We start from the raw sequence: 43,697 nt of genomic DNA, 5'->3' as shown, positions 1-43,697 counted from the left end.
GCTTGGGTGCGCTGGTGGGCATGCTTCGCCGGCGGGGGCGCAACAAAGACCATCGGGGAAATTTACGGTGAGAATTGCCGCGCTGTTCTTGGGCTTGATTGCCGGGCTGTTTGCGCTCCTGGCGCCGAGTGCGCTGCGCGTCGACCTGATGTCCCCGTTCCTCGATTTCTGGACCCACAGCTCGAACGAGCGGCTGCTTGGCACCATCATCTGGTATGCGGTCGCCGGCGCCGCGCTGCTCGGTGGCGTGCTCGCCACGGTGACTCCGGGATTTGCGGCGCTGCTGCTGATCGGCGCAGCAGCCGGCTGGCTGGGGATCGCCATATCGATGCCGCAGCTATTCACCTACCACCTGCTGGCGCCGGCGGGTACCGCCGGGATTGCGGCACTGTTCGCGTTCCTTGCCGGCGAGTTGCAGGTCCGGCGTCGACGGCAGGCCCGGCGCAACCGGCGGCTGGCGGTCGAGGCCCCGGATGAGAACGACAGCGAGTTCGAACGCGAAGCAGCGTTGCGCATGGACCCGATGCTGATGCCGCGACACGACGTGCCGCCGCCGCCCAAGCGCGCCATTCCGCTGACGCTGGACGATGTGACCGTCACGTCGCGCCCGACGACCACGCCGCCGCGCTGGGAAGATCTCGATGCGCCGCCGCCGCCGCGTCGCCACGATCCCGACATGTGGGCGGAAGCACGCCGCGAACAGCTCGAGCCGACTGAGGCTCCGCGGGCCCGGGTCGCGCCCGAACCGCGAGCCGAGACGTGGGAGCGCGAACCCGAGGTGCGGCGGCGCGAGCCTGACGGGCCCGGCCGCGAACGAGCCCCCCGGCGCGGGCCGGAGGCCCGACCGGAGCAGCAGCGGCGCAGCTCTGAGCGAGACCAGCGCGGCAACATCTGGGTCGCGATACTGGCAGCGATCGTCGCCGTTCTGGGCATCGGGATCATTGCGGCGGGCGGCTACCTGATCAATCGCGACGGGTCGCTCGACGCACTGTTCGGCCAGCCCGGGGCACCGGCGCCAGTGCTCAGCACCGATGCCGGGAAGACGCCGGCGCCGGCAGCCGAGCCAGAGGTCGCATCGAGGATCGCCGCCACGCCCGCTCCGGCCGCGAAACTCGAGCTGCCGGCAGCGCCGGCTGTGGCGGCGTCCACCCCCCCGACACCGGCGGCGGCAGAGGCCGAACCGGCAATCGCGCCAGCGCGGGTCGCGGCCGCTCCTTCGGCCGGAAGCTATGACGATCCGTTCGCCTATTGCCGTGCGGTCGGGACAATCGACTACATCGACAACCGCTATGTCGGTCCCGCGGTGACCTCGGCGATTGCGCAGGCTCTGCTGGTTCCACCCGGCTCGGCACGTGACCGGGTACGCTGGCGCTGCGTCTCCGGGGCGGTGCTGGCGTGTACATCGTATATCGGACCGATCTGCGACATGGCGCCGACGGTGGTCGAAATGCGCGAGTTCTGCGAGCGGAACCCCAATGTCGAGCAGTTGCTGGCGCCCAGCGGGACATGGGCTTGTGTCGATGGCAAACCGCAACTGCCGGCCGATGCCCGCTGGCCGATCGATGAACGCGGCTTCCTGCCCCAGGGCTGGATCAGGGTGCCGGACGGAGCATCGGCGACAGCGGGCTAGCCGGGCCGATCACAGCCGCCGCCATCGAAGCCGGCAATAGAGCGGGATCGCGGACCGCCGGGGCGCGGCGTCAGGCGCGCGGCAGCCGCCTGGTGGAACCACGGATCACCAGTTCGGGAAAGAACAGGTCGGTCTCGCTGTTGGCGCGGCGGCGGCCGGCAATCAGATCGAGCATGATGTCGATGGCGCGCTCGGCCATGCTCGCGAGGGGCACGCGGACGACGGTCAGTGGCGGCGCCAGCAGTTCGGCGAAATCGAAATCGTCAATGCCGACGATCGACAGGTCTGCCGGTGCGGCGAGCCCGAGATCGTGCAGGGCATGCAGCGCCCCCAGCGTCATCATGTTCGAAATCGACAGCAGCGCCGTCGGGGGATCGGCCAGGCGCATCGCGGCCGACACACTCCGGGTGGCCAATGACTGGTCGTAGTCGCCCTTGAGCAGCAGGTCCGGATCGACTGCTAGTTCGGCGTCCCGATGGGCCTCGAGGTAGCCGGCAAGGCGATCCTTGCTGGTGGCGAGCTCGGCGATGCCGGTGAGGACGGCGATGCGGCGATGGCCGAGGTCGATCAGGTGCTGGGTCGCGATGCGGGTTGCGGCGATGTTGTCCAGTTTGACGACGTTGTAGGCCAGCCCCTCGACGAACATGTCGAGCAGCACGGTCGGCACGTGAATTTCGCGCTTCAGCCGCTGGCCGTGCTCGAGGTCGGAGCGGGTGGGAATGATGATCAGACCCGCCACACGCTGCTGGCGCAGCATGCGCAGGATGTGGTTCTCGCGCTCCGAATCCTGCCCGGTCGAGAACACCATCGAGAGATAGCCGGCATTGAGGCAGACATTCTCGATAATGCGCGCCACGGCGGCGAAATGCGGATTGGTGATCGAAGGAACGATCAGGCCGATCAGCCGCGACTGGCCGCTCCTCAGGCTCTGCGCCCCGCCATGCGGCACATAGCCCAGTTCGCGCACCGCCGCCTCGACCTTGGCGATCACATCGGCACTCACCGGTGCAGAGCGGTTCAGCGCCGCCGATGCCGTGGAAATGGCCACGCCTGCATGCCTCGCCACGTCGCGAATGGTTGCCAAGTCGAATCTCCAAGCGCCTTGGCTCTTGCCAAGCGCGTCGCAAAGTGCTGTATACGAAACGTTTCGACTTCGCAAATGACCGGCGACGGATGGGGGGATACTCCAGCCGGCGCATCATCAGGCCAGCGATACGAAACGTTTCGACCGGGGGATCGGTCAACGATAAGCGCCCGATGGCGCGGAGGGAGGATTGAGTATGTTCAGGATTTCACGCCGCAACCTGTTGGTGTCGTCGGCAGCATTGGCGGCGGGCGCTGGCCTGGGGCTCGGCCGGGCCGCAGCACAGTCGGATATCACCGCGACGCTCAAGCTGCAGACGTTCGGTGGCGATGCCGAGCTCGCCGGCATCAACAACGCCATCGCGCGCTTCAACAAGGCCTATCCCAACGTTACCGTCGAGGTATCGATCGACCCGATCTCCACCGGCTGGGGCGACTACGTCACCAAGGTGCTCGGCCAGTTCACCTCGGGCTCGGCCGCCGATGTCTACGGCACCGCGATCGAAACTTTCCAGGCGTTCTCGGCGCGCAACCTCTTCCTGCCGCTCAACGATTTCGTCGCCGCCAATACCGGCTTCTCGGATTTTGCGCCCAGCCTGTTCGAACAGGGCTCGTACAAGGGGAACATCAACTACATCCCCATCGGCTGGAACAACATCATGATCAACTACAACCGCGACCTGTTCGACAAGGCAGGCCTGGCCTACCCGGCGCGTGGTTGGACCTGGGAGCAGTTCCGCGAGACGGCCAAGGCGCTCACCGTGAAGGACGCCTCGGGCACTGTCACCCAGTTCGGCTATGAAGTGCCGAACCAGAATTTCTTCGTCCAGCCGTGGTTCTTCTCCAACGGCACCGGCGTCTTGAATGCCGACTGGACGGCCTCGAACATGCTCGACCCCAAGGTCGCCGAGACGCTGCAGTTCCTCTACGACCTGATCCATGTCGACGGGGTGTCGCCCATTCCGGGTGCCGAGACGCTGGACAACCAGTTCATGGCCGGCCAGGTGGCGATGATCAGCCGCGGCCAGTGGATCGTCCAGAACGCCAAAAAGAACAACGTCAACATGGACATCGCCATCCCGCCGATGAAGGAGAAGGAAGCCACCGTCATCGGCTTCGGCGCCTATGCGATCGCCAAGTCGGCGCCCAATGCCGATCTCGCCAAGGCGCTGGTGCTCGAACTCACCAGCGAGGAGACACAGCGCGAGCAGGGCGAGCGCGGCGGCGGCGTTCCGGGCCGCAAGTCGGCGGCCTCGAGCGAAGCCTTCCTGGCCTTCCCGCCCAGCGCCTTCCTTTATTACGAGACGCTGCCGTTCACGACGGCCGTGCCCTCGCCTGCCAACTTCCAGGAAGTCGAGAAGATCTTCATCCGGCACTACACGGCGATGATGTCGGGCCAGGAAACCATCGCCGACGGCACCAAGGCCGCCGACGCCGAACTCAACGAGTCCTTCGCCCGCCTGAAGCAGCAGCTGGGCGGCTGAGGTCCTCCCGTGGGAGGGGAGCCGACTGAGACAGACGACCCCCTCCCATCCTCCCCCATGAAGGGGGAGGTGCCCTGCCGGTGAGCGTGGCACAATCGCAGCTAAGGCTCGACTCTTCACCTCCCCCTTTATGGGGGAGGCCGGGAGGGGGCCGTCCCTATCAGTCGGGTTGTAATGACGGTGACCAAAGCAATCGCGGCACAAAAACCCTCCGATCTCCGCCGCGCCCAGGCGCGGACCGGGTATCTGTTCGTGCTGCCTACCTCGGTGCTCTATCTCACCTTCGTCTTGGCGCCGGTGATCCTCACCGTGATCCTCAGTTTCGCCTATTACGACCCGATGCTCGGCTCGCGCTGGGTCGGGTTCGAGAACTTCCAGCGCTTCTTTACCGATCGGCGCTCGCTCGAGATCCTGTGGAACACGCTGCGCTTCACCTTCTTCGCGGTAACCTTCAACGTCTCGATCGGGCTGATCCTCGCTCTGGCGCTCAATCGCGCCATGCCGGGCTGGCTGCTCTACTTCTTCCGGCTCGCCTTCTTCCTGCCGGTGATCATCGCCGCGGCGTTCGTCTCGATCGTCTGGAGCTACTTCTTCGGCGATGACCTCGGGGTCATCAACTACTTCCTGCGCGTCCTGGGCCTGCCCGCCGTGCGCTGGCTGACCGATGCCTCGACCGCCATGACCTCCATCGTCATCATGGACGTATGGAAGAACACCGGCTTCTTCATGATCATCTTCATTGCGGCGCTGCAGGGTGTGCCGAAGACCATCATGGAAGCGGCGGTGATGGACGGCACGCCGGCCTGGCGGCAGTTCTTCCGCATCACCCTGCCCTACATCTCGCCGGTGGTGTTCTTCTGCATCGTCTACGCCTCGATCGGCGCGCTGCAGGTCTATGAATCGATCGTCATCCTGACCCAGGGCGGCCCCGGCGATGCGACCCGCTCGCTGTCGATCCTCATCGTCGAGCAGGGCTTTGGCAGCTTCCAGATCGGCTATGCCGCCGCCATTTCGGTGGTGATGACGGTGATCATCCTCATCATCACCGCCATCCAGCAAGCTCTGTCGCGCAAGTGGGTGCAGCGATGAACAACCCCATGCAGACCCAGGCCGCGAAGCGCTGGCTCGACTACACCATCATCGCCGTCATTGCGGTGCTCGCCATCGGCATGCTGTTGCCGTTCCTGTGGCTGTTCTCGGTGTCGTTCAAGCCGGTGTCGGAGGCTTACAAGCTGCCGCCGACCTTTTGGCCGACCAGCCTCGATCTTTCCAACTATGCCGCCGTGCTCGCTTCGCGGGTACCGTTCCTGCAAATCTACGGCAACTCGCTGCTGATCGCCGTGGTGGTGACGGTGGGCCAGTTGGTCACCTGTACGCTTGCTGCCTTCGCCTTTGCCCGGCTCGAGTTCCGCGGCCGCGACACGCTGTTCGTCATCCTCTTGATCGGGCTGATGTTCCCGGCGCAGGTCACGATCCTGCCGATCTATCTGGGCTTTGCCCAGGTCGGGCTGATCAACCAGCCGATCGGGCTGGCGCTGATGTACCTCACCTCGAGCTTCGGGGTGTTCCTGATGCGCCAGTTCATGCTGAGCCAACCCAAGGCGCTGGAGGAAGCCGCGCTGATGGATGGCGCCGGCTATCTCAAGATCTTCTGGCGCATCTCGCTGCCGCAGCTCAGGCCGGCACTCTCGGCGCTCGGCATCATCACCTTCACCCAGACCTGGAACTACTATTTCCAGGCGCGCGTGCTGCTCGGCCGCGAGACCTCGATGACCCTGCCGGTGGCGATGGACGTGCTGCGCGGCTATCTCGGCTCGGGCAGCCTGTCGCTGGTGATGGCCGCAATGAGCATGTCGATCCTGCCGGTCGTGCTGCTTTTCCTCATTGCCCAGAAGTTCGTGATCGAAGGCATCACGATGAGCGGCATCAAGAACTAAGCCGTGCCATGACCATTGCACCAAAGGCCCCCTCACCCGACGCTTCGCGTCGACCTCTCCCCCAAGGGAGAGGTGCCGCTGCGGCACCATATCGCCCCCATCACCACCTCTCCCTCTGGGGGAGAGGTCGGCCCGCAGGGCCGGGTGAGGGGGCCTTTGCCGCCCCACCACTAGTTATGCAGTACAGCAGGGACATTCATTGAATGTGGGACGATCTCGCCTCCATAGACGCGCGCTTTCACTATGCCGGCGAGCGCTCCCGTTACCTCGCCTTTCCATTGGGCGGCATCGGTTCGGGCGGCTTCTCGATTTCGGGCAGCGGCCGGCTGATCGATTGGTCGCTGCGCAACCGGCCGGCACTGCAGAGCTACAACGGCTACTCCCACTTCGCCATCAAGGCGGAGGCGGATGGCAGGCTCGTCGATGCGCGCGTGCTCAACGGTCCGTACGATCAGAACCCGGCGGGCGCGCCGGGGATGCGCAAGATGTTCGACGGCTTCGGGCATGGCGCCAACCGCCAGACGCTGGTCGGCGTGCCGCATTTCCGCAATGTCGATTTCTACGGCCGCTTCCCCACCGCCGATCTGGTGTTTTCCGACGACCGCTTCCCGGGCGGGGTGCGGATGACGGCGTTCTCGCCGTTCATCCCGCACGAGGATCGCGACAGCTCGATGCCGGTCGCCATGCTGGAGTTCGAGATCGTCAACACCAGTGCCGAGGCGCTGACCTATACGCTCGCTGGCACGCTCGGGAACTACGGCGCCAATAGCGGCAGGAACAGCTTCCGGCAGGCGAACGGCGTCAGCGCCATGCACCTCACCTCCGATGATCCGGAGATCAAGGACACCGAGCGCGGCGACCTCAGTATCGCCACCGACGCCGAACTGGTCGAGCACACCGACTACCACTTCCGCGGCCAGTGGTTCGACGATCTGAGCGTCTACTGGAAGGAGTTCGCCCGTCCCGGCCCGCTCCCCACCCGGCACTACGACACGCCGCGCAGCCGCCACATGTATTTCCAGCCCGAGCATACGACGCTCGGTGCAAAGGTCACCGTACCATCAGGCGAGCGCCGCACCGTGCGCTTTGCCATCGCGTGGAATTTTCCCAAGGGCGATGTCTACTGGGCCTGGCGCCCCAAGCCCGATGGCGTGATCCCCGATCGTCCGACGCCCAGCTGGACCAACTACTACTCCACCCAATGGGCGGACTCGCTGGCGACCGCCACCGATGCACTCGCCCGCTGGGACGAGCTGAAGCGGCGGACCCTCGCGTTCCGTGATGGCCTGTTCGGCAGCACGCTGCCGGCGCCGGTGAAGGATGCTGCGAGTTCGACGCTCGCCCTGCTCCGCACCGCGACGGTGATCCGCCTCGAGGGTGGTGAGCTCTGGGCCTGGGAAGGCCAGCATACTGCTGACGGCTCCTGCGAGGGCACGTGCACGCATGTGTGGAACTACCAGCAGGCGCTGGCCCACCTGTTCCCGGCGATCGAGCGCACGCTGCGCGAGACCGAGTTCACCTACAACATGCTGCCCTCGGGCGGGCTGACGTTCCGGCAGAAGCTGCCGCTCGGCAACGGCTTCGACATTATCGGCCCCTGCGCCGACGGGCATTTCGGCGCCATCATCAAGACGTATCGCGACTGGAAGCTTTCGGGCGATACCGAGTGGCTGAAGCTTTATTGGCCGCAGGTGAAGCGCGCCATCGAATATGCCTGGAGCGAGGACAACCCCGACCGCTGGGATCCCGAGCAGACCGGTATCCTCTCGGGCCGCCAGCACCAGACGCTCGACATGGAACTGTTCGGGCCCAACTCGTGGCTCGGCTCGATGTATGTCGCGGCGCTTTTGGCCACCACCGAAATGGCCGCCGTCCTTGGTGACGACGACCTTGCAGCGACCACCGCGCGCATGGGCAAGGCCGGCGCCACCTATATCGACCAGGAGCTCTTCAACGGCCGCTGGTTCGTCCAGAAGATCGATCTCTCCGACAAGTCGGTGCTGACCCCGTTCGATGAGGGCCGCGCCGCCGGCGTCCTCGCCGATAGCTTCATGGACGTCTACTGGTCCGACGAATTCGGCGAGATCAAATACCAGATGGGCGAGGGCTGCATCACCGACCAGATCCTCGGCCAGTGGCACGCCGAGGTCGCCGGCATCGGCCAGTTCCTCGACAAGGGCAAGATCGAGACAGCGCTCCGCTCGGTCCATGCCAACAATTTCCGCCCCAGCCTGGCCGACCACTTCAACCCGTGCCGCAACTACGCCTTCGAGGATGAAGGCGGGCTGCTGAACGCCACCTACCCCGATGGCATCCGCCAACCGATGGTTGCCGCTCCCTATGCCGAGGAGGTGTGGACCGGCCTCGAATACATGTCCGCCTCGCACATGATCATGCATGGCCTCGTCGCCGAAGGACTCGACATTGTCCGCGCTGCCCGCGACCGCCACGACGGCTCGGCGCGCAACCCCTGGAACGATATCGAATGCGGCTCCTATTACGCCCGCTCGATGTCGGCCTGGCAGCTGGTCAACGCCTGCTCGGGGCTCGAGGCTGATTTCGTGGCCGGCACGCTGAGCTTTGCTCCGAAAATGGAGGGTGACTGCCGCCTGTTCTGGTCGGCCGGCACCGCGTTCGGCACGCTCAATCGGTCGGGCGACGAGATCAGCGTCGAGCTGCTTGGTGGGACGCTGCCGGCCGACACGAAGATCATCGTCGATGGCAGGACCATCGCCGCCCCCTCATCCGCTGTGACCCACGAGTAAGCCATGGCCGAGATCCAGCTCAAGTCGGTGACCAAGAGCTTCCAGTCGCTGGAGGTGATCCACGGCATCGACCTCACCATCAAGGACGGCTCTTTCACCGTGTTCGTCGGTCCCTCCGGCTGCGGCAAGTCCACGCTGCTGCGGATGATGGCGGGGCTCGAGGAGGTGAGCGGCGGCGAGGTGCATATCGATGGCGCGCGCTGCGATCACCTGCTCCCCTCGGCGCGCGGCATGGCCATGGTGTTCCAGTCCTATGCGCTCTACCCGCATATGAGCGTCGAGCAGAACCTGCGGTTCGGGCTCGAGAACCAGCGGCTGGCTAAACCCGAGATCACGGCGCGGGTGGCCAAGGCCGCCGACATACTGCAGATCACGCACCTGCTCGCCCGTCGGCCCAACCAGTTGTCGGGCGGCCAGAGCCAGCGCGTCGCCATCGGCCGGGCCATCGTCAAGGAACCAAAGGCCTTCCTGTTCGACGAGCCGCTCAGCAACCTCGATGCGGAGCTGCGTATCAAGATGCGCGGCGAACTGATCGCGCTGCACCAGCGGCTCGGCTCGACCATGATCTATGTCACGCACGACCAGGTCGAAGCGATGACCATGGCCGACCAGATCGTGGTGCTGAACGAGGGCCGCATCGAGCAGGTCGGCAGCCCGGTCGAACTCTATGCCCAGCCGAAAAACCTGTTCGTCGCCCACTTCATCGGCGCCCCGCCGATGAACACGCTGAAAGGCACGCTGCGACGCCTCGCCGACGGCGCCGCCGTGGAACTCGCCTCCGGCGCGGTGATCCCCCTGCCGGGCCGAAAGTTCGATTTCGTCGATGGCGCTCCCGTAACGCTGGGCATCCGCCCCGAGCATGCGGAACTTGGACACGGACCGTTCGAGGTCACAGCCACCACCACCGAGGTACTCGGCTCAGGAACCATCGTTCACGCCAAGAACAGCACCGGCAACGACTTCGCCCTCGCACTCCGCGGCATCAGCCGCGTCGCGGCGGGCGACAAGCTCGCCATCCAGTTCCCGGAGCACTTCGTGCATCTGTTCGATGAAGCCGGAGAGACCATCGGTGTGCAGTCGGACTGGCGCGCAACTTACTTCAACTGAGGGGAGAGGCTGGAGCGGGTGAAGGGAATCGAACCCTCGTCGTAAGCTTGGGAAGCTTCTGCTCTACCATTGAGCTACACCCGCGACAGGGACGTATGTGCCGAATGCGGGGCGCGGCGTCAAGGTGGAGGATTAGTCCTGCTTTGGGGTTTCGCCCGGTAGCGCTATAGTCACCCCCACTGGCCCGACGTACCGGGAGCTGATCTCCCGGTGTGGGGTCGGACAGGGAGGTCGTGAGATGGTTCGGACTGCGATTGCGATTACCGTTCTGATGCTGAGCGGCACAAGTGCGTTGGCGCAGGGTGGCGATGCCGCGCTGGGTGAGACGGTGTTCAAGAAATGCATGTCCTGCCATGCTGTGGGCGAAGGCGCGACCAACAAGGTCGGCCCGGTGCTGACCGGTGTGGTCGGGCGCACCGCCGGGACCTATGAAGGCTACAGCTACTCGCAGGCGATGAAGGATGCCGGGGCGGGCGGGCTGGTATGGACGCCGGAGAACCTGGCGCAGTTCCTCGCCAAGCCCCGGGATTTCGTCAAAGGCACCAAGATGAGCTTTGCCGGGCTGGCGAAGCCCGAAGACGCGATGAACGTCATCGCTTATCTCCAATCGCTCTCGCCGCCTCCGGCCCAGTAGCCCCCTCGCTCAGTGGACGACCGGCGCGGGCACCGTGGGGCTCGCGCCGAAGAACTCCAGGCGCGTGAACAAGGTGTAGTCGGCCTCGAACGCCATCAGGATGACGAAGACCAGCACCAGCACCGGCGGCACCAGGATGGCGTAACTGAGCGCCAGCCGCTCCCAGACCATGTGCATGAACACGGCGATGATCAGCCCGGCCTTGCCCAGCATCAGGAGCAGGATCAGGCCCCAGCGGACATAGCCCTGGAACTGCAACAGATCGACCGCGTAGGAGCAGGCGCTGAGCACGAACAGCCAGAACCAGACGATCAGGTAGAGGCGGATGGGGTGCTGCTGGCCCTCGGCATGGGCGTCGGGCGCCGCCAGGGTTTCGGAGCTCATATGTGCTTCAGCCATGATCTCACCACAGGTAGAACAGCGCGAAGATGAAGACCCACACCAGGTCGACGAAGTGCCAGTAGAGCCCGGTGATCTCGACGATTTCCCAGCGGCCCTTGCGTGAGGTGAAGAAGCCCTTCTTGCCGGTGTCGAAATCGCCGCGCCACACCTTGCGGGCCATCAGCAACAGGAAGATCACCCCGATGGTGACGTGGGTGCCGTGGAAACCGGTGACCATGAAGAACACCGAGCCGAACTGCGGGGCGCCCCAGGGATTCTCCCATGGCCGCACCCCCTCGGAAATCAGCTTGGTCCATTCAAAGGCCTGCATGCCGACGAAGGTCGCGCCGAGCGCGGCGGTCAGCAGCATCAGCACCGTGGTCTTCACCCGGTCGCGGCGATAGCCGAAGTTCACCGCCATCGCCATCGTGCCGCTCGAGGAGATGAGAACGAAGGTCATGATGGCGATGAGGATCAGCGGCATGTGCACTCCGCCGATCTCGAGCGCGAACACCTCGGAAGGGTTCGGCCAGGGCTCCGACGTCGACATGCGCACCGTCATGTAGGCGATGAGGAAGCAGCTGAAGATGAAGGTGTCCGAGAGCAGGAAGATCCAGATCATCGCCTTGCCCCAGGAGGCGGTCTTGAAGGCGGTCTTGTCGGACGACCAATCGGCGACGAAGCCCGGGAGCCCGGGTTGCGGATCGGTGTGGGTCAGGGCCGGATCGGACATCGGCGATACTCCCTCGGTCAGCTCAGCAGCTGCTGGCAGAATGCGACGAAATCGCTGGCCCAGCCGGCCAGCAGGCTAAGCAGGACCATCCAGACGAACAGCATGAACAGCCAGTAGGTGGCGCAGAGCTCGACATTGAGACGGACGCTGTCGACGCCCCCCCTTCCCCACGCCTTGCGGCCGGCCCAGCCGACCGCCACGAGGCCGCCGAGGATGTGCAGGCCGTGGAGGCCGGTGACCAGATAAAAGAAGCTGTTGGCCGGGTTGCCGGCGACGATATAGCCGGCCGACGATAGCTCGCCCCAGGCGAGCACCTGGCCGGCAAGGAAGGTGACGGCGAACAGTCCTGCCGCTGCGAGACCGCCGCGCACCTGCGGCATGCTCCCACGGTGCACCGCCCGCTGGGTCCATTCGAGCGCAAGGCTCGAAGCGACCAGCATCGCAGTGTTGAACCAGAGGATGGGGGGCACCGGCAGCGGCTGCCAGTCGCCCAGTTCGCGGCGCATGAAGTAGGCGCCGGTCAACAGCGCGAACAGTGAGCCGACAACGGCGAGCAGGAAGCCGAGGCCGACACGCTTGGCCGGGTCGCGCGAGGCCTGGAAATCGGGAACACCCTCGATCACCCCCTGCTCCAGCCACGGTTTTGCCGTCAGCCGCTGGCGCGCCAGCCACCAGCCGGCGAGGCCGGCGAGGATGGCGAAGAACATCACCACGATACTCATGACTTGGCAGCCTTGCGCTTCCTCGGGGCTTCATCGTGCGGCGGGTTGGGCCCGGGCTGGTTCTGCGGGATGAAGTCCTCGGCGGCGCCGGGCACGCTGTAATCATAGGCCCAGCGATAGACCACCGGCAGCTCACGCCCGAAATTGCCGTGGACGGGCGGCGTTTCCGGCGTCTGCCATTCGAGCGTGGTGGCCCGCCAGGGGTTGCCGCCCGACGGCTTGCCGTGGCGGATCGACCAGACGAGGTTGAAGACGAAGGCCAGTTGGGCCGCGCCGACGATCAGCGCCATCACGGTGATGAAGATGTTGAGATCATGCGCGGAAGGCGGCTGGAACGAGATATCGCCGGATTCGAAATAGCGCCGCGGCACCCCCATGATGCCGAGATAATGCATGGGGAAGAAGATCAGGTAGGCGCCGAGGAAGGTGACCCAGAAGTGCAGGTGCGCCAGCGTGTTGTCGAGCATGCGGCCGGTGATCTTGGGGTACCAGTGGTAGATGGCGCCGAAGATCACGAGGATCGGCGCCACCCCCATCACCATGTGGAAATGCGCCACGACGAACATGGTGTCGGACAGCGGCACATCGACCACCACGTTGCCGAGGAACAGCCCGGTCAACCCGCCATTTACGAACGTGACGATGAAGGCGAGCGCAAACAGCATGGGCGGGTTGAGATGGATATCGCCGCGCCACAGGGTGAGCACCCAGTTGTAGACCTTGATGGCGGTGGGCACCGCGATGATCAGCGTAGTGACGGCGAAGAAGAACCCGAAATAGGGGTTCATGCCGCTGACATACATGTGGTGGGCCCAGACGACGAAGCTCAGCGCGCCGATGATGACGATGGCCCAGACCATCATGCGGTAGCCGAAGATGTTCTTGCGCGCGTGGGTGCTGATCAGGTCGGAGACGATGCCGAAGGCGGGCAGCGCGACGATGTAGACCTCGGGATGGCCGAAGAACCAGAACAGGTGCTGGAACAGGATCGGACTGCCGCCATCATGCGGAAGAATCTCTCCCATTTCGACCAGCGCCGGCATGAAGAAGCTGGTGCCGAGCAGCTTGTCGAACAGCATCATGACGCAGGCGACGAACAGAGCCGGGAAGGCGAGCATGGCCATGACGGTAGCGATGAAAATGCCCCAGACGGTCAAAGGCATGCGCATCAGCGTCATGCCGCGGGTGCGGCCCTGCAGCACCGTGACGATGTAGTTGAGCCCGCCCATGGTGAAGCCGATGACGAACAGGATCAGCGACACCAGCATCAGGACGATGCCGGATTCCTGGCCGGGCGTGTTGGAGAGGATGGCCTGCGGCGGATAGAGCGTCCAGCCGGCCCCGGTCGGCCCGCCCGGGGTAAACCAGCTCACCACCAGCACCAGCACGGCAAGCAGGTAGGTCCAGTAGCTGAGCATGTTGACATAGGGGAACACCATGTCGCGGGCGCCCAGCATCAGCGGGATCAGGTAGTTGCCGAAGCCGCCGAGGAACAGCGCCGTGATCAGGTAGATCACCATGATCATGCCGTGCATGGTGATGAACTGGTAGTAGGCTGCCGCGTCGATGAAGGAGAGGAAGCCGGGGAAGGCCAGCTGCATGCGCATCAGCCAGGACAAGACCAGCGCCAGCATGCCGATGGCCAGCGCAGTGCTCGCATACTGGATGGCGATGACCTTGGCATCCTGCGAGAAGACATAGCGCGTCCACCAGCTTTTCGGATGGTAGAGCTCGGCATCCGGAAACTCGGCGGCGTGGGCATCGGGCCCGTGAGTGGCGTCGACCATCAGAGTGCCTCCTAGCACGTCGTCTGATGCGAAATCGCGCCCGGAAAATCCGGCGGCCTCGAGCGTTTGTTGAAACGCGCTAGTTGATGTCGGCCGTCTTGAGAACCTCCGGAGCATAGAGTTGAGCGTAGGTCTGCTGGCTGGCGAGCCAGGCGTCGTAATCGGCCTGGGTGTCGACCACGACACCGCCGCGCATATAGGGGTGGCCGGTGCCGCAGAGCTCGGCGCAGAGCACTTCGAACTGGCCGGTGCGGGTGGGGGTGAACCAGAAATAGGTGACCGCGCCGGGGATCATGTCCATCTTGGAGCGAAACTCAGCGACGTAGAAATCGTGCAGCGTATCGACCGAGCGCAGCAGCATCTTCACCGGCTTGTCGACCGGCAGGTGCAGGTAATCGGCCTCGATCAGCACGTCGTCATGGCCGTTGGGATCGTCGGGCTTGATGCCGTAGGGGTTGTCTGCGGCGACGAGGCGGGTGTCGGAAAGCCCCAGCTTGCCGTCGGCGCCGGGCAAACGGTACGACCATTGCCATTGCGCTCCCATCACCTCGGCTTCGGTCGCGTCAGCGGGAACGGTGATGAACTGGCCCCAGACGAACAGGCCGGGGATCAGCATGGCGGCGACACCGACCGCGGTCAGCCCCATCAGCCAGTTCTCGAGCCGCCTGTTCTCGGGTTCGTAGTCGGCCTTCTGCCCTTCCTTGTGGCGGAAGCGCCAGACGCAATAGGCGACGAACAGCACCACGGCGGTGAACACCGCCCCGGTGATCCAGAAGGTGATGATGATGGTGTTGTCGATATAGCCCCAGTTGGACGCGATCGGCGTCCACCACCAGGGGCTCAAGAAGTGGAACGCCACCGAGCCGACAACGATCAGCACAAGCACGACTGCTACGACCATCCCACTCCTCCTCCAGAGGGCAGACGATGAGGCAGTCGGCGCCTAGAGCGCAGCGCAAAACATACGTCGGGCGCAGCAGGGGTTCTGCTCGTCTTCAGCCATGCATGGCGCATTGCTACAGAGCAAACACGGCCCGGATGGTCTCAGGCCAACTAGAATCGGAGCCATATTTGCTTTAGGCACCGGCACTTAGATATTGATGATCACATTGGCTCACGGACTTGTCAATTGCGACCAATTCTCGCAGCCTCGACGATGACAGCGCCACGACGCTTCCGAAGCCGTGGCTTGTTTGGGCCTGGTCTGAACGCTAAACTACACGACAGGACTTGCGGCCGAATGGGCGAATGTCCGATCGGCAGGTCCATCGAGAGATGGCGATGCAGACGTGTCTCAAGTGTGGTTTCAGCAACCCGGACGCGGCTAAGTTTTGCGCCAATTGCGGTATTGCGCTTGAGGTCGCCCGGCCTGTCGAAGGCGAACGCCGTTTTGCGACCGTGCTGTTTGCCGATGTGGCGCGCTCCACCACCATAGCCGAACAGATGGACCCCGAGGATTGGGCCGGCATCATGCACGGCGCCTTTGCCTTCATGAATGCCGCCGTATCGCACTATGGCGGGACGGTGTCGCGGCTGATGGGCGATGCGGTGCTGGCGCTGTTCGGCGCGCCGGTGGCGCATGAGGACGATGCCGAACGCGCGGTGCGCGCCGGGCTCGAGATGCAGGACGCAGCGATGCGCTACGCCACGGGCATCAAGCAGCAGCACGGCGTCGATTTCGATCTGAGGGTTGGCATCAATACCGGCACGGCGGTGCTGGCCTTTGTCGGCGACGCGATCAAGACCGAGTACACGGCGCTGGGTGACGCCGCCAATGTGGCGGCGCGGCTCCAGTCGGCGGCAGAACCAGGCACGGTGCTGATCAGCGCCGACACCCACAAACTGGTGCATGCGCTGTTCGATTTCCGGCCGCGCGGCAGAATTGACATGAAGGGCAAGACCGAGGCGGTCGAATGCTACGAGGTCACCGGCATCAAGGCGGTGCCCGAGGCGACCCGAGGGCTCGCTGGACTGTCGTCGCCGCTGGTTGGGCGCGAGCGCGAGATCGGGCTGTTGCGGGACCGGCTGGTTGACCTGACCATGGGGATCGGCTCGGTGGTAGCAGTGGTCGGCGAGGCCGGCCTCGGCAAATCGCGACTGCTCGCCGAGCTCAGGCACCTGCGCGACGCCCTGCCCGAGCCGCGACCGATCTGGCGGGAAACGCGGGCGATCTCCTATGGTCAGGCAATCCCCTACTATCCTTGGCGGCAGCTCGGCCGGGTGATCGTCGGCGCTGACGACATGGATGCCGCGCCCGCGGTCCGGGAAAAGATCGCCGCCTGGGTCGAGCGGCTGGGGCTCAAGCCAACCGACATCCCGTTCTACGAGACGATGATCGCGGTGGAAGGCGATGCAAGCCGCGCGACGCTCCGCACCATGTCGGGGGAAACGGTGGTTAACGGCGTGGCGGCCGCCATCGTCAACGCCATCAAGTCGGTGATGCATGCCGACAATGGCATGACGCCCTATGTGATGGTGATGGATGACCTGCACTGGTCGGACTCGGCGACACTGGAGCTGATCGCCCAAGTGGCGACGCTGGCGGCATTCGAGCCGATCCTGCTGGTGACGATCCTCCGGCCTGACAGGAAGGCGGCCAGTTGGCAATTGCTGGATCGCCTGCAGGGGAGCCTCGGCAGCAGCTTCTCGCGCCTCGACCTCGAACCGCTCGATGCGGCAGGTTCCAGCCAGTTGCTGGGGAACCTGCTGCATATCGAGGATCTGCCCGAGAGCATCCGGGCGCAGATCCTCGAGCGCTCCGAGGGCAATCCGTTCTATCTCGAGGAAGTGCTGCGTTCGCTGATCGACGGCGGCCAGGTGGTGCGCGAGGGCGAGCACTGGCGGGCCACCCGTGACATCATCGAGGCGACCATCCCGGATACGCTGGCGGGCGTCCTCAGTTCACGCATTGACCGGCTGCCCGACACCACCAAGCGGGTGGCGCAGACGGCGGCGGTGATCGGTCGGGTGTTCCAGCACCGGGTGCTGGAATCGGTCTTGCAGAACGGGCCGGCGCCGGAGCGGATCGAGCATATCGAGCCGCATCTCGCGACCCTCAGCTACGAACAACTCGTGCGTGAAAAGGCGCGCGACCCGGAGCGCGAATACATCTTCAAGCACGCGCTGACCTGCGAGGCGGCCTACGACCTGCTGTTGCGCTCGCGCCGCCGGGACCTGCACGCGCGCTGCGGCTCGGCGCTGGAGACCCTGTTCGCCGAGCGGCGCGATGAGTTCGCGGCGATGCTGGCGCACCATTTCGAAGAGGCGGGCGACCTCGAGCGGACGCTGCAATATGCGCGGGTCGCCGCCGACACGGCGCGCCGGGTCTACGCGGTGCGCGAGGAGCTCGAACATCGCGACCGGATCCTCGCAACGCTCGAGAAGATGCCGGGCGCCATGCCCGCCGACCTGATCGACGCGGTGCTCGAGTGGGCCTGGGTGCGCAATCGCCGCGGGCAATATGAGGGCATGCTGGAAAAGATCGAGAAGGCGGTACAGATCGCGCGAGAGCTGGGCGACAAGCGACGGCTGGGGCTGACGCTGTCGTGGATGGGCAACGTCCACATGGTCACCGGCTTTCCGTCGCGGGGCTTCCCTTATCTCGAAGAGGCGCAGGCCCTTGCCACCGAGACCGGCGACGACCAGGTGCTGCTGCTGCCGCTGTTCATCGCAACGTGGTCGCTGGTGGAGCGGGACGCCCGCTCTGGCGAGGAGAAGCTCGCCAAAGTGATCGAGATGGCCAGTAAGCAAGACGCGCCGGATATCCTCGGCCACGCTCTCACCTACCGCGCCATCGCGCTGGCCCGGCTGGGCCAGTTCGACGAGGCCAGCGCCCTGGTCGAAGAGGCTCTGGCGCTGATCCCAACGATCGGGTCGGCGGTGAAGCAGGCTGACGTACATATCGGCGCGGGCATGGCGTACTACGATATGGGCGACATCGAGAAAGGCCTCGAGCATGCGCATCTCGGGGCAGATCTCGCCATGTCGAACAATGGGCTCGAATGCGCCTGTGCCGGCTATTTCGGTGTGGGTCGGGGCGAGCTCGACAAACGCAATATCGATGATGCGCTGGTGCAGTTCCGGCGCTCGCTGAAGCTCGCCGATGCGGTGGGCATGGACTACTACATCAACATGATCCGCGCCGGCGTGGCGGAGGCCGAGTTCGAGCAGGGCTCGACGGGTTCGATCGAGAAGTTGCGCAGCGCCATCGACAACGCCCGATCGACCGATGACGACTTCGTCGTCGCAGTGCTGGCTATGCCGTTCTCGCGGGCGCTGCTGCGGCTCGAGCGGGCGAGCGAGGCGCGCGAAACCATCACCTCGGCGATCGCCTATTTCCGCCGCATGAATCTGAAGCCCTATCTCGCCAACGCCTTGAGTGTGCTCGGCGACGTCACCGATGCCCTGGGTGAACGAGGGGTGGCGGCGGAAGCGCGCGACGAGGCGGCAAGCCTCAGGGACGAAATCAAGCTGCCGCCGCCAGCGACAGCCCTGCCGCACATCATCCAGGCCTAGCCATGGAAAAGCCGGTGATCCTTGCCGTCGACGACGAACCTTCGGTTCTCGCCGCGGTGACGCGCGACCTCAGGCGGCACTACGCAGCAAGCTACGATATCGAACGCGCAGCCTCCGGGGCGGAAGCGCTCGAACTGCTCGGCGAGCTCAAGCTCGCCAACCGGGCGATCGCGCTGTTCATCGCCGACCAGCGAATGCCGGAAATGAGCGGGGTCGCGTTCCTGGCGCGGGCGATGGAGCTGTATCCCGAGGCGCGGCGCGTGCTGCTGACTGCCTATGCCGATACCGACGCGGCAATCCGGGCGATCAACGAGGTGAAGCTCGACCACTACCTGATGAAGCCGTGGCACCCGCCGGAAGAGCAGCTCTACCCGGTGCTGGACGATCTGCTCGATGACTGGCGGGCCAATTACCAGCCGGTGTTCGAGGGGGTGCGGGTGGTCGGCCATCGCTGGCTGGCCCATGGCCACCGGGTGCGCGATTTCCTCGCCCGCAATCTCGTGCCCTATCGCTGGCTCGATATCGAGACCGACGCCGAGGCGGCGACGCTGCGCGAACTGGCGGGAGCCGCGGCCGAGCCGCTGCCGCTGGTGGTCCTCGCCGACGGCACGGCGCTGTCGCGCCCGACCATCGCGGCGCTGGCCGAAGCGGTCGGGCTGCACACCCATGCGGTGGCCGAGACCTACGACCTGGTGGTGGTCGGCACCGGGCCGGCTGGCCTTGCCGCCGCGGTGTACGGCGCATCGGAAGGGCTGAGGACCCTGCTGATCGAACGCGAAGCGCCCGGCGGACAGGCCGGCACGAGTTCGCGGATCGAGAACTATCTTGGCTTTCCGATAGGGCTGAGCGGCGCGGATCTGACCCGGCGCGGCGTGCAGCAGGCGCGGCGCTTCGGCGCGGAAATCCTCACCCCGGTTGAGGCGATGAACCTCGAGACGCAAAACGGTTACCACATCCTGACGCTGAGCAACGGCAGCAAAGTCGCCACGCAAGCGCTGATCGTCGCGACGGGCGTATCGTACCGGCTGCTCGACGTACCGGGGGCGGAGCGGCTGTCGGGCGCCGGGCTCTACTACGGCGCGGCAATGACGGAAGCGATGGGGACGGCCGGACAGGACGTCTTCGTCGTCGGTGCCGGCAACTCAGCCGGCCAGGCGGCGCTGCACCTTGCCCGCTTCGCCAGGTCGGTGGCGCTGCTGGTGCGCGGCAAATCGCTCAACGACAGCATGTCGCAATACCTGATCGAACGGATCGAGGAGGCGGAGAACGTCAAAGTACAGACCGGCGCCTCGATCAGTGCGCTGATCGGCGAGGAAAGCCTCGAAAAGGTAGCGGTGCTCGACAGCGCCAGCGGCGTGGTGACCGAGGTGCCGGCGCGGGCGGTATTCGTGTTCATCGGCGCCTCGCCCCGCACCGACTGGCTGAAGGACAAGCTCCAGCTCGATGCGCAAGGCTTCATCCTCTCGGGCCCGGACCTGCTGCGCGAGGCAGGGCGGAAGCCCGCAGGCTGGTCGGTGGAACGCGAACCGTTCTGGCTCGAAACCAGCGTGCCGGGAATCTTCGTCGCTGGCGACGTAAGGCGGCAATCGACCAAACGCATCGCTTCGGCGGTCGGCGAGGGGGCGATGGCGGTAACTTTCGTGCACCAGCACCTGCGCGGTCCTGCCCCGGCGCAACGGCCAGCGCCGGCATCCGGTGGCTGAGCCATGGTGGCAACCGCCAGCGGCATGGGAGATGATACGGCCCTGATCCGCCAGGTGCCGATCTTCGCCGAGCTGAGCGACGCCGAAGCGAGCGAGCTCTGGCAGGCCGGCCAACGGGTGCAGGTCGCGCCCGGCGAGGTGTTCATCCGCGAGGGCGAACAAGGCGGCTCACTCTATATCATCCTCAGTGGCGCCGTGGAGGTGACCAAGGCGGATGGCGAGCACGAAGTGACCCTGGCAACGCGCGGCCCGGGCGAATTCCTCGGCGAGATGTCGCTGCTCGAGCAGGCGGCACGCACCGCCTCGGTGCGGGCGACCGAGCCGAGCGAGTTGCTGGCGATAGGCTCGGAGGCGTTCCGGCAATTGCTGGCACGAAGGCCGGAGGCGGCGGCGACGCTGCTGCGCACGGTGACTTCGCGGCTCAGGAGCACCGAAGCATCATTGGTGCAGTCGGATAAGCTCGCGGCGCTCGGAACCCTCGCTGCGGGACTGGCACACGAGCTCAACAACCCGGCGGCCGCGATCCAGCGCTCGACCGGCTATCTCAGCGAAGCGTTCGAGGGGTGGCGCGGCCGCACGGTTGAACTCAGCATGCTGGAGATGACACCCGAGGAACGACAAGGGCTGGCGGAGCTCGAACGCAGCATCGCCGATTGCCGCGCCACGCGCTGCTCCGACGCGGAAGCGCGGCGCATCGAGTCCCGGCTGAGCCAGCGGCTCGAAGCGCTCGGGATCGCCGAGCCCTGGGAAATCGCTCCGGCCATGGCGGCCTATGGCTGGTCGGTCGAGCGCCTCGAGCCGGTGCTGGCCATCTTCGCCACGGCGCATATCGACCCGGTGCTGCAGTGGCTGGGGCGCGGGTTGGCGGCGCAACAGCTGATGGAAGAGATCGAGGTCGCCTCCAAGGCCATCTCGAGCATCGTCAAGTCGGTGAAGTCCTACGCCTATCTCGACCAGGCGCCGGTGCAGGACGTCGATATCGCCATGAGCCTCGACGACACGCTGATGATCCTCAATCACAAGCTGAAGCAGGGGGTGGCCGTAACCCGGATGTACGAGCCAGCGCTGCCCCGGATCGAGGCCTATGCGGGTGAGCTCAACCAGGTGTGGACCAACCTGATCGACAACGCGGTGCAGGCGATGGGTGGCGAAGGCAAGCTCGAAGTGGGCGCGCGCCAGCTGGGCGATGAAGTCGAGGTGCTGATCGCCGATAGCGGACCGGGGATCCCCGAGGAGGTCGGGCGGCGCATCTTCGAGCCGTTCTTCACCACCAAGGCACAGGGCGTCGGCACGGGACTCGGCCTTCACATCGCACACAATATCGTGGTGAACCGGCACCGTGGACGCATCAGCTTCACCTCCCGGCCCGGACGAACGGAGTTCCGCATCGTGCTGCCGCTACGGCTCGGCCGCCCGGCGACACCGGAGAAGACCCATGACCTTCGATGAGGTCGGACGCTGCGCCCATGAGGCGCTGATCCGCGACGTGGTTCCAAACTCGACCGACACCTGCCCCGAGTGCGTGGCGCACGGCGACGAATGGGTGCACCTCAGAGTGTGCCTCGTCTGTGGCCATGTCGGCTGCTGCGATGAATCGCCCAACCGCCACGCCCGCCGGCATTTCCACGCCACGGGCCATCCGGTGATCCAGTCGTACGAAATCGGCGAGACCTGGCGTTACTGCTTCATCGACGATGTTGAGCTGCCGGAGGGCAAGCCGATGCGGCAACGGCCGATTTGAACCAGCTGCGGGTCAGCCCGACAAGTGGTTGCCGGTGGGTATTCACGGTGCGCAGTGGTCGAGTGGAAGCGCAGCGAAAGCCGGGGCCCCATCGACCAGTAGGCGCAAGTGGTGAGTTGGGTCCCTGCCTTTCGCTCATGGGTGCGAAGTCAGGGTCGCGCCCCACCCACCGGGTCATTCCCGCGAAAGCGGGAACCTCTGTTTTCGTGCCCGCCGCACGTTCACAAACGGAGGTCCCCGCTTTCGCGGGGATGAAACCGATTTTTTAGGGACTTGCAGGGCCTCGGTTCGCACACCAAGCGTCGCCGGTCGGAGCTAAGGCGGCGTGCATTGGGCTGAACCTAAGCTTCCCAGTGCATGCGACTGGGGCGTTTCGCCAATTGCTCGTGTGGCAGCGGATCGGCCAGGTTGCCAGCCTAGAGACAGGTCAGCGCCAGGCGCGTCAGCAGCGACACCAGCTCGGACTGCCGCCGCGTGCCGGTCTTGCGCATGACGCCCACCAGCTGGTTGCGCAGCGTCTGCTTGGAGACCTCGCGCTCCCTGGCAAAGTCGGCCAGGGTGTCGCCGTTGAGCAGCGCTTCGGCCAGACGGGCCTCGGATTCAGTGAGCGAGAAGGCGCGCCACAACAGGTCAGTGGGCAGCGACGACATCTCGAGGCTGCCGTGCACCACCAGCATCACCAGCGGGCCAGGATCGAGAATGGCGTCGTGCAACTGGTAGTGCTGTCCGCTGCGTACGGCGAGACGCGCGATGGCAAAGTAGCGCTCGTCGTTGCTCGGCTCGCTCAGTTGCAAAACCGATGTCGGCGTGCGCCGCGATGAGATCACCTTGAGAACCAGATTGCGCAGGCTGGCGTCGGAGCGCTCGTCGGTGGCCCGCAACACGCCGTCGGCACTGCTGAACGGCCCTTCATGCTGCCGTCTCAGGCTCTCGGCATGGAAGTTCGAATAGTGGATGCGCATGTTCGCATCGACGAAGAATACGGTGAACGGCAGATCGGCAACCACGCCCTCCAGATAACCGCGGCCATCGGCGAAGCGGCTGCGCCCGACGATTTCAAAGGCTCGACCGAAGTGCTGGGCGGCCTCGCCCAGGATGCCGGCAATGCGGGGACGCAACTCGGCCTGACGTTGCGGCGAGTAGTGGATGGTGACCGCCAACTGGCGCGCCCCTTCGCGCAGCACCACAACACCGCTCGAGGCGGCGAAATCGCCCTGCTGCGACAGCCACTCGCGATGAAAGCGGCCTTGCGCCGCCTCAGCGCGGTCGACGAGCTGATCATCGTGGAACAACTGATGGGTCGCGACTTCGGCAGCGCGCCGCGTCACTGGGTTGAGAGCTGCATAGGTGGCAATATAGCTCGCCACCGCCGGTGGCGTGAGACCACGCTGAGCAAAGGCCAGATTCGCCCCACTCGCGATATCGTCGCCTGACGCGGTGACGAGACATCCGGGGAAGCTTGCGGCCAGGATGTCGAGAATACTGTCCCAGTTTGAGCGGCCCAGGGCCATCTCATAGATGGCACTGGTCAGACTGTTCTGAGAATACCCCATAGACTTACACCTGTACTCATAGGCGCCCCCGCCGCTCCTTGGCGCCCGCAGTGACCGTACGCGTGGCCCTGCCCCTGTTGACCTTCACCGGTGCGGCCTCATCATGCACCGGCATCCCTCTCCGGATCGCCTCCGATCCAGTCACCTCCGCAGTCATTCGTCAGAACGATTGCTTCGATTTCTCCACCTCGACGGCGAACAACTGCCCGCCCGGCTTCGATGACAACAAATAGGCCGGATAGCCCTCTGTTAGCAATCTATATACCATATAAATGGTTACCGCGACGCCGCTAATCCGCGATGGTAGCGGTCACATCGGCGCGACCGACAGGCAGTGTTCCCTGCCACCAGAGCTGGCCGAAGACCAGGCAGCAGCCGTGCCGAGACGACCGCGCACTGCAGCTACGCCGTTGAACTGGCACAACTAATTCAATGCGAACCGCAAGACGGGAACGCCGATGGGCGATCCCGTCAATCGCAAGGCTTACGACGGGAGCCGCCCCCAGCCGGATGCCGTCACCTCCAGCACGGTACGTTCATACCAGTACACTGCACTTTCGCGCTACCGCGTTGAGCATCCGTCGCCCCGATCGCTCAATCGTACTGCAATTATCACAGAGATACCAAGATCGACGCATAACCGTATGCGAATGCCGACAATATAACGGTTCAGACTGGTAAATGCATCCCGCCAATGGCGTTCTATTGCATAGTTTCTATACGCTAGATTGTTTGGCCGAAAACTCCACATGCGCTTTGATAGTTTTCAACAGCAAGCCGACTTGGATTACGGCGCTGGGCTATTTTTCACATGGAGGAATACATGCGTTCTGTTCTACTCGCCGCTTCGGCACTGGCGATGTTCGCCGTCACCGCGGCTCCCGCGCTCTCAGCACCGCCGGCCGGTTGGCCCAAACTGATCGTCAACCAGAATGGCAACGGCAATTTTGTCGTGAACAGCCAGTCGGGGAACGGCAAGAGCAAGTTCGACATCTATTCGGATGGCGACAACAATGTCGGCATCAACACTCAGAAGGCCGGCGGCGGTTGCATCTTCTTTATCTGCGCGTACGGCGAGAACAACGATGTCGTCACGCAGTACGGCAACCGCAACAAGACCGACGTCAATCAGGAAATCGGGCTCGGCAAGAACAACTCCAACATCCTGCAGGACGGCAATCGCAACTCGGCCAAGGTCAAGCAGAAGGCTACCGCTGGCCTGCTGAACTCGAACATTCAGCAGCATGGCTCGTGGAACAAGGCCGACGTCGACCAAGAGGCAACTCTCGGCGCGCAGGACTCGACCGTTTATCAGGTCGGCCTGGGCAACTATGCCAAGAAGAAGCAGCGCAGCACCGTTGGGGCCAACACTTCATTCACGCTGCAGGCCGGCGCCCTCAACTACTCCGACACGGACCAGAAGGGTACCAACGGCGAGGCCACAGTCCAGCTCGGGCTACTCAATGGTTCTAAGACCAAGCAGGACGGCGACCTCAACCTCTCGCTGACCGGCCAGCTTGGCGTACTCAATGGCTCGGTTACCGACCAGAAGGGCGACGAGAACACGGCCGTTACGCTGCAGGGCGGTGCGGTGCAGTTCTCCGAGACCAAGCAGGAAGGCGACGGCAACAGCGCGGCGACCGTCCAGCTGGGTGCGCTCAACACCTCGCAGACCGACCAGCACGGCAACGACAACGAGTCGACCGTGGTGCAGACCGGCGTCGGCAATGCTTCGCATGTCGACCAGAATGTCACCAACGGTGGCTGGTCGTCGGTCAGCCAGACCGGCAACGGCAACACCGTGATCAGCTACCAGAACAACTGATAGCTGCCATTGATCGACAGGGGCGGCGCCGCAGCAATGCGGCGCCGCTCTACGTTCTGAGGATGTCTCCCCGGGAGTGGCGGCGTAGTAGCCGCCCGATGTGCGAGTTTCATCGCCTTCAGGTTACGCGAACCACACTGTATGCGGGCCGCTGCCCAAGCAGAGTCGACCTCCGCTGGTGGTCATCATCCAGCAGGACGGAAGCGGCAGACGGCCCCGCCGGTGCTGCTTCCTGTAGGAAGCAACGGAGATGCCGGATGCGGCGTCGTACCCCTTCCCCCGGACATGCTTGCGATTTCGTCGTCCCTGCAGCCGCAGCAGACGTCAGCCTGGAGCCCGCCGGTCAGCCTTGAGCTCAAGGGAATCGGCCCCGGTGTCCGCAGCGTGGGCTCGTCTCCCCTGCCCGCTTCGTTAGCCGAAGCTCGGCCCTGGCAACAGGTCTGATCGCTCGATTCAGGCCACCGGCCATTTTCCAACGGCGGGACCAGTTACAACCGACAGATCCATCGCCGGGGTGCCCAGCGGGACCAAAAGCAAAAGGGCGGCACAAGTGCCGCCCTTTTATTCAAAAACGGATCCCGAGGTCAGAACTGACCGGTCAACGACGCGGTCAAACCGAAGCCCCACATATCGCCAAAAGTCAGCGAGGCAGCGGTGCTGGCCGGCGAGTCATAAACAGCCTCGCCTTCGTACGATCCGGGCGCGTATGTATTGGTCGACAGGATATCATCAGCGCTGCCAGGCGAGGCCACAGCGACACGCGAGAGATACTCCACAGAACCACCAAAACCGATCTGCATCGTGTCTGAAACCGCAAACGACAGACCGGCCTGCCCCTTGGCTCCGAACGCCATGCCGGAGTCCTCGATCGAACCGCTTTGGGCCGTCACGCTGTCGCCGTCGACCGGGATGCCGGCGACGCCGCTACCACCTTCAATGCTGTAGGTGTCGCTCCCCGACAGGGTGCTGTTGGCGTAGTAGATGTTGCCCTCCGCCCCCAGGGTGAGGGTCAAGGTGTCCGAGAGCAGATGTGACAGGGTAAACCCAGCGACACCGCCCAGATAGTGCGTCGTGATATCCTGTTCGCGATCGATTGACAGCGTCGGATAGACGGTGAGACCACCATACGGCGCCGCCGCCTCTGGAATATCGATTGAGATCGAAGTCTCGGAACCCTGCGCCATATAGCGGTAGCTCGGACCAAAGAAGCCCTGCACCTGCGTCGTCTCATCGGTAGCCTTGCCGAGGCCGAGCGTGATGTCCGCACCAGCGTAAGCGAAGGTACCGCTGGTCTCGGTCGAGATCTCGAGACCCGAGATGTCGCCCGACGCGACGAAGATTCCACCTGTTGAACTAGCGATGAAGCCGTAGCCTGCCGAGCCAATGTCCGCGGGGCCGCCGCCCGGATCTGGACCGTCCGGATCTGCACTCGTCGTTCGCGCCGCGAAGATGAAGCCGCTCGGTGTGGGCTCGTACTGTCCTGCGTCCGTAGCGGCATCGTCGCCATTTACAGAACCAGAGTAACCGCCTGCGTTGCTGCCCTCGAACGACACCAGGACATCCGAGGAAACGTCATCTCCACCAGACGGGTTCGTATCAATACCAATAAATCCGTCCGGGGTCGTAAACCCGGGGATCACCACCACGCCAGGCTCGTCATAGGTCTTCACGGCGGAAGAACCAGAGATATTGCCGTAGGTCAGGAAGCCGTTGAAGCCGATAGAAGCGTCGAAATCGCCCCACTGGCCGATACCTGCAGCCGCGCCCAGACCGACCGTGCCGCCAATCACTGTGCTCTCGACGGTTTCCGCCTCACCGTTGACGATGGCGCCCGTCGCCACGTCCGGCAGGTTGTAGTAGACGGCCCCTCCGTTCAGCGAAAGCACGAAGTAGTCGGACGCCGCCTCCTGCGCCAATACCGATGTGGTCGTCAGCAGAAGCGGCAGTGCCGCCAGCGCAAACTTCGTAACCGTCATATCGTCCCGCTCCCCGGACCTAAACCTGTCAAGTTGCTCTCAAAGTGCCGCTTTTCAGCCGCAAAGTCGAGGCCTTTTGCTGCTCAACCGTCCTAGTTGATTATGCTTAATAACCGGTTAGCCGGGCGCAGGCGGGCGTTAACGTGCAGCCGTTACGCCGTTGCAATCTAAGCGCTTTTCTTTCGAACTACGTGTCAATGCTGACTAACCCGGTCCAAAACCCTCCAGGCGGGAGCGTTGCGGATCAGCAACACAATTGGGCCCTTGCTGCTGGGAGAATCCGAGTCCGGTCGAATCGAACGATGTATTGCGGGTCGTCCGAGTCGGATTCTGCTGTTGATGGCGGCGAGCCGAACCCGCGCTGACAGACGTTTGCGACGAGCAACTGACGACGGGCCGTATTGGCCGCGGGCCTCGATCGTTCTACCGGCACGACGCAGTAGATCAGGCCCACCCAGAGCTACGCTGATCCTAAAGCGCAAACGGCTTGAAGTGCTTGCTCAGCTTTAGGGTTTGCGCCTGGTAGTTCGAACCCAGCCCGGTGCCATAGAGCCGATCGGGGGCCTCGGCGAGGCGCTCGTAGATCAGCCGGCCGATGGTCTGGCCGTGGCCGAGCAGGAACGGCACTTCGCGGCTGCGGACCTCGAGTACGGCGCGGCTGCCGGTGCCGCCGGCGGCGGAGTGGCCGAAGCCGGGGTCGAAGAAGCCGGCATAGTGCACGCGGAACTCGCCGACCAGCGGGTCGAACGGCACCATCTCGGCCGCATAGGCCGGCGGCACGTGCACGCTTTCGCGCGACACCAGAATGTAGAACTCGTCCGGATCGAGGATAAACTCGTCGGCGCCGCGGTTGATCAGCGGCTCCCAGTAATCGAGCACATCGAGATTGTCCTTGATGTCCATGTCGATGACCGGGGTGTGGCGCTTGGAGCGGAAGCCGATCAGCCCGTTGCGGTCGGCGCCCTTCAGGTCGATCGACAGCAGCACGCCGTCGCCGACTTCGGCATTGGCATCGAACACCAGGGTTTCGACATTGTGCAGCGATTTGTGCTCGAACATGGTGAGCCGGCTGTCGCCGACGCGGAAGCGCATCTGGCTGAGGCGCGAGCCGGTACGCACGCGAACCGGGAAGGTGCGCGGACTGATCTCGAGATAAAGCGGGCCCTTGTAGCCATGCGGCAAGGTGTCGAAGCCGCGGGCGTGATCGCCGATAACGCGGGTGAACACGTCGAGGCGGCCGGTCGAGCTTTTCGGGTTGGCGCCAGCCGACACCGGATCGGGCAGATTCAGGCTCTCCTGCAGCGGCACCAGGTAGACGCAACCGCGCTCCAGCACGGCGCTGCCGGTGAGATCGAGCTCATGCAGCTTCAGCGTTTCGATGCGCTCGGCGACGGTGTGTTCGGGGCCCGGCAGGAAGCTCGAGCGGATGCGATAGGCGACTTTGCCCAGCCGCAGGTCGAGACTCGCCGGCTGTACCTGGTCGGCGTCGAACGGGCGAGTGGTGACGATATTGCCGCGCGCGGCCAGGCGCTCGATGAAACGGGCGGGAAACACGCCCTTGGCCCAAAGCTCACTATCCAATGGTCAACCCCACACCCTGGACCCATCCCCTACCAACCAGAGGCGTTGACGCCAAGACGCCATGGGTCGTATATCCACGCTATGCGCCTTTGCGGTGACGCTTGGGCCATGGTGGTGATTTGGCCGGTCTGATTGCAGCCACCTAAAACAAGTCGCTAAAGAGACCCTTCGAGCCGGCCGCCAGAACGCGCGCCGGCTTTTGTTGTTTTCGAGGCTAGAAATGTCGAAGTCGAAGAATCCGCTGAGCGACGAAAAGAACCGGGCGCCGTCCACCATGCTGGTGCATGGCGGCACGCAGCGCAGCCAGTTCAAAGAGACCTCGGAAGCGATCTTCATGAACTCGGGCTATGCCTATCCGAGCTCGCAATATGCCGAGGATCTGTTTCTCAACAAGATCAACAAGCCGGCGCATAACTACTCGCGCTTCGCCAACCCGACGATGGACATGTTCCAGGACCGCATGGCGTTGCTCGAAGGCGCGGAAGCAGCGCGCGCCTTCGCCACCGGCATGTCGGCCGTCACCAATGCGGTGATGAGCCAGGTGCGGGCCGGCGACCATATCGTCGCGGCGCGGGCGCTGTTCGGCGGCTGCCGCTACGTGGTGGAAGACCTGATGCCGCGGTTCGGGGTGCCCTCGACGCTGGTCGACGGGCGCGATCCGGAGAATTTTGCGCGGGCGATGCAGCCCAATACCAAGGTGATCTTCATCGAGACGCCGACTAACCCGACGCTGGAACTGGTCGACATCGCCGCGGTGGCCGAGATCGCCAAGGCGCATGGCGCCAAGCTGATCGTCGACAACGTGTTCGCCACTGCGCTGTTCCAGAAGCCGCTGCAACTGGGCGCCGATCTCGTCACCTATTCGGCGACCAAGCACATCGACGGCCAGGGCCGGGCGCTGGGCGGCATCGTGCTGGGGTCAAAGGCGCTGATCGAGGGCGATGTGCACACCCTGCTCCGGCAGACCGGACCGTCGCTGTCGCCGTTCAATGCCTGGGTGCTGCTGAAGGGACTCGAAACGCTGCCGATCCGCGTCAGGCAGATGACCGAGAACGCGACCAAGGTGGCCGACTTCCTCGCCGGCCATCCCAAGATCGAGCGTGTCTCCTACCCTTTCCACCCGTCTCACCCGCAGTACGAGCTGGCAAAGCGGCAGATGAAGAGCGGCTCGACCCTGGTGGCTTTCGAGGTCAAGGGCGGGCGCGAAGCGGCCTTCACGTTGTCGGACTCGCTGGCGGTGATCCTGATCTCGAACAACCTGGGCGACGCCAAGTCGCTGATCACCCATCCGGGCACCACCACGCATGCCCGGTTCACCGAAGAGGTGCGGCTCGAATCGGGGATCACTCCGGGACTGCTGCGGCTGTCGGTCGGCCTCGAGGACGCTGACGACCTGATCCGCGACCTCGAATACGGGTTGAGCCAGGTTTAGGGGGCTGGGAGTTCGGCTGGACTGCACTGGTCCTGCCGCGCAGTCGCCGTTCGCTCCTTTGAAGTGGAGCGGCCGGCTCCTGTCTTGGGCGCAATTGGTTCCGCCAGCTCAATGTCATCCCAGCGAAAGCTGGGACCCAACTATCAGCTGGCGCCGGCGGCGAGATGGGTCCCCAGCTTTCGCTGGGATGACACCCGGTGGGTGGGTTCAGCATCGAGCCCAACCACCGGGGCTCGAAAGCGGATCAAAGCGCCTCGAGGAGTTCAGCCACCCGCCGGACCGAGGTAATCGACGCGATCTGCTCGGCTGTGAGCGCGTGGCCGAGTTCGCGTTCCATGCCGGCGACGATCGCCATGTGACCGAGGCTGTCCCAGGCGGCAACCGAGTTCATCTCGGCGCCGATGCCGATGGCGCCGGGACAGTTGAGCGCATCGCCGACAATGGCGCAGGCGCGTGCCTCACTGCCCATCCGGAGCCTCCCAGAACGGCCCCTTGACCCACTGATCGCGAAACATCTCGAAGTTGACGAAGTCGATAACCTCGCCGGTGACCGGGTTCTGCTTCTGGCGATGCCAGGTGCCGACATGGTCGAAACCCAACCGGCGATAGCTGAAGATCGACGCCACGTTGCGGGAATCGACCACGCCATAGAAGCGCTCGACACCGCAATGGGCGAAGAAGTGGTTCATAAGCCGGGCGCGCGCTTCAACCACCACGTTCCTGCCCCACCAGTTCCGATCGTGCACGGCAACGGTGCCGAAGGCCGAGCGGTAGCCCTGCAGGCGCACCATGTGGGCGCCGATCGGCACCGTTTCGCCCTTGGGGATGATGGCGAAGGCGAAGCGGTTCCTGGTACGCGGCAGGGGGCCGCGCAGCAGCCAGTGCCCGAGCGAGCGGGGTTTGGACGTCTGCATCAGACCGTTGAGGATATCCGGGTCATGGCGCCAGCGATTGGTGACACGCAGCGCCTCGAGCATCCCCATCGGCTTCAAGATGAAGCGCTCGGTTTCCAACGGGCCGATGACCAGCTTGCTCATTGGCGTTCGACCATGGCGCGCACGTCGGCTCGCACAATCTTGCCGCGATCGTTCCGCGGAATAGCGGCGACGGCAAACAGCCGTGACGGCACCGCTTCGTCGCGGACCCGGGCCCGGCACCAGGCCTTCAGCGCTTCGGGATCGAACGGCACGCCCTCGGCTAGGACAATGGCCGCGGCCACGGCTTCGCCGGCAATGGCGTCGGGGATGCCGAAGGCGCAGGCCTCGACGATAGCGTCGTGCCGTTCGAGGAGCATGTCGATCTCCTCGGCCTGGATCTTGATGCCGCCGCGATTGATCTCGGACTTGCTGCGACCAACCAGGATCAGGTTGCCGTGGCTATCGAGTTCGCCGATATCGCCAGTGCGGAACCAGCCGTTGCTGAACGCCGCTTCGTCGAGATCAGGGCGCTGCCAGTAGCCCAACATCATCGATGGGCTTTGTACCAGCACTTCGCCCCGCGCGCCGCCGTCCGAGGCGATGGCGACGCTGCCGCCCCAGGGCCGGCCGACATAGCCATCGCGAGCCTCGGCCTCATCGAGGCTGCCGCCGCCGATCCAGTTGGCGGTCTCGGTCATGCCGAACATGTTGAACACCCGGCGCGTCCCGCACCATTCGGCGATGGCGCGCCAATGCTCGATGGAGAGCGGCGCCGAGCCAACATGCACGCGCTGCAGCACTGCTTCGGGTCGTGCCGAAAGGCGCAGCGCAAGCTTCCAGAACGAGGGCACCGAACTCATGAAGCTGATGCGGTTCGATGTCAGGTAGCCGGCGAAGCCGGCGAGTTCGCTGAGCGCCGGGCTCGGCCACAGATGCACCCTGCCCCCTGCCAGCAACGGCGTCAGCACATTGCCGATGAGGCCGTGGCCGAAGAACACCGGCAGCACGCAGAGCGTTTCACGCAACACCGCGGGGCCGATCTCGGCGATGTTCAGCGCGACGCGAGCGAACAGGCTCCGCACCGAATGCACGATGCCCTTGGGGCGCCCGGTGGTACCGGAGGTCATCAGGATCAGCGCCGGATCATCGAGACGGAGCGGGGTGGAACTGCCGGTACCCGCGGTCTCCATGCCGGGCCGCTGCGGGCCGAGCCAAAGCGAGGCTCCGGTGGCCTGCAGCACATTCTCGCATTCTTCCGGACGCAGGCCTGGATTGACGGCAACCGCGACGAGACCGACCTGCCAGCAGGCGAAGATGGCAACGAGATAGTCGACCGGGTTGAGTTCAGCCACCACCGCCCGTGCACCGCTGGTCACGCCGTTCTGCGACAGGGCCGCGGCCTTCTCATTGACCCGCTGGCGGATCCCGGCGGCGTCGAGCGCCGACCCGGACCGGACATCGACGAGGGTGGCAGTTGCCGGAAGCATGGCGGTGAACGAGAGGTTCTGTGTCATCCCGCCCCCCGCGCGACGATGCGCTGGAGACCGCGGAAGCTGTGACGACGAACCTTCGAGAGGAAGGTGCTGGGCGCCGCCAGCACCGCAGCACCATCGACCAGGCGCGCTGCGAGCCGGCTGGCACTGCCTCCCCCGATGCGATCGGCGGCGGCGCTGGCGCCATTCGCAGCAAAGAGTTCGGCGATCAGTGCGAGGCAGAGGCGCGCCTCGAGGTCGAGGCCCAGCCGTCGCGCCATATCGGGCAATGCCGCGATCTCGTCGGGCGTGAGATGCCGGAAGGCCTGCAGCACGTCGACCAGCAGGCGCAACTGGTGGAACTTGTGACCCAGCGAGGCGTGGACCACCGCAACGAAAAACTGTGGCAGGCCGGCGGCGACATTGCCCTCGCCGCTCAGCATGAACTCGGCATAGCCGAAGCTGATGCGGCGGCGCAGCCCCTGATAGTGCACCAGGTTGCCGTGCACTTCGATCAGCAGCGCATCCATATCGGGCTGGATCCACTTTTCTTCCTGGTTCTGCTCGGTGTGGTCGAGCAGCGGCTTCAAGTACAACTGGTAGCCGAGGCTGGTCAGCAGTTCGCCGATCGGCGCGCGAGCCGATGGCGCGACCATGATGTCGATGTCGGTGAACGGGCGATCCGACGGCGTCGGGTAGATCTGGCGGGCAAAGACCGGGCCTTTGACGATAACTGCCTCGAGCCCCCGCTCGGCAATGGTGCGATCGACTTTGGCGGCGATGCCCCGCAGATGCATCGACAGGCCGACCAACAGCGTCAGCTCACTCTGGGCCGCTTTCAGTTGCGCGGTCGCATGTTGCGCGGCAAGCTTGCGGGTGACCACCGGAAGCACATTGTGCTCGCGCGCCAGATGCAGCAGCGGATCGACGGCGTCCACGGGCACAGCTATCGCGGGGGCCTCGGGATCAGCCAAGCTGCAGAACAGCTTGTCGAGTCTGGTCGCCGTCATGCGACGATCTTCCGGATACCGAGTGCAGCGAGCAGCACCGGTGCGAGGTCGGTGGGGTCGGACCCGGCGGACAGCCGATAGGTCGGCAGCGCACGCACCAGATCGCCGAGCCGCTTGAACAGTTCTCGCTCGCTCTCGGGCACACCGATCCGGGTGGAGCGAACGTTGTCGGCGGCGGCCAGGGCCAGCACCTCGGCCTTACTGACCGGTTCGCACCGGCTTGCGACGGCGCCGCTGCGCTCGAGCACGAAGATCGCAGCGATCTCACGGGCGGTGATGCTCTCGACGCTGACCGTGGTGCGCAGCGCCGCCAGCGTCACCGGCCGTTCGTCTTCGGCGCTCCAGTCGCCACTCAGCAAGGGCTGCACCCAGGGCAGCATTTCGGCGGTTCGCCGATGCACCTTGAGGTTGCGCGGCATGCCCCAGGCGGTCGGACGCTCCCCCGAGACGTTGCACGCCATAGCGTCATCCGAGCAGAGGCCGAGCCCGCCGGCGGCGAGGGCAAGCGTCGAGGTGGTCTTGCCCGCGCCGCTCCGGCCGAAGATCAACGCGACGCGGCCATCCGGCAGCGTCAGCCCGGCGGCATGGATCAGGAATTGCCTGGCAGCGAGGAGCGCAGCCTGCAAGGCGAGCTGACCGCAGGTCATCGTGATGCGTTCCTCGGCACCGGGCGCCACGATGATCGTCGCCTCGCGCGCCCTGTCCGAAAGGGTCAGCGAGATAATGCCGGGAAATGCCAGGATGCGTCCTTCAGGGCCCTGCCAGAAGCTGGCCTCTCCCTCGTCGAGGACTGGTCCCGTATAGAGTGCCTCGGTCCCCTCGGGCATGGCGAGCGGCTCACCGGAGGTGATGGTAAGGCCATAGGCCAGCGGCGCAGTCGGCAGCGGGCGCGAGCGTCCAGCGAAGATACGGCCATAGAAATCCACCAGCACCGGCTGGATTGCGGACACGCGCAAGCTGGCACCCTGCAGGTCGAAGAACTTCTGGATCAAACTCTGGCTCCGTGCGGCTGTGCGGGCCCGTTTGCCGGAGCAGCATGCACATGAATCTGCACCTGGCCAGGAATGCTGACATTGATGACTTCGACCCCGTCGAGCGTTACCCAGCAGTGGGCGCTGAGGCTCGGCCGGCCGATGGATCTGGGGTCGACGGAGAAATGCAGCCGTGGGTCATACCCGCAGCGACGCAGCGCGGCAAACCCCACCAGCCCGGTGCGAAGGCACCGATTGTTGCGCATCAGAATCGGCCAGCGCGCGACGCGACGAACCGCGCGGGCGATGTAGGGCACCGGAAAATGCGGCCAGCTATTGGGTGGCACGGCAGAGGCGTCGGCCAGAATCTGGGAGAAGTCGCGCCTTGCGATCCGGGCCGGGAGCGTGCGGGCGCTGATCCAGAGGCGCAACCGAAACGCCAGCCGGTTCAGCGGCCCCGCGCCGAGCGGCTCGGCAAGCTCATGCGGCATGCACGATGATGCCTTCTGCAACCAGATCGGCGATCAACTCTGGCAGGTCGTCGGCAAGCGTGGCGGTGTCGATCTCAAACTCATCGGCCATGCGACGGGCTACGTCGTCGACATTGCGGACGCCGTCGAGGTGCTTGAGGAATGCCATCGAGGTGTCGTTACACGAGTAGAGCTGTCCGCTGCCAAGCAGCAGGATGACAGCCCCTTCACCTACCGGTTCGAACGAAACATCGTCGCCGAGGCGGTACACTGCATCCATCTACGCACCAGATATCAGAAGATCGAACTCAGCCGGTCGAACCGACCGGCTCTTCAGAGAGAAACAAGAGTGTCGGGGCGAACATACTCGCCCCGACAAATCGTCACTTAGCCTTGCTGGTGACAGCTACAACGGCCACCAACTTCTGCTCTTTGGTGAGCGCCGGCTTGGCGTATTGCTTCTTCATGTCAGCTCCTCCTGAAGTCTGCCCCGATACAGACACGACGCATCCTAGCAGAGGCAATACTGCCCGTGAACCGCAACCGCCCTGAGAAACCACAAACACCGCGTGCCCAAGTCTCGACCCGCGGTTCGCTGATCCTCGGAGATCGCCGACGATCAGACCGGCGTCTTGCTCGTCACGGCGGTGATCACCGTGAGCTTCTGCTCCTTGACGAGCGTCGGCTTGTTGTACGTCTTCTTCATCTTCATCCCCAACTAAGTGTCTGGTGAACCCGGCTCAGCCCGGATCAGGCCGGTGGTTTGCTGGTGACCGCAGTGATCGTGGTCAGCCGCTGTTCTTTGACCAGCGTCGGCTTGGTATACGTCTTCTTCATAGCTTCTTTCTCCTGCACACCCCAAGGTGCAACACCGATAGACTAGCAGGACTGCCCGGAGTCGGAGAACTCACTTCTTTGCCGAGTACCACCTTGTGGATTTCGATCGGTCTCCATCCATGGAAGAAACCGGGGCAAAGCCCCGGTTCCCCAGATCACGTAGCTTTGCTTGAAACCGGCTCGGCAGTGATCGAGGTCAGCTTCTGCTCCTTGACGAGCAAAGGCTTGGAATAGGTCTTCTTCATAGTATGCCTCAAGAAATTCCCCTGCTCAAACAGCAGGGTAGCGGCAAACTAGCAGAGTCGGCGAGGGCTGCAACCCACGGGGATCACGGTTTGCGGTAGAACATCACCCGCTGGGCAACGACCTTGCCGTCGTGGCGCGTCACCTCGGCGACCAGGTTGACGAAATGTCCGTTGAGCACCAGTTCCTCGCCGGTCAACTGGCGCGCTGCCGACATCGGTTCGGCGGCCTCCACCGTTTGCGGCAAGGTGACGCTGGGTGGCTTGGCCCGGAAGTCGTAGAGCGTGACTGAATATTTGGGCATCGACATTTCCATCGCCGGAATCCAGTTCGCGAGACCCTACGATAGCAAGGCCTGGATGACAGTTGGCTGAACTGCCGCACCTTGCGAAGAATTCACCCACCTTACCAAGCCCTAATGCGACTTCTTGACCGGGGCGCTCTACTTTAGCTGCGATGGGTATTTGGGCTTGAAGGTGCGGCGATGAAGCGGTGGTTGAAATGGATCGTCCTCGTGCTGCTGCTCGGCGCGGGCGGCGCCGGCTGGCTGGTGTTCAGCGCCCCGGCCAAGGACGAGGTCCCGCGGACGACGCCGGTGGCGCGCGGCAATGTCGAGGAGACGGTGCTCGCCTCCGGGGTGATCCAGGCCAGCTCGCTGGTCAGTGTCGGGGCCGAGGTCTCGGGCCGGATCAAGTCGCTCAACGTGCAGCTGGGCGATGACGTGAAGGCCGGCGAGGTGATCGCCGAGATCGACTCGCTGAACCAGGAAAACGCCGTCAAGGCAGCGCAGGCGTCGCTGGCCAATACCGAGGCGCAAAAGACCATCCAGACCGCCAATCTCGGCCAGGCCAGGACCGCGCTGGAGCGGGCCGAGAAGCTGAGCCCGCAGAAGCTGATTTCGGATGCCGACCTGCAGGCGGCGCAACTGGCGGTCGAGACGGCCCAAGGGCAGTTGCAGGCGGTCGAGGCGCAGATCCAGCAGGCGGAAATCAATGTCGAGGCAGCGCAACTGAATCTCGACCGTACCAAGATCGTGGCGCCGTCGGACGGCACGGTCGTCGCCGTGGCGGTGGAGGTCGGGCAATCGGTCAATGCCAACAATTCGTCGCCGACCATCGTCAAGCTCGCCAACCTCGACAAGATGGTGGTGAAGGCGGAAATCTCCGAGGCCGATGTGCCGCGAGTGGAGCCAGGGCAGCAGGTCTATTTCACCATCCTTGGCGACCCCGATACCCGGATCAGCGCGACGCTCCGCGCCGTCGAGCCGGCGCCGGATTCGATCGCCTCGGACGACACCTCGTCGAGTTCGTCGAACGCGGCGGTCTACTATAACGGCCTGTTCGACGTGGATAACCCCGGCCACAAGCTGCGCATCTCGATGACGGCCCAGGTAACGATCGTGCTCAAATCTGCCGACGACGTGCTCACCGTGCCCGCCTCGGTGTTGGGCCGCAAAGGTCGCGACGGCAGCTACACGCTCGAGGTGTGGGACCAGCAGAAGCAGGCGGCGGAGCCGAAGAAGGTCACGATCGGGCTCAACAACAACGTCACAGCCGAAGTGCTCGACGGCCTCGACGAAGGCGACCTCGTGGTCAGTGCCACGGCAGCGGCTGCGGCGCCCCGCAATGGCAACGCGCAGGGCGGCGGCGCCCGGAACATCCTCACCGGCGGACCGCCGGCCGGCGGATTCGGGCGCGGAGGCTGAGGTGATGACCGAACCGCTGATCTCCATCCGGAAGCTGCGGCGGGAGTTTCCGATCGGCGCCGAGAGCATCACGGTGCTCAAAGATATCGACCTGGATATCCAGGCTGGGGAAATGCTCGCCATTATCGGCCAATCGGGCTCGGGCAAGTCGACGCTGATGAATGTCCTCGGTTGCCTCGACAATGGCTGGACCGGGGAGTATCGGCTCGCCGGCCGCGACATTGCCCGGTTGGCGCCGGACGAGTTGGCCGAACTGAGGCGCGAGCATTTCGGCTTCATCTTCCAGCGCTACCAGCTGCTGGCGGATCTCGACGCGCTGGAGAATGTCGAGGTGCCGGCGATATATGCCGGCGCCCGCAAGGAGGCGCGGCGCGAGCGGGCGCACCAGTTGCTCGAGCGGCTGGGCTTGGGCGAGCGGCTGACGCACCGCCCGAATGCGCTGTCGGGCGGCCAGCAACAGCGGGTCAGCGTGGCGCGGGCGCTGATCAATGGCGGCGAGATCATCCTCGCGGACGAACCGACCGGAGCGCTCGACTCGAAGAGCGGCAAGGAGCTGATGGCGCTGCTCAAGGAGCTGAACGCCGAGGGCCACACCATCATCATCGTCACGCACGATCCGACCGTGGCGGCTCAGGCGGACCGGGTGGTGGAACTGAGCGACGGTGTCGTGGTCGCCGACCGGCGCAAGGACCAGGCGGCGGCACCGGTGCAGAAGGCCGCTGAAGCAATCCGACGGATTCCGCGCTGGCGCGAGGCGCTCGAACGGGTCGGCGAAGCCTTCCAGATGGCGCTGCGGGCGCTGTCGAGCCATCGGCTGCGGACTTTCCTGACCATGCTCGGCATCATCATCGGTATTGCCTCGGTGGTGTCGGTGGTGGCGCTGGGCCAGGGCAGCCAGCAGACGGTGCTCGACCGGATCAGCTCGATCGGCACCAACACTATCAATGTGCTCCCCGGCACCAGTGCCGCCGACCGGCGGCGCGATGCGATCCGCACCCTGGTGCCGGCCGATGCGGCGGCGATCGCTGCCGAAAAATATGCCGACAGCGTAACGCCGCAGGTCTCGAGCAGCGGCCAGGCGCGCTATCGCAACGTCAGCGCCGCGTCGCAGATCCAGGGCGTCGGCGCCGACTATTTCCGGGTGAACAACCGCAGTTTCGTCGAGGGCGCGGCGTTTGACGAAGCCAGCACCAGCGCGCTGGCGCAGGTGGCGGTGATCGACACCACGGCGCGCGATACGCTGTTCAGCAACGGCGAAGATGCGGTCGGGCAAGTGGTGCTGGTCGGCAACGTACCGCTCAGGATTATCGGCGTCGTTGCCGCGAGCACCAACAATTTCGGGCCGCAGTCCAGTTCGATCAGCATCTGGATGCCCTACACCACCGCGATGTCGCGGATCCTGGGGCAGAGCTGGCTCTCGACCATCACGGTCCGCATCGCCGACAGTGCTGACGTCACCGAGGCGCAGGCGGAGATCCAGTCGCTGCTCGAGCAGCGGCACGGTACGGTGGATTTCAGCCTGCAGAACACCGACACCATCCGCGAGACCATCCAGTCGACCTCGCAGACGCTGACCCTGTTGATCTCCGCCATCGCTGTGATCTCGCTGATTGTCGGCGGCATCGGGGTGATGAACATCATGCTGGTGTCGGTTCGTGAGCGGACCCGCGAGATCGGGGTGCGCATGGCGGTCGGGGCGCGGCAGGGCGATATCCTGCAGCAATTCCTGATCGAGGCGGTGCTGGTCTGCCTCATCGGCGGCACGGTGGGCGTGCTGCTGTCGCTGGGGATCGGCTTCGGGGTCGAGAAGCTGGTGAGCGGGCTGAGCTTCATCTACTCGCCGACGACGATCATCGCGGCCTTCGTCTCCTCGAGCCTGATCGGCGTACTGTTCGGCTTCATGCCCGCCCGCTCGGCGGCACGGCTCGATCCGGTGGTGGCGCTGGCCAGCGAGTGACGCAGCGGCCGCCTCACCAGAGGCCGGGAATCCAGCGGAAGCGTACTTTCTGCATGTACTCGGCATAGCCGGAGAGTTCGGCCGCCAGGCTCGCTTCTTCGGCGCGCGTACGCAGCGCCAGGGTGACGCAGCAGACCAGCACCGGAACGACCGCCGCGAGCGAGCCGAGCGCCAGCGCCGTGCCGAGGCCAAGCGCCAGCCCACCGGCATAGCCGGGGTGGCGAATGAAGGCGTAGGGCCCGGTGTCGATGACCTTTTGGCCGCGATCGGTCTGGATGCGCACCGTCACCTCGAAGTGCCGGTTGACGCCCTGGGCCCAGCTGGTGATCCAGAAGCCGGCGACGAACAACAGGTCGCCGAGCCAGATCAGCGGCGTGGGGAGCTGCAGCCAGTTGAAACGGAAATCGAGGCCGGCAACCGGCAGGATGGCGGCGAACGCGGCAATGGTGACGGCGACATAGGCGAAGTCCCAGGATTTGCTGCCGGCCTGTGGCCGCCGCCGCACCGCGAACAGTTCCGGATCGACGCGCCACAGGTAGGCAATGGCCACGGCGATAACGACGACGAACAGCGCCAGATACCCCCACGCCGCTGCCCAATCGAAGGTGCCGGCGGCGCCGAACAGCAGCACCGCCATGATCAGCAGGGTGACGGCAAGCGAGCCGAACGATCGATGGAGATCGGGGCGAAAGTCTCGACGGGCGTCCGGCATTTCCACCTCCGCGACAACGGAGTTCTGGATCCTTTCACCGTCCAAGTGAAACGGCGAACGGATCTAGCTCATTGATCTTGTCGCGCTTTCGAACCGGAAAAGTCTGCAACTTTTCCTGAAAGCGCTTTAGCACCAGGGCCGGGGCGACGCGAACCGTCAGGGAAAATTGGCGTCGACCAGGCGGAGGGCAGCGGCATAGTCGTCGGCGCTGGCGAAGAACTCAGGGCGGAGCAGCACCCAGCTGTTGTCCTCGGTGCGCAAGGCAACGTAGCCGGGCTGCACGACCTTTTTCACAAAGATCGGCCAGCGCATCAGGCTCTCGCCCTTGGGCGTGGCGAGGCGGATGCCGGTATCGCCGATCTCGACCGTCTGCGGCTTGGCGACAATGGGGCCGGCAGTCGCCTTGCCGATCCGCCAGGCGCCCGCGGTGACGGCAAGCACGGCGCCAAGCAGAGCGCCCCAGGGCGTGACATCACCGAGCAGGGTCGCCGGACCGTCCAGCAACCTCTGCACCAGGCTCGCGACGCCCAGACCGAGCACGGCGCCAACCACGCACATGACGAGCGCGGCGCCCCATAGCGGCAGCGCCGTCGCCTGTCCGAACGCCATCTGCAGCCGTTTCAGGTCGCTGGCGTCATAGACGATGATGCCGGTGATCATTGCAGGGCTCCGATCAACCGGCAGCATCGCTGTCAGTGCTGGTGCGAGGAGTGTTCGTCGAACTCGTGCGGCTTGAAGTGGTAGTCGGCCGAGCAGAACTCGCAGACCACCTCGATCTCGCCGTCGACCACCATTTCCTCACGCTCTTCAGCCGAGAAATTGTCGCGCAGCATGGCTTCGATCCGTTCGGCCGAGCAGGTGCAGCGCTCCTCGAGCGCGATCGGCTCGAAGATGCGGACGCCCGGCTCGTTGAAGAGCCGGAACAGCAGGCGCTCGGCGGAAAGCTCGGGATCGGCGAGTTCGTCGTCGCCGACGGTCGAGAGATACGCCCGGGTGGTCGTCCACTTGTCGTCTTCGACGAAATCCGGATCGGCAGTCTCGGGGTTGTCGAAATCGCCGTCGCCCGGCAGGTCTGGCATCACCGACTGGCCGTGCGGCGGCAGGAACTGCACCAGCGCGCCGCCGGCGCGCCACTGCGGCCCACCGGCACCGCGCACCGAATGCTCGGCGACAGCGAGCCGCACCAGCGTCGGAATCTGTTCGGACTGCTGGAAATAGGCGTGCGCCACATCTTCGAGCGTGCCGCCATCGAGGGCCACGATACCCTGGTAGCGCTCCATATGGACACCCTGGTCCACGGTCATGGCGAGGTGGCCCTTGCCGAGCAGCTGGCCCGGCTTGGTCTCGCCGCGCTCGATCGCCGTCATCACCGCATCGGCGTCGAAACGGGCATAGCCGCGCAGGCCATCCGGCGCATCGAGATCGACGACGATCAGGTTCACAGGCCCATCGGTCTGGGTCTGAAGGATGAAACGCCCCTCGAATTTCAGCGACGAGCCGATGAGGGCGGCCAGCACCACCGCCTCGCCGAGCAGGCGGGCCACCGGTGCGGGATAATTGTGGCGGGTGAGGATCGCATCGAGCGCCGGCCCGAGGCGCACCACGCGGCCGCGGCTGTCGAGCCCATCGAGGGTGAACGGCACCACGACATCGTCGCCCGATTCCGGGCGATCGAGGCCGTAGGTGCTGAGCTCAGTCTGAGTCATCCAAAATCCAATCTCGCGGGAACAACCCCGGCCTTATCGGATCGGGGTCCCGCGCTGGTTCGTGTCGCATAACAGTAACGCAGAACGCTAGATGTTCTGCCGGTCCTGACCCAGTGCCCAGCACAGGATCGCCTTCTGGGCGTGAAGCCGGTTCTCGGCTTCATCAAAGACCACCGATTGCGGCCCGTCTATGACCTCGTCGGTCACCTCGTCGCCGCGATGGGCCGGAAGGCAGTGCATGAACAGCGCGTCCTTGTTGGCCAAGCCCATCAATTGGGTATTCACCTGGTAGGGTTTCAAGGCCCGGCGGCGTTCGGCGGCGTCGGTATCGCCCATCGACACCCAGGTGTCGGTGATGATGAGGTCGGCGCCCCGCACCGCCTCCTGCGGGTCCTCGATCAGCCTGACCGCTGCGCCGGCCTTCTTGATGTCGGCGAGCAGGTCCTTCTCAGGCGAATATTCCTCGGGAACCGCGATGGTGAGTTCGGCGCCGAACAGCTCGGCGGCGTTGACCCAGCTGGCCAGCACATTGTTGCTGTCGCCGACCCAGGCGACCTTGGCGCCCTTGATGTTGCCGCGGTGCTCCTCGAAAGTCATTACGTCGGCCATCACCTGGCAGGGGTGGGCGCGACGGGTCAGGCCGTTGATCACCGGTACGGTGGCGGCCTCGGCCAGATCGAGCAGATCCTGATGGGTAAGAATGCGGATCATGATCGCATCGACATAACGCGACATCACCTTGGCGGTGTCGGCGAGGGTTTCCTCACGGGACAGCTGCATTTCCTGGCCGGTGAGGAAAATCGTCTCGCCGCCGAGCTGGCGCATGCCGACATCGAAACTGACACGGGTACGGGTGGATTGGCGCTCGAAGATCATCGCCAGCACCTTGTCCTTGAGGAGCTGCGGTCGATCGCCCTTTTTCAGTCGGTCCTTGAGTTCGGTGGCCTGGTTGAGCATGCCGCGCAGTGTCGTGGCATCGAAATCGTCGAGATTGAGGAAGTGCCTAGGTGGGGTAGCGGTCATTTCGGGACCTCTCCTTTTCGGAACGCGCCGAGCGGGAGCTGCTGTCTCCCGCCCTTCAGATCGCGTGCCGTGAATGGGATCAGGC

37 protein-coding genes, 1 tRNA gene and 1 riboswitch are annotated in these 43,697 nt (G+C 64.7%); of the genes, 16 read left to right on the top strand and 22 right to left on the bottom strand.

What is annotated here, in order from left to right; translation table 11 throughout:
* Nucleotides 1–67 precede the first annotated feature (67 nt).
* On the top strand, nucleotides 68–1,630 hold the full coding sequence (locus VGV07_RS04255) for a hypothetical protein (RefSeq protein WP_326867447.1): 1,563 nt from the start codon (nucleotides 68–70) through the stop codon (nucleotides 1,628–1,630).
* Between the two features lie 70 nt (nucleotides 1,631–1,700).
* On the opposite strand, the gene VGV07_RS04250 is transcribed toward VGV07_RS04255, so the two are convergent.
* Nucleotides 1,701–2,714 carry a LacI family DNA-binding transcriptional regulator gene (locus tag VGV07_RS04250; protein WP_326867446.1) on the bottom strand — a complete coding sequence of 338 codons (1,014 nt, stop codon included), beginning with the start codon at nucleotides 2,712–2,714 and terminating at the stop codon, nucleotides 1,701–1,703.
* 196 nt (nucleotides 2,715–2,910) lie between these two features.
* Between VGV07_RS04250 and VGV07_RS04245 the strand changes: the two genes are divergently transcribed.
* From VGV07_RS04245 to VGV07_RS04225, 5 genes are all read left to right on the top strand, one after another.
* On the top strand, nucleotides 2,911–4,197 hold the full coding sequence (locus tag VGV07_RS04245) for a sugar ABC transporter substrate-binding protein (protein ID WP_326867445.1): 1,287 nt from the start codon (nucleotides 2,911–2,913) through the stop codon (nucleotides 4,195–4,197).
* 180 nt (nucleotides 4,198–4,377) lie between these two features.
* Nucleotides 4,378–5,286 (top strand): sugar ABC transporter permease, encoded by a 909-nt coding sequence (locus VGV07_RS04240; protein ID WP_326867444.1) that lies wholly within the window; start codon nucleotides 4,378–4,380, stop codon nucleotides 5,284–5,286.
* Nucleotides 5,283–6,134, top strand: coding sequence for a carbohydrate ABC transporter permease (locus VGV07_RS04235; protein WP_326867443.1), 852 nt, complete (start codon nucleotides 5,283–5,285; stop codon nucleotides 6,132–6,134). Before VGV07_RS04240 ends, VGV07_RS04235 begins: the two co-directional genes overlap by 4 nt.
* Before the next feature lie 203 nt (nucleotides 6,135–6,337).
* Complete coding sequence (locus VGV07_RS04230; protein ID WP_326867442.1) at nucleotides 6,338–8,899, top strand: GH116 family glycosyl-hydrolase; 2,562 nt, start codon at nucleotides 6,338–6,340, stop codon at nucleotides 8,897–8,899.
* A 3-nt stretch (nucleotides 8,900–8,902) separates the two neighbouring features.
* A complete protein-coding gene (locus VGV07_RS04225; protein ID WP_326867441.1) occupies nucleotides 8,903–10,006 on the top strand; it encodes a sn-glycerol-3-phosphate ABC transporter ATP-binding protein UgpC in 1,104 nt (367 codons plus the stop codon).
* 10 nt (nucleotides 10,007–10,016) lie between these two features.
* On the opposite strand, the gene VGV07_RS04220 is transcribed toward VGV07_RS04225, so the two are convergent.
* A tRNA-Gly gene (locus tag VGV07_RS04220) sits at nucleotides 10,017–10,090 on the bottom strand.
* A 154-nt stretch (nucleotides 10,091–10,244) separates the two neighbouring features.
* On the opposite strand from VGV07_RS04220, the gene VGV07_RS04215 reads away from it, so the two are divergent.
* Complete coding sequence (locus tag VGV07_RS04215; protein ID WP_326867440.1) at nucleotides 10,245–10,640, top strand: cytochrome c family protein; 396 nt, start codon at nucleotides 10,245–10,247, stop codon at nucleotides 10,638–10,640.
* Between the two features lie 9 nt (nucleotides 10,641–10,649).
* On the opposite strand, the gene VGV07_RS04210 is transcribed toward VGV07_RS04215, so the two are convergent.
* The 5 genes from VGV07_RS04210 to VGV07_RS04190 all read right to left on the bottom strand — a co-directional run bounded on the left by VGV07_RS04210 (nucleotide 10,650) and on the right by VGV07_RS04190 (nucleotide 15,164).
* Complete coding sequence (locus VGV07_RS04210; RefSeq protein WP_326867439.1) at nucleotides 10,650–11,039, bottom strand: cytochrome C oxidase subunit IV family protein; 390 nt, start codon at nucleotides 11,037–11,039, stop codon at nucleotides 10,650–10,652.
* A gap of 4 nt (nucleotides 11,040–11,043) precedes the next feature.
* The gene (locus tag VGV07_RS04205; RefSeq protein WP_326867438.1) at nucleotides 11,044–11,754 is read right to left on the bottom strand and encodes a heme-copper oxidase subunit III family protein; all 711 of its coding nucleotides are present in this window, start codon (nucleotides 11,752–11,754) and stop codon (nucleotides 11,044–11,046) included.
* 17 nt (nucleotides 11,755–11,771) lie between these two features.
* A complete protein-coding gene (locus VGV07_RS04200) occupies nucleotides 11,772–12,476 on the bottom strand; it encodes a cytochrome c oxidase subunit 3 (RefSeq protein ID WP_326867437.1) in 705 nt (234 codons plus the stop codon).
* Complete coding sequence (locus VGV07_RS04195; protein WP_326867436.1) at nucleotides 12,473–14,263, bottom strand: cytochrome c oxidase subunit I; 1,791 nt, start codon at nucleotides 14,261–14,263, stop codon at nucleotides 12,473–12,475. Before VGV07_RS04195 ends, VGV07_RS04200 begins: the two co-directional genes overlap by 4 nt.
* Nucleotides 14,264–14,342: 79 nt before the next feature.
* The gene (locus VGV07_RS04190; protein ID WP_326867435.1) at nucleotides 14,343–15,164 is read right to left on the bottom strand and encodes a cytochrome c oxidase subunit II; all 822 of its coding nucleotides are present in this window, start codon (nucleotides 15,162–15,164) and stop codon (nucleotides 14,343–14,345) included.
* 380 nt (nucleotides 15,165–15,544) lie between these two features.
* Here VGV07_RS04190 and VGV07_RS04185 point away from each other — a divergent pair, with 380 nt between their 5' ends.
* The 4 genes from VGV07_RS04185 to VGV07_RS04170 are packed head-to-tail and all read left to right on the top strand — an operon-like array spanning nucleotide 15,545 to nucleotide 22,222.
* The gene (locus tag VGV07_RS04185; protein ID WP_326867434.1) at nucleotides 15,545–18,778 is read left to right on the top strand and encodes an adenylate/guanylate cyclase domain-containing protein; all 3,234 of its coding nucleotides are present in this window, start codon (nucleotides 15,545–15,547) and stop codon (nucleotides 18,776–18,778) included.
* 2 nt (nucleotides 18,779–18,780) lie between these two features.
* Nucleotides 18,781–20,481 carry an FAD-dependent oxidoreductase gene (locus VGV07_RS04180; protein WP_326867433.1) on the top strand — a complete coding sequence of 567 codons (1,701 nt, stop codon included), beginning with the start codon at nucleotides 18,781–18,783 and terminating at the stop codon, nucleotides 20,479–20,481.
* A gap of 3 nt (nucleotides 20,482–20,484) precedes the next feature.
* Nucleotides 20,485–21,930, top strand: a complete 1,446-nt coding sequence (locus VGV07_RS04175) for a sensor histidine kinase (protein WP_326867432.1) — start codon at nucleotides 20,485–20,487, stop codon at nucleotides 21,928–21,930.
* Complete coding sequence (locus VGV07_RS04170) at nucleotides 21,917–22,222, top strand: UBP-type zinc finger domain-containing protein (RefSeq protein ID WP_326867431.1); 306 nt, start codon at nucleotides 21,917–21,919, stop codon at nucleotides 22,220–22,222. The genes VGV07_RS04175 and VGV07_RS04170 overlap by 14 nt, the downstream gene beginning before the upstream one ends.
* A gap of 416 nt (nucleotides 22,223–22,638) precedes the next feature.
* Here VGV07_RS04170 and VGV07_RS04165 read toward each other — a convergent pair whose 3' ends face one another.
* Complete coding sequence (locus tag VGV07_RS04165; protein ID WP_326867430.1) at nucleotides 22,639–23,733, bottom strand: hypothetical protein; 1,095 nt, start codon at nucleotides 23,731–23,733, stop codon at nucleotides 22,639–22,641.
* Nucleotides 23,734–23,825: 92 nt separating this feature from the next.
* On the opposite strand from VGV07_RS04165, the gene VGV07_RS04160 reads away from it, so the two are divergent.
* Entirely contained in the window at nucleotides 23,826–24,008 is a 183-nt protein-coding gene (locus VGV07_RS04160; protein WP_326867429.1) for a hypothetical protein, read from the top strand.
* A gap of 590 nt (nucleotides 24,009–24,598) precedes the next feature.
* Entirely contained in the window at nucleotides 24,599–25,600 is a 1,002-nt protein-coding gene (locus VGV07_RS04155) for a hypothetical protein (RefSeq protein WP_326867428.1), read from the top strand.
* A gap of 584 nt (nucleotides 25,601–26,184) precedes the next feature.
* Here the strand turns inward: VGV07_RS04155 and VGV07_RS04150 are convergent.
* Together VGV07_RS04150 and VGV07_RS04145 are read right to left on the bottom strand one after the other, a co-directional pair.
* Nucleotides 26,185–27,576 (bottom strand): hypothetical protein, encoded by a 1,392-nt coding sequence (locus tag VGV07_RS04150; protein ID WP_326867427.1) that lies wholly within the window; start codon nucleotides 27,574–27,576, stop codon nucleotides 26,185–26,187.
* 471 nt (nucleotides 27,577–28,047) lie between these two features.
* Nucleotides 28,048–29,157: a 2'-deoxycytidine 5'-triphosphate deaminase gene (locus tag VGV07_RS04145; protein WP_326867426.1), complete on the bottom strand. Its 1,110-nt coding sequence runs from the start codon at nucleotides 29,155–29,157 to the stop codon at nucleotides 28,048–28,050.
* Between the two features lie 101 nt (nucleotides 29,158–29,258).
* Nucleotides 29,259–29,337: riboswitch (SAM riboswitch) on the top strand.
* A 40-nt stretch (nucleotides 29,338–29,377) separates the two neighbouring features.
* Between VGV07_RS04145 and metZ the strand changes: the two genes are divergently transcribed.
* Nucleotides 29,378–30,589 carry an O-succinylhomoserine sulfhydrylase gene (gene metZ / locus VGV07_RS04140; protein ID WP_326867425.1) on the top strand — a complete coding sequence of 404 codons (1,212 nt, stop codon included), beginning with the start codon at nucleotides 29,378–29,380 and terminating at the stop codon, nucleotides 30,587–30,589.
* A gap of 244 nt (nucleotides 30,590–30,833) precedes the next feature.
* On the opposite strand, the gene VGV07_RS04135 is transcribed toward metZ, so the two are convergent.
* The 8 genes from VGV07_RS04135 to VGV07_RS04100 all read right to left on the bottom strand — a co-directional run bounded on the left by VGV07_RS04135 (nucleotide 30,834) and on the right by VGV07_RS04100 (nucleotide 36,813).
* Nucleotides 30,834–31,058 carry an acyl carrier protein gene (locus tag VGV07_RS04135; protein WP_326867424.1) on the bottom strand — a complete coding sequence of 75 codons (225 nt, stop codon included), beginning with the start codon at nucleotides 31,056–31,058 and terminating at the stop codon, nucleotides 30,834–30,836.
* Entirely contained in the window at nucleotides 31,048–31,626 is a 579-nt protein-coding gene (locus VGV07_RS04130) for a GNAT family protein (protein ID WP_326867423.1), read from the bottom strand. Before VGV07_RS04130 ends, VGV07_RS04135 begins: the two co-directional genes overlap by 11 nt.
* Entirely contained in the window at nucleotides 31,623–33,020 is a 1,398-nt protein-coding gene (locus VGV07_RS04125) for a class I adenylate-forming enzyme family protein (RefSeq protein ID WP_326867422.1), read from the bottom strand. Before VGV07_RS04125 ends, VGV07_RS04130 begins: the two co-directional genes overlap by 4 nt.
* Complete coding sequence (locus tag VGV07_RS04120; protein WP_326867421.1) at nucleotides 33,017–33,988, bottom strand: nucleotidyltransferase family protein; 972 nt, start codon at nucleotides 33,986–33,988, stop codon at nucleotides 33,017–33,019. The genes VGV07_RS04125 and VGV07_RS04120 overlap by 4 nt, the downstream gene beginning before the upstream one ends.
* On the bottom strand, nucleotides 33,985–34,980 hold the full coding sequence (locus VGV07_RS04115; protein ID WP_326867420.1) for a hypothetical protein: 996 nt from the start codon (nucleotides 34,978–34,980) through the stop codon (nucleotides 33,985–33,987). The genes VGV07_RS04120 and VGV07_RS04115 overlap by 4 nt, the downstream gene beginning before the upstream one ends.
* Nucleotides 34,977–35,450, bottom strand: coding sequence for a lasso peptide biosynthesis B2 protein (locus VGV07_RS04110; RefSeq protein WP_326867419.1), 474 nt, complete (start codon nucleotides 35,448–35,450; stop codon nucleotides 34,977–34,979). The genes VGV07_RS04115 and VGV07_RS04110 overlap by 4 nt, the downstream gene beginning before the upstream one ends.
* Complete coding sequence (locus VGV07_RS04105; RefSeq protein WP_326867418.1) at nucleotides 35,440–35,709, bottom strand: PqqD family protein; 270 nt, start codon at nucleotides 35,707–35,709, stop codon at nucleotides 35,440–35,442. Before VGV07_RS04105 ends, VGV07_RS04110 begins: the two co-directional genes overlap by 11 nt.
* 885 nt (nucleotides 35,710–36,594) lie before the next feature.
* On the bottom strand, nucleotides 36,595–36,813 hold the full coding sequence (locus VGV07_RS04100; protein ID WP_326867417.1) for a hypothetical protein: 219 nt from the start codon (nucleotides 36,811–36,813) through the stop codon (nucleotides 36,595–36,597).
* A 180-nt stretch (nucleotides 36,814–36,993) separates the two neighbouring features.
* On the opposite strand from VGV07_RS04100, the gene VGV07_RS04095 reads away from it, so the two are divergent.
* Together VGV07_RS04095 and VGV07_RS04090 are read left to right on the top strand one after the other, a co-directional pair.
* Nucleotides 36,994–38,214: an efflux RND transporter periplasmic adaptor subunit gene (locus VGV07_RS04095; protein ID WP_326867416.1), complete on the top strand. Its 1,221-nt coding sequence runs from the start codon at nucleotides 36,994–36,996 to the stop codon at nucleotides 38,212–38,214.
* 4 nt (nucleotides 38,215–38,218) lie between these two features.
* Nucleotides 38,219–40,171 (top strand): MacB family efflux pump subunit, encoded by a 1,953-nt coding sequence (locus tag VGV07_RS04090; protein WP_326867415.1) that lies wholly within the window; start codon nucleotides 38,219–38,221, stop codon nucleotides 40,169–40,171.
* Between the two features lie 13 nt (nucleotides 40,172–40,184).
* On the opposite strand, the gene VGV07_RS04085 is transcribed toward VGV07_RS04090, so the two are convergent.
* From VGV07_RS04085 to argF, 4 genes are all read right to left on the bottom strand, one after another.
* Nucleotides 40,185–40,883 carry an isoprenylcysteine carboxylmethyltransferase family protein gene (locus tag VGV07_RS04085; RefSeq protein ID WP_326867414.1) on the bottom strand — a complete coding sequence of 233 codons (699 nt, stop codon included), beginning with the start codon at nucleotides 40,881–40,883 and terminating at the stop codon, nucleotides 40,185–40,187.
* Nucleotides 40,884–41,039: 156 nt separating this feature from the next.
* On the bottom strand, nucleotides 41,040–41,543 hold the full coding sequence (locus VGV07_RS04080; RefSeq protein WP_326867413.1) for a hypothetical protein: 504 nt from the start codon (nucleotides 41,541–41,543) through the stop codon (nucleotides 41,040–41,042).
* A 32-nt stretch (nucleotides 41,544–41,575) separates the two neighbouring features.
* On the bottom strand, nucleotides 41,576–42,589 hold the full coding sequence (locus VGV07_RS04075) for an Hsp33 family molecular chaperone (RefSeq protein WP_326867412.1): 1,014 nt from the start codon (nucleotides 42,587–42,589) through the stop codon (nucleotides 41,576–41,578).
* An 87-nt stretch (nucleotides 42,590–42,676) separates the two neighbouring features.
* Complete coding sequence (gene argF, locus VGV07_RS04070; RefSeq protein ID WP_326867411.1) at nucleotides 42,677–43,612, bottom strand: ornithine carbamoyltransferase; 936 nt, start codon at nucleotides 43,610–43,612, stop codon at nucleotides 42,677–42,679.
* Nucleotides 43,613–43,697: the final 85 nt, after the last annotated feature.

The sequence above is a fragment of the Devosia sp. genome (assembly GCF_035944845.1).
Taxonomy (GTDB): Bacteria; Pseudomonadota; Alphaproteobacteria; order Rhizobiales; family Devosiaceae; genus Devosia_A.
Note: the sequence above shows the minus strand (reverse complement) of the source record. Positions and strands in the feature narration are given on the sequence as shown.

Bases quoted from the DNA above. Each gene is read 5' to 3' on its own strand.
- VGV07_RS04245 (WP_326867445.1), top strand. From the start codon at position 2,911: ATGTTCAGGATTTCACGCCGCAACCTGTTGGTGTCGTCGGCAGCATTG.
- VGV07_RS04235 (WP_326867443.1), top strand. From the start codon at position 5,283: ATGAACAACCCCATGCAGACCCAGGCCGCGAAGCGCTGGCTCGACTAC.
- VGV07_RS04230 (WP_326867442.1), top strand. From the start codon at position 6,338: ATGTGGGACGATCTCGCCTCCATAGACGCGCGCTTTCACTATGCCGGC.
- VGV07_RS04225 (WP_326867441.1), top strand. From the start codon at position 8,903: ATGGCCGAGATCCAGCTCAAGTCGGTGACCAAGAGCTTCCAGTCGCTG.
- VGV07_RS04215 (WP_326867440.1), top strand. From the start codon at position 10,245: ATGGTTCGGACTGCGATTGCGATTACCGTTCTGATGCTGAGCGGCACA.
- VGV07_RS04210 (WP_326867439.1), bottom strand. From the start codon at position 11,039: ATGGCTGAAGCACATATGAGCTCCGAAACCCTGGCGGCGCCCGACGCC.
- VGV07_RS04205 (WP_326867438.1), bottom strand. From the start codon at position 11,754: ATGTCCGATCCGGCCCTGACCCACACCGATCCGCAACCCGGGCTCCCG.
- VGV07_RS04200 (WP_326867437.1), bottom strand. From the start codon at position 12,476: ATGAGTATCGTGGTGATGTTCTTCGCCATCCTCGCCGGCCTCGCCGGC.
- VGV07_RS04195 (WP_326867436.1), bottom strand. From the start codon at position 14,263: ATGGTCGACGCCACTCACGGGCCCGATGCCCACGCCGCCGAGTTTCCG.
- VGV07_RS04190 (WP_326867435.1), bottom strand. From the start codon at position 15,164: ATGGTCGTAGCAGTCGTGCTTGTGCTGATCGTTGTCGGCTCGGTGGCG.
- VGV07_RS04185 (WP_326867434.1), top strand. From the start codon at position 15,545: ATGCAGACGTGTCTCAAGTGTGGTTTCAGCAACCCGGACGCGGCTAAG.
- VGV07_RS04180 (WP_326867433.1), top strand. From the start codon at position 18,781: ATGGAAAAGCCGGTGATCCTTGCCGTCGACGACGAACCTTCGGTTCTC.
- VGV07_RS04175 (WP_326867432.1), top strand. From the start codon at position 20,485: ATGGTGGCAACCGCCAGCGGCATGGGAGATGATACGGCCCTGATCCGC.
- VGV07_RS04170 (WP_326867431.1), top strand. From the start codon at position 21,917: ATGACCTTCGATGAGGTCGGACGCTGCGCCCATGAGGCGCTGATCCGC.
- VGV07_RS04165 (WP_326867430.1), bottom strand. From the start codon at position 23,733: ATGGCCCTGGGCCGCTCAAACTGGGACAGTATTCTCGACATCCTGGCC.
- VGV07_RS04155 (WP_326867428.1), top strand. From the start codon at position 24,599: ATGCGTTCTGTTCTACTCGCCGCTTCGGCACTGGCGATGTTCGCCGTC.
- VGV07_RS04150 (WP_326867427.1), bottom strand. From the start codon at position 27,576: ATGACGGTTACGAAGTTTGCGCTGGCGGCACTGCCGCTTCTGCTGACG.
- metZ (WP_326867425.1), top strand. From the start codon at position 29,378: ATGTCGAAGTCGAAGAATCCGCTGAGCGACGAAAAGAACCGGGCGCCG.
- VGV07_RS04135 (WP_326867424.1), bottom strand. From the start codon at position 31,058: ATGGGCAGTGAGGCACGCGCCTGCGCCATTGTCGGCGATGCGCTCAAC.
- VGV07_RS04130 (WP_326867423.1), bottom strand. From the start codon at position 31,626: ATGAGCAAGCTGGTCATCGGCCCGTTGGAAACCGAGCGCTTCATCTTG.
- VGV07_RS04125 (WP_326867422.1), bottom strand. From the start codon at position 33,020: ATGACACAGAACCTCTCGTTCACCGCCATGCTTCCGGCAACTGCCACC.
- VGV07_RS04120 (WP_326867421.1), bottom strand. From the start codon at position 33,988: ATGACGGCGACCAGACTCGACAAGCTGTTCTGCAGCTTGGCTGATCCC.
- VGV07_RS04110 (WP_326867419.1), bottom strand. From the start codon at position 35,450: ATGCCGCATGAGCTTGCCGAGCCGCTCGGCGCGGGGCCGCTGAACCGG.
- VGV07_RS04105 (WP_326867418.1), bottom strand. From the start codon at position 35,709: ATGGATGCAGTGTACCGCCTCGGCGACGATGTTTCGTTCGAACCGGTA.
- VGV07_RS04100 (WP_326867417.1), bottom strand. From the start codon at position 36,813: ATGCCCAAATATTCAGTCACGCTCTACGACTTCCGGGCCAAGCCACCC.
- VGV07_RS04095 (WP_326867416.1), top strand. From the start codon at position 36,994: ATGAAGCGGTGGTTGAAATGGATCGTCCTCGTGCTGCTGCTCGGCGCG.
- VGV07_RS04090 (WP_326867415.1), top strand. From the start codon at position 38,219: ATGACCGAACCGCTGATCTCCATCCGGAAGCTGCGGCGGGAGTTTCCG.
- VGV07_RS04085 (WP_326867414.1), bottom strand. From the start codon at position 40,883: ATGCCGGACGCCCGTCGAGACTTTCGCCCCGATCTCCATCGATCGTTC.
- VGV07_RS04080 (WP_326867413.1), bottom strand. From the start codon at position 41,543: ATGATCACCGGCATCATCGTCTATGACGCCAGCGACCTGAAACGGCTG.
- VGV07_RS04075 (WP_326867412.1), bottom strand. From the start codon at position 42,589: ATGACTCAGACTGAGCTCAGCACCTACGGCCTCGATCGCCCGGAATCG.
- argF (WP_326867411.1), bottom strand. From the start codon at position 43,612: ATGACCGCTACCCCACCTAGGCACTTCCTCAATCTCGACGATTTCGAT.